Consider the following 57,671-nt stretch of genomic DNA (forward strand, 5'->3'; position numbering starts at 1 on the left):
TGATCACCTTATTACCATATTCAATAGATTTTGTAAATGCGGCTTGTGCAGCTCCCCCATTACCGTCTGCTGCCAATTGCGTGCCCATGGCCAGGTACAATTCGCACAGGTTGTGTTGTGCAGCCCCACGTACCAATCGCCCCCCTGTAGCAGTTACTTCCGGCAAATCATTTTCGATAGCCAGTAATTCATCGATCGCATATTGATAGGTTTCTATACGGGTAGCGCGCGTATAATCGTACCGGGCCACTTTTGTAATATCGGTTACAATTGGCACCCCGCCGAACAGTTCGGCCAGGTTTCGATACGCAAAAGCCCTGAAGAAGCGGGCCTGAGCAACGGCATATGCTTTTTCCACTGGTGAAGACCAGGAAATGTTGGGCAGCTCTGCGCTGTAGATAGCGAGATTTGCTTTCGCAATTATCTGGTACCAGGTACTAAACGCATTATAGAAAGTGCCATGATTGGCATTGATAGTACCATAGTTGTTGAATGTATTTGCACGCCTTATGCTTGGTACATCGTACATATCGGTACCATTGCCACGAAATACAAAAATCCAGTTTTCTTCATTTGGATTGGCCCACAGATCCCTTAACTGGGAATATATGGCCACTACAGCCTGGTCAATCTGGGCTGAAGTAGAAAAGATATTATCGACCGTATAAAATGTTTCCGGTTTTGTATCCAGAAATTTATTGTCTTTTTTAGAACAACCTGCTGCAACGATCATAAGCGTTAGCAGTAGTATATGTATGGTGTATGTTACTTTTTTCATGAGGAAGAATTGATGGCTTAAAAACTTAGATTGGCACCCAGCGAGTAAGAGGTGGGAACTGGAAATGTGTTCGACTGAACGGTGGTACCTGTTTCAGGATCGCCGCCTACCCATTTGGTAAAGGTCGCCAGGTTTCTACCAGATGCAAATAACCGCAAGGAGTTGACATGGTTTTGCTTCAACCAGGCCCCATCGAAGGAATAGGCAATAGACAGATCCTGTATCCGCACAAACGATCGCGACTGAAGCCCGAGGAAACGGCTGTCACCGGAAAAATAGGCAGAAGGATAGATATTGCTGGGGTTATCTGGTGTCCAGTATGGCTTTGAAATACTGTTATCATTAAAGCGACCAGTGCCGGAAGTCATAAAGGCTCCTGTATTACTCCTTAGGTAAGTATTATTTCCGCCAAAAATACCTGAGACCATCAGGTACACATCAAACTTTTTATATCGAACGGTATTGCTGAGGTTTAACCGGAAATTTTCTTTCTCATATCCTACAATGGTACGATCGTCCGGATCTATTTTTCCATCGGGGATCAGATCAACATATTTTGGCGCACCAGGGGCGGCACCGGTCATGGCAATATAGTCGTCATCTTTGGCCTGAACGATCCCATCCTGTTTATACCCATAGATGGCGCCCAGTGGTTTCCCAATAAAAAAATTATTGGCGATATCATCGTCTTCGTGGCCATCATTGTTCTTGTCTTCCTGATAAAGATGTTTGAGTTTGTTGTTGTTTTTCCAGAAGGTCAGTTCCGAATTCCAACTCAAATTCTTTCGTTGCAGGTTCACGGTCCTGACGGTTAACTCAACACCCGTATTATTAACCTGACCAAGGGACGACAATTGATCTTTAAAGCCGGTCATAATGGGAATGGTGCGGAGGAAGATCTGATCGGTGGTTTTAGAGAAATAAATATCGAGGTCAACAAAAAGCCGGTTCCCTAACCAGCCGGAGGTAAACCCGAAATTGGTAGCGGCAGTTTTCTCCCAACCCAGGCTGGAATTACCGAGTGTGTTTTGCACGAGCCCGTAATAAACAGTTCCCAGTGCATTCGAAAATTCATAACGGGCATTTCCAGCTGCTCCGTTGGCTACCTGCGACAAGGTTGCGTATGGACTTAACCCCTGGTTACCATTCTGCCCCCACGAAAACTTCAGCTTTAAATCATTCAGCGGGGTAAAACCAGCCAGGAAAGGTTCCGCGGATGCGCGCCAGGCACCACCAATGGCAGCAAAATTGGCCCATCGTTTATCTTCGCCAAATACGGAAGCCCCATCCCGACGCCAGGAAGCGGTTAAAAAGTACTTATCGTTAAAAGAGTAATTCAGTCTGGCGAGGTAACCGATATTCGACCGTTCTCCATTGGTAAGATTTACTTTTTGTACGGCCGCTTTTGACAATCCATAGATCCCCAATGCGGTGTTGCCATTTGCAGTAAAATTGCTGCCGGTTGAATTATTTATTTCATACCTGAAATGGTCTCTTGTTGCTACTCCTGTTAGTGTAAGGTGATGCTGGCCTATTGATCTGTCATACGTAAGAATATTGTCGAGCACATAACTTTTTGCAGTACTATCCGACAGGTTCCCATTCGCATTGGCCAGTAAACTTTGAACCGAGGCGGGATCATATCTGCCGGGGATACCGGAACCCTCTTTGACATAGTATGTCTCGTAGGTAAAAGAGCCGGACTCTCTTCGGGCCTGGTTATTCAACAGATTCAGTCTGTAACTTAACCCTTTGATCCAGGGCACGGAAACGACAGCATACGTATTCAAACGGAAAGTGGTATAGATATCAACATTATCTACGGTTCCATCCTGAATGCCCCAAAGCGGATTGGCGAGTGATTGGGTATAGGGAAACTTTTCCAGGTGTCCCAATGAATCGCGGTATACCACACCATAAGGTGACATCAACTGGGCGGCCGAGATACTGGCGGCATTGCCGGAGTAATCTCTTTTTGACCAGCCGGCGTCTACTCCCAGTTCAAACCAGGAGGTGATCTTTGTATTCACTTTTCCCAATGCAGACAGGCGATTGAATTTATCACCAACCACAATGCCTTTATTATCGTTATAAGAACTGGATAAATAGTAATTGACATTGGCGGCGGCGCCAGACACAGACGCTGAATAATCCTGTATAACACCTGTCTGTGTAACCAGGTCAAGCCAATCCGTTTCGTTGCCGGCATTATAATTTTCCAGTTCTCCCGGCATCAGCCAGTTTAAACTACCCGGTGCATATTTATTACGCGCATTTACCACTTCTATCCATTCCTGCCCCTTCATCATTTTAGGCCGCTTTTGCCAACGTTGTAATGCCTGGTCGGTTTTGACGTTAATGACCGGTTTACCGGATTTACCTTTCTTCGTATTAATGGCAATAATACCATTGGCAGACCTGGAACCGTAGGTAGCTGCTGATACCGCATCTTTCAGAATGTCGAAGCTGGCGATGTCATTTGGATTGATATCACTGATTGCACCTAAATATATAACACCATCCAGCAGAATAAGCGGATCGTTGGAGCCGCTGATAGATCGTTGTCCCCGGATCAATGTAGAAGGCTGACCACCGGCTGTATTCACCGGACCAAGGTTCAGTCCTGATACATTTCCCCGCAGTGCTTCCAACGCATTCATATTAGGCATTAATGACAACGCAGAACCATCTACCTTAACACTGGTAACCGCACCCATAACATCTTTTCGCCTGGCAGTTCCATACCCTACTACCACTACATCGTTCAATTTAGAAAAGTCCTCACTCAGGGAGATCGTTACGTTATCGTTTCCATTCAATGGATGTTCCAGTGTAACATACCCTACAGACGACACAACCAACACGGCCTGGTTATTGGTAACCAATATATTAAACTCGCCCTGTTCATTGGCATTTACGCCATTACTGGTGCCTTTTTCCTGCACCGTTGCACCTGCCACTGCCTGGCTTTGTGCATTGATCACTTTGCCATGTATTGTTACTGCTTTTGTTTCCTCGCCCTTACTTACAATTACAATAAGGCTGCCATTGATGGCCTTATAGCCAAGCTTTGTATCGGCCAGTAACCTGGTAAGAAATTCGGTAACCGGTTCATTGTTTACATCGACATTTACCAACGCCTCATCCTGAAGCAGGTTGTCGTTGAATACAAACCGATAGTCAGTCTTCTTTTCTATTTCAAGAAACACATGGCCTAACGTTGCCTGTCGAAGCCTGAGTGTTACCCTTGTTTGTGAATGAACATTGGCCGAAAGTTGCAGACATAATACGCAGGTGAGTAAGAACGTCAATTTCATAGCCAAAATGATTTTCCTGCCCGTACTTCCGGGCATAGTGATGCCCACAAGTCGAATTATTTTCATACCTTGTTGTTGAGAAGTTAATAATTGAGGGCATAGCATAGCTTTTCCACGAGACATGCTTTTGCCGTCTTTTTTAGCTGTTAGCGGGAAATGTTAGCGCATTTCCCGTTTTTATTATGTGTATAGGCTGTTATGTTATGTGAGTCATAAGCAATCGTTTTTTCGTTAGAAAAGCAGTTATTATTGAATGGTTACTGTGTTATCGATCTTGTTGATCTTATAATGAAACGGATAGGAAAGGCTTAGGGCGTCCAATGCTTCTGTAATACTTTCATTGCTAAATGTACCGGTAAACTTTTTAGACAATATTGAACTATTCTTCACGTCCAGCTTTACATTGAACCAACGTTCGATATCCCGGGAAAGTTCTTCGAAGGTTTTCCCACGAAATATCAATTTATTGTTTACCCATGATGTTTCTACAATTGCACTGTCTACAGGTGCATACCCAATAAAGGAAACCAGTATGGAAGGACGCGTTTCCCCGCCCTGGGTTGCATTGCCGGCATTTGTATTTTTATCTGGCGTTTTACTTACTATAGATATTTTATCATGGGGTCTCAGGATTAGTTTTTCCTGCGGGCGGCCGGGAAATGTAACCTCAATGGAACCACGTATAAGCGCGGCCTCGGCAATGTAGTCACCCTGGTAAGCTTTCACATTAAAAATTGTACCCAATACCTTTATATCCATTTTTCCCGTATGCACTACAAACGGCATTTTCTCGTTGTGCGCAACATCGAAGTAAGCCTCTCCCGTAAGCGTGAGCTCGCGGGTACCTTTCCCATAATTTTCATCGTAGTTGATCCTGCTGCCCACATTGAGCCAGACCTGGGTACCATCCGGCAGTTCAATTTTTGATTTAGAACCGTTCTTTGTAGATACGATATTCTTTTGCACGGATGATTTTAACGGGGCTGGTTTCCATAACCAGACCGCTGTTAGTACCACTATAAAAATGGCCGCTATAGCAGCCATATACCGAACCAACATACGCACCTTTCCTGTACGGCCTGGTAACCCGATGCGTTCATCCTGTTGTGACATTTTCTTACGCAGGCCTTCCCAGGCCGTTGTCACCTCCTCACTGGCAGGCGCTGTTGTTGCTGACATTGGTATCTCCCAGCATTCATCGATCTGCTTCAGCAGGCTGAGATCGTCAGGAGACACAGCCAGGTGCTGATTTAACTCTAACTGCTCTTCCGGTGTGGCTTCGCCTGATTTAATTTTTGCCAATAAATCGAAAAACCTGGTCTTTTCCATAAAATTGATGCCAATAACCCTAAAGACCGGGAAAAGGTCCCCTTACCCTGAAGCGGGCTACAAATATTTTTTTTGGTTATTTACGGGAGCTGTCAGACTGGTAGGATTTACTCCCGTTAATGGAATGGCTTTGCAATGCCTCCCCTATTTTTCTGAGTGCCAGCGACATTTGCGTTTCCACTGTTTTTATGGAGATGTTCAGCAGATCGGCGGTTTCCCGGTATTTCAACCCATCTTCCTTCACCAACAGAAAAATGAGGCGGCAACGGGGTGGCAGGCCGTTGATGGCAGACTGGATTATGCGAATGTTTTCCGCTGAGATAAGGGCTGTTTCAGGATCTATCTGCATGGCGACACCCGCATCAAGCACGGCATCGTCTATACTGATCTGTGGGATCGTCTTTGCTTTTTCCAGATAATCCAGGGCTTTATGCTTGGCAGCTACCAACAGGTAATAGCTCAGGTTATTAACGGCAGGCAGTACTTTCCTGTTCTCCCATAACTTCAGAAAAACATCTTCTACTGCTTCTTCGGCAGTTTCCCGGTTCTTAAGAATAGCAGTGGTAAATATTAATAGGCGGGGATAAAATTGCCTGAAAAGTTTGCCAAAAGCCGCTTCATCATTCGATTCCGCTATCCGCAGACAGAGTTGATTTATAGAAGCAGTTGGCATAGCAATTAACACTTTACAAACACAATGTACTGGATTTTTCTTATTTAATAAATCGGATCTACTTACGTGCAATATCCTTTGCGATCTTCCTGGCGTCCGCACTGATCTCACGGATCTGACCGGTAGGACTGATATAGTAACCACAGAAATAACAACCATCCTTACCGAAATATTGTTGGCGGTTAATGCTTACCCGAAGATCTTCGAAACGTTCCCTGTTTAATTCAAGGATCTTTATTTCATCCTGACTGTAGCCAATACAGGCAATAATGGCGTCGAAGGATTGTGGTGCGCCTTCTTTAAAATGAACCAGATTGCCTTCTATAAAATCAAGATCTCCTACAATTTTGATGTGTCCTTTACGGATCAGTTGAATGGTGCCAATATCCAATACAGGCGACTTTCCTTCCCGTTGAACCTGTTCCAATGGGCCATATGGTTTTTTTTTCAACCCTAATCTGGTTATATCACCAATAATAGCATTTATCAATGGTGCACTCAACAGATCGGCTATACGAGGTGGTAGAAAACGCAGTATTAAACTCAACTCCAGGATAGGCACCCCCAGCATATCGCGGGGAACTATATTTACAGGAGAACGTACAGCCATAAATGGCGTAGCGCCCTGTTCAAAGAGGTCAATCGCAATTTCACAGGCCGAGTTACCAAAACCAATTACCAGCACATGCTGACCGGCAAAATCCCTACCCGTTTTGTAGGCTGAGCTATGTACTATCTTCCCGGGGAAAGTTTCCATTCCCTGTAACACAACAGGTTTCGGCTTTCCGAAAGGGCCGGTAGCCATTACCAGATTTTTAGACTGAAATATTCCATTGGTAGTTTGCGTGATCCAATAGTCCCCTTCTTTTTTAATAGCTGTGGCAACAGTATTAAAAACCGGCTGAATATTGAATGCCTGTTGGTAGTCGTTCAAATAATCAATTACCTGTTGCCGGTTTGGATAGCGGGGGCTGTTTGCACCGAATTTCTTATACGGTAACTGCGACACCCGTTTGTTGGTATGCAGGTGCAATCGGTCATAGTGGTTATGCCAGGCACTGGCTACCCGGCCATTCTTTTCTATAATAATATATTCAATGCCCTGCTGCTGCAAACAGGCAGCAGTTGCCAACCCCGAAATACCGGCTCCAACAATCAGCGTATTGGTTTGCGTAAATGGCTGCATGAGTGGTTATATATGAATTTGCAGGTAATTTAAATTTACGATAAAAAAAGAGCCTGCAAATCATTTCGATTTGCAGGCTTTAAAGGTTATGCCAAATATTTTATAGATTAAAGCTTCGAACCCTCTTGACCTTCCTGGGAATTTCTCCATTTGATACGTACATTTTTTTGTTCACGAAATCAATGATCACAAATTTAAAATCGGAGAAAAAGCGGGCGCCTAAAAGCTTATCTTTATCAACATCCGTAGTGCTAACTTCATAGTCAAAATATTTATTGCCTTTAAAGGAGAAAATGGCATGTTCATATAAATAAAATCTGGTATTTACTACCCCTGCAATGGTAGAGCTGGTGCCCGTTCCCTTGAATACATATCTGTTCTTTACCAACGGGGTAAAGGAAGCGGGTGGCAAAGTCAAATCTCCATTATAGCCAAAATCCACGTTTACCTTTTCCTTCTGTACATCATCTATTAACATCTCTACTTCGATATCTCCGTGTCGGCCAAATTTAGCAGGAAAAGGTTTGGCATCATTCAACCCTACAATAGAATCCATCGTAGTAGCAAAGGTGATCTGCTTATGCTCAAAATCAATTTTCCAGATTCCCTTTTTCAGCATGTTATAACCCAACAGGCCCTGATCCGTCCCACTTCGGTGCGGCACGGGCATAAATGGTACATCCCTGAAATTAAGATCTCCTACCCGAACATTATCTGCCACTAAATAGTGGCCCATAATCGCTTGTCCGTTAGGCGTATGACGGACTTTGTCTGGCGTATTGGTTTCGCGGATATCCTTGAGAGTTGATTTTGTAAGGGTATCAAGCACGGTATTCGCCCCATTATCCAACTTTAATTTCACCGGCGTGCCTTCTTTTCCCCAATAAGTATTGATGATAATGCTTCCCTCTACAAATTCAAAAGGAATGGTAGTCTTTATGTCAGACTCTTTTACACTTTCGTTATTCCGGATACTTTCCAACTTAACTTTGGGTATTTGAGCAATAGTGGGAACGGTAAAAATCAATAAACTGCCAGCCAGCAGACGCATTCTTTTCATAGGATCTAATTATTATAATTGAATCAGTGCGCTAAATAAAATAAAAAAATCTGGAATACAAAGCGGTTATCGCTCCGGGATCAATTAATCAAAGCCTCATATAAAACGGATACAACGTAAATCTTCGTTTATTTCTTTTCAGAGATCTCCAGCAATTCTTTCAGGTACATATCCCACATCGGCGGATTGGAGTGGGTGCCGTGTCCTGATGTTTTATCAGAAGTAGGAATAAGGATATATCTGCCTTTGCGCATTCTTTTGATCACCGGCTCCATCAGGTTTAACTCTGGTGGATTCACTTCATCATCTGCCGAATTAACTGCAAATGTAGGTACCAGGATCTTTTCGATCTCCGGCTCAGGATTGTAATTGCGTGAAGCATCAAAGGCGTAGATCACATCGTTGGCATCGAGTGTGGAAAGATACCGGGCTTTTGTTCTGGCAAGGTTCTCTTCCGCTTTTTCGCGGGTAGGCGCGCCTTTTTGCATTTGGAGCGGTGCACTTACCATGAAAATGAGGGAAGAGATGGCACCGGTAAGTCCTACTTTGGGTTCGCTCGTATACTCACCGCCTTTCCATTCAGGGTCCATCATAATAAGGTCGATAGCCATTTTGCGTACCATCCTGTTCCTGCCGGCAATTTCAACGGGCAGACTGGCCAGCGGCATCAGCGCATCCATAAAGGCGGGATACATTTCCCCCCATACCCAGGTATGCATGCCGCCCATGGAAGTTCCCATTACCAGCCGCAGGTGGTTAACACCAAGGTGCTGCGTAAGCAACAGGTAATCGGCTTTCACCATGTCGTTGTAGGTGTATTTAGGAAATTTCATATGCAGGCCATTGCTGGGCTTGCTGCTTTTGCCGTGCCCAATGGCATCGGGCATTATGATGTAATACTTTGTAGCATCGAGCAACTGGCCGGCACCGAACAGGTTGCCGGCAAAACGATCGTTAATAAACTGCTGACCGGTACCGGTAGTACCATGCATCACGATCACGGCATTGGTGGTTTGGCCTTTCTCGTTTTTCTTCGGGGTGCCCATGGTGTAATAATGCAGGTTCAATTCCGGCAATACTTCTTTACTTTCAAATTCAAAATTGGACACTTTAAAATCGCCTTCCACAGCAGACGGATACTTTGCCTGGCCGTTGGCATTTATTGTATATATCACCAACAATACCAGCAGGGAACATTTTGTCATAGTACGTGTTTTGTAATTAATTCAATGCTTAAAATTTATCCCAAAATAATTTGGTCTCTACTTTGTCGCCGCCTATATCACTAGCCGCTTTGGTATAATTATCGCCGTTGAGTTGTTGTTCGATACCCGGATAGGACAACCGGTTGGGGAATCCTGATTTAGCGTTTACAGGGGGAGGCAATTTCGGATAATCCAACCTTCTCAATTCCACCCAGCCTTCGTAAGGGCGATTATACAGGGCGATCCATTTCTGGAACCCGATCTTTTGCCGCCACTCGCCCGCGGCCGTTGTATAGGCTACATCGCTCCTGGCAAGATACGTATCTGCATCGGCATTGGTGCCACCCCACCAAAGGATAGAGGCCCGGATCGCTTTTTTATAATGATCTTCAGCCGTTCCGCCTACCGCGTATCCACGCTCTACGGCTTCTGCCCGGATAAATTCCGTTTCTACATAGTCGGCCATGATATTAACAGCGTCTGGTAAAGCTATTTTGGCAGCAGGCTTCGAAATAGTGGCGAAAGACACCACTTCCCCTACTACTGAACCAACATACTGACCGGCATTGTTGGTGCCGAAAAATTGTGTTTTGCGGGGATCAGCCATGTTGTTCAATACATCCATCAGGTCTTTGGCGGCAATAAAATCTGACCGCCCGGAGGATATTATCTGGTCATACAAAGGGTTATTGTTAGGGGCGCTGGCAAGGTATTTGAAAACAGCGTTATCGGCAGCTGAGTCGATCGCTTTGGGGCTTGCGCTCTCAATAGCTGCTTTTGCAGTGGCATTGTCCACATCGGCGATTACAATGGCCATCCGCATGTACAGGGTGTTGGCAAAATTGATCCATTTGCGAACGTTACCCCCGTACAGGAAATCCTGAGTAGTTGAAAAACCACTGTAGCCTGTATTCAGCTTGCTGATATCGTCTGCCAGTTTTTTTAGAATATCTGCATAGACCGTTTTGGCGTCGTCGTAGACGGGGAAGAAGTTAGTCTTGTCCAGTGCTTCCTTATAGGGAATATTGCCAAAGCTGTTGACCAGCACCCCCCAGGTGTATACCTCAATAATATCGAGCATGGCCAGCTGGTTCGTTTTGACTCCATCCGGCAGGTCTGGGTCAGCTGTTACATACCGTTTGGCGTCTCTCAGATCACCCAGGATATCCCGGTTCATCCGTGCCCACCAGGCGGCATTAATAGCCCTGGTGTTAAAATCATATTGTGCTTCTTCCTGATTGGTAGCCTGCGACCAGTGTTTTATTACATGCCTGAATATATTCACATTTACATTGGCGGAAGCGAAACCATCGGAGAGGTTTTTAACGGCATTGTTTAACAAGGTACCGGCAGGTACGTACGGTGGTTTTTTAGTTTCGCGGTTAAGCTCATCTATCTTTTTTGTACAGGAGACTACCAGCAACAAGGCAGCCATCCATAACTTATATACTGTTTTCATACTGATCATTTAAAATTTCACCTTAATGTTTGCTCCGATGTTACGGGAAGTAGGATAGGCGCCGCTCTGGTAGCCCTGTACATTCCCGGCAGACAGGTTCTCTTCCGGATCAGCATAAGGCACGTTCTTGTGAATAAGCCAGAGGTTGCGGCCTATGAACGAGATATCTACCCCCTTGATGTATTTCTTTACCCCATTGAGTAGTTTGGAAGGCAGCGTATACGTGATGTTGGCCTCCCGCAATTTTATATAACTGGCGTCATAAACAAACTCCGATTGCGGCAATACCGTACTGGTGGCGGAAACAATAGTTACCCGTTTGGTATTCTCCTTGCCATCATCGGTAACTCCCGGTAGTATAATGCCGCCACCCTGCGCAACAGGCAATCGTTTATCATTGCCGAGGTCATTCAGGCCAACAGATTCAGGCAGGAAACCTCCATTTTGACCGTAATACATATCCAGTGAGAATACATCGCCGCCCTTACGAACATCTACCAGGAAGCTCAGGGTCAAATTCTTATACCTGAAACTATTCAGCACCCCACCAATCCAGTCGGGGTTTACATTACCGATAATATTGTTGGTAGTGGTAGAAACGGGATAGAGCCCGCTGCTGTTCACCAGGCGTTTACCATCCAGGAACTGAAAGGTATTGCTTTGCAGTTCGCCATAAGGCCGTCCGATGGTTGCATTGAGTGTTACCCCACCCTGGAAAGAAGCCATCAGCAGGTTTTTGCTGTTTTGGTACAGCTCCAATACTTTGTTCCGGTTGCGGGTGAAGTTGACATTCATATTCCAGGAGAAATCCCGGGTGCTCACCGGCGAACCGAACAGGGACAGTTCTATACCCTTGTTTTCGACATTGCCCGCATTGATCATCACACTGGAATAACCGATACTGGTGGTGGTAGCCACTGGAAAAATCTGGTCCACCGTATTGGTGTGATAATAAGTAACATCAAAACCAAGGCGATTATGCAGGAAAGCCATTTCCAACCCCACTTCCTTGCTGGTTGTTTTCTCCGGTCTCAGGTTGGCGTTGTTTTTGGTGTTTGGCAAAGAGAATAAGATATAGGTGCCCGAAGGCGTGTAAAAAGGCGCAGGTTGATCATATACATCGGCAAGGCTTAACGGCGGCGCATCATTACCCACGGTAGCATAGTTGGCACGCAATTTACCAGTGCTTAACCAGCTCCATTTTTGCAGGTGTTTGGAAAACACCCAGCTGCCCGAAATGGCATGGTATACATAAGAGTTCATGCTCTTAGGCAGGGTGGAAGAATGATCATTGCGAATGAAACCGCTGACCTTTGTTTTGAAGACAAAACCAATAAAACCCATCCCTATCAGGGAAAGTTCCGGCAGGGATATCATGCAACGGATTTGTTGCAGCATGCATTTCAAATAGATGGTGTTTATACGGGCTACGACGTGAGCAGAAAAAAGCTCGTTATTACCTGTGTCGATCAAACTGATGACAGGATCTATATCGACAATAAACAGGTTCCTTTATATGATTTTTTGGAAACGCCATTACCGGTATCGGATTTGTTCATCAACCGTTCACCCAAAGCGGGAACCCTGGAGCCGGTAAAGTTTCAAACCATTTGATACAAAAAAGAGGACGTACCGGAATGCCTGGTACGTCCTCCCTCACTATAATAAACTACACCGGGTGCGCCCGGTAGTTATTGCATCGAAATCTTTCGGATCAATGCGTTGGTAAAATCTGCCACATAACAATTACCCTTGTTATCGATGCCAATGCCGCTGGGGCCATAAAAAGTTGCTATATCGACGGTTCCATTGGTTGCGCCAAAAAAACCGGTACCAGCAAGGGTAGTCACAACGCCGCCGGGTGTTATTTTACGAATTCGTTGGCCATAGGTTTCCGTTACGTATAAATTGCCATTGCTGTCGAACCGGAGGCCATTGGGATTATCAAAGCTGGCGCCTGTGCCTGTTCCGTTGGTACCACCAACAGTACCACTACCGGCAAAGGTGCTCACGGTACCGTCTGGGGTAATTTTACGGATCTTATTATTACCCTGATAGGTTCCGCCGACAGTGGTGAAGGTAAATTTACCTTCTGCCACGTACACATTGTCGTTGCCGTCTATCGCCAAACCGGCTGGAAGGCAGAACGACGCTGAAGCACCGACACCATCCTTTCCGCCAGGAATGCTGTTACCAGCCAGGGTAGTTACCACGCCGGCAGGGGTGATCTTTTTTATTTTACAGTTGCCATTGTCCACTACAAGCACATTTCCGTTTTTATCTACACCAATGCCCTGCAACCACCCGAATTTGGCAGCAGTACCTGTTCCATCTACATCCCCATAGGTGCTACCGGCCAAAGTAGTAACAACGCCCGCCTGTGTAACCTTCCTCACTCTGTTGTTTCCCGCATCGGTCACATACAGCGTGCCGGCCGCATCGATGGCAATACCAGTTAAGTTGTTAAAAAAGGGACCTATACCCGTTCCATCATCTGCACCAGCCCCGACGCCGCCAGCAAACGTAGTAACAACACCATTCGGTGTAATTTTGCGAATGGCATTATTGTAGCTGTCGGCAATATAAATATTCCCATTGGCATCTGTCACTGCATCTGAAGGGCCATGAAAACTGGCCGCCGTGCCAATACCATCAGCAAAACCAGATTTTCCACTGATGCCCGCCAGCGTGCTTACTACATAACTGGAATCATACGTAAACACCGGGCCGGTAATGACGGTTCCGTTAATGTACACCGTTACCTTCCCTGTCCCTGCACCCAGCGGTACCTTTACCAGCAGCTGTGTTTTACTGGCAGAAGTCAGCTCTGCTTTTATGCCATTGAAAAACACACTATCCTGTTTCAGCGTATCACTAAAACCCGAGCCGAATATGCGTATTAATGAGCTGGCGGGTCCATTAGAAGGCAACAACGCGCTTACAACCGGAATAGCGACGGTATCCTTTGGTGGGTTGGAAGAAGATCCGGAATCGCTCTTGCTGCAGGCTAACAACATAAAACCAGCGGCAACACACACGCACAACAGGGTGCGGTAAAAAGTTATTTTCATGGGATTGGCTTTACTATTTTGATATTGACGGCGAAACTAATAAAGTGAATGAAATATTGATATACGAGTTTGTAACTGCGCAGTTTCGGCAAAAATCCGCGTCAATATCGACCATAAGATGCTTTACATGATAAGTTGCTATTGGTAAAAACAATGCAGGCCAACATTTATAAAAAAAGCCGATACAACAAATGTGTTGTACCGGCTTTCTATTTATTGCTTTACAAATTTATACTTTATCATTTCATCGGGATCACCTTTCCATATAAACAGATCCCAGGGTGGTCTGTTCTCTGAAAATCCTTGTCCGGACAGGTAGAACTCAATTCCGCCTTTTCCATCTCTATTCATCAAGGTATAGGTAATTTCTAATCCGGTACTTACCCCACCTGTAATTCCATTATTTACATTATTAATGATCTTCCAGGAGCCATCTGCATTCAGCTTCTCTGTAGTATCCTTTGCCATACTAACAATAGAATTATTCAATCCCTGTAAAACACAAGTGCCATCTGCTTTTATTGTAATTCTGGCGCCATCAACTGCCTGCCAAACGCCCACAAAATCGCTCTTGTCAAAATGGTGTTCCCGACAACCCAATAGTGACAGGATAAATCCAAACATAACGTATTTTAATCTCAGCATTGTCCGTATATACATGCTATTAAAAAAATCAAATATAACATTCCAATTGATTTCTTTCACAAACAATAACAGTCCCAGTCATTATTTGGATTAAGTCACCAACCAATTCAAAAATATTTGGAGAAGGGGCGAATTTGGTGGATACACGAGGGTGCCAGACAACTTGGACAAGCCGAAATAATAGGACTATAGGAATTCTCATTTTCCTATAGATATCCATATCGAAACAATGTCAGCATCACCGTATCATAAGTGGCATGAAAAAAGATCAAATACCATAAATTGCCCTTGAATAGTTTGTACAAGGCAAGCATTAGAATGGCCCCGATAAATATACTGATCAACGCAGAACCACCTTCCTGAAAATGATAAGCAGTAAACAATATGCTTTGAATAATACCGGCCATCCAAAACCCGCGTCTGGTATTTCCAAAGGACCGCCGCAACAGTGTCAGAATCAATCCACGAAAGATTATCTCTTCATAGGGAATTACCAGTAACCAGGCAATCATCAACAGTCCGAAAAATTGGTTTTGATTATGCCGGATACCTTCAAAATCACTAAGATTTGCCGGGGGCAACCCGGTAAGTTTTAGGATCAAAGGTCCAAGAATAAAATATAAGACTAAGCCCCAGATAACCCCGAGCATACTGCCAATTATCATTGCCCGCCAACTAAGGTCTTTCCAGCGGAAACCAATATCAGCAAAAGTTTGTTTATAATAACGCAGGTACAGGTAGGTGATCAGCAAAATCACCGGAGGATAGATGATCATAGGCAAGCCTGCCACATGCGGCAAAATACAAACGAACGCAATTATAAACGCATCTGTCCATCGAAAGGGAAGCAATCGTTCTTTCATTACATATGAATATATAAATAAGCATTAGTAGTTATTCGATGCTTAACATTACACTCATTGGCAGATTATTTCGTTTCCTGTCCGGAAGGTGTATATGCACAAAAAAAGCGCTGAATTTCAGCGCCTTCTGTTTTTATTTGAGATAAATAAATCACATCATTGTTTTCTGCTTATTTAACCTGCTGCTAATGGTACAGGGAGCTACAAAAATACAATTAGTAGGTTTCCCTTTTTGCGCAAGCCCAATTTGATTAAAAGATTGCCTTAGTGTTAAAGTCTGACTATTCAATATTTTAATTGCTAACTCATTTACAGTCGCCTTGCTGACAGGATCTACAGGGGTGTTTGGTTCTTTTAACCTGTAACAGTTTACGTTTATCACAAATAGAATTGGCAGTACGATGTGAATTTTATTCTTTTTGCAATAGGCAACATAGCGTTTATCCCAGATCTTTAGCGGATCGGCAAGCAGGCTTTCAATGCGCTTTTTATAAACGGCATTTAAATCGCCTGAAATAAAGGTGGATATCGATTGTGAGGAGAAACTAATTTCCAGAAAATGAATTCCGGTATAACAGGTGTCTACAAAAGGTTCAGAGTAAAATTGACGTTGTAGATAGGTTGCCAGGACTGTATCAGCCGGCTCAACCGTTTGCTTTTGCTGTGCCAGGGAGGCTATAGCAATAAAATTCAAAATAAAGAACAAATAAACTTTCATGAAGTGCTTTTAAGGGTTATCGAATTTTTCAATCTGCTCAATAGCAAATACTTGGCCATTTTCTTTAACCCCATGCATTACGCAATTTTACCAAGGAGTTTTACGAATAAAAAAAGCCTCCCAATGTATGGGAAGCTTTTTCTTTTTATTCTCTCCTGTACTTAGGTTAAACTTTTTTAGCTATCTCCTTTATTTCCATTTCGGTTAGACCCGTATTGGCTAAATATAAAATATATCCATCCCGCTCGCAATAGCAAAATGTATTCGTCATCATTTCATTTCCATCTTCGATTTCTCCATTAATATAGTGGTGAACCAAACCTGCTACTTCCTCTAATGGAGAACTGTCTTTTTTTATGACAGCTAATGTGCCTAATTCAAACTCCAGAGAATGGGCAACTTGCATTAGAATGTCGGAATTAACGCATTGAATGTTGTTTACAAGCACCTTCTTCTTATTAACTTTGATAACAACAACTTCGCCGATGTCGTAACTTAAAGCATCTTTTAAAGGATCAAAGTTCAAGATGTTAACATCATTGCCTTCAAATATTCTTTCCAATATCAATGTATAAAAATCCTTTACAAAAGAATGCATCTCTTTAGTAGTATCATCCACCTTTATTACTATTAAGTTCCGATTCGGGTATTCAGTTATCTTAATGTGTTCTTTCATTTTTTATGATTCGACTGCCACAGTCTATAATTATCAATACTGGATAAAAAAGTTTCCTCATAGTGTGATCGGGGTTCGGATTAATACATCGCCCCTTATATACTATTCTTTTTTCTATTTATTATTTCATATTTATCCTGATCTGCATTGTAAGAAAAAGTAAACACCTCGCTTCCACCATTGAGCAGATTAATTCCTGTAGACTTTTTCTCAACCTGGTAATCAATAATACCTACATCAAAGTTACCCTTATTTAGTTCTATAGGAAATAATTTCAAAACACTCAGGCTTTTTCTTCCTTTCATAACTGCGTCAAAATTTTCAATGTTTATGATCTTATGCTGACCCAATTTTGATGGCAGTTCAATATCGTCACATTTCCACACATAAAGTGTTTCGGTCGGAAATTTTTCCATATGCTGCATAATAGCCATTGCATATACACTGTCGGTCCCTACTTCCTTATTTCTAAATGAGGTACTTACGATCAAAGCGATTATGAACCAGATAGTTTTGACTTTCATAAATAATTATTTGATGATTGATTGAGGTACAGTGGCAATGACACCTGATTTATTGTATATATACAACCTCGCCACCGAAGAACACGAATATTCTCCAAATCGACACGGTTATTGTCCAAAACCGCACGTCTATAGAATTGTTTTGGGTTATTTTTTAAAAAACATATCTTCAATGTAATTAAACTGTACCATTAACCTTAATTCCTTCACATGAAGTTACGTCTTCCAATAATAGGCCTGTGTTTGCCCAATCACACCAGCCTCAGGGCACTTCATCTTCCTTTTTCTTTTTTACACAAGGTCCATCATTAGAACGCAACCGGTGACATTTCGGTTGAGGTACGCATTTATTATCTCAAATAAACTTTGTCTATGAAAAAAGTAAAATTCAGCCTGATTCTTTCGGCCCTGATTGCATTGACTGTAACCCAGTCCTCTGCAAAGGCAATTGCGCCATGGGACTATCCAATTACACAACATGCCAGTAAATTTACTCCGCTTCGCGCCAGAACCACATCACTTGACGATGTAACATTGCTGTTATCTAATTACGCTGATCTAGGCTTTGAGATCTGGCTGTATTCTTATGCTGGGGGTGAATCTTATTACGTTGACATTCCTTCTTACCAAAGCGGGCACAGTATTGATGTACCACTTACAGTTCCGGAAGGCAATTACGACATTACTTTTGCGTCAAATAATATCAGCACGCCAACGTACCATTTATACACGGTAGGATGCGATTTATTTGGGGAAGGTTCTGGCTATTACGTCTTTACGAACGTATCCATTTCAGGCACCCCGTCCTGCAACAAAATTACCATTGAATAGTAAGCAAGTTACTACTCAAAAGCGAAAAGCCAGACTGGAAACAGTCTGGCTTTTCGTTTAGTACACCCCCCTCGCCTATTTGTAACATTTGTTACAGGCAATTGTAACCGATGTTACAAGTTTCCCAGCTTACCAACTGCATTTTTGCGGCTACACCAAATAGTCAATCACATAACAAATTTTTCCAAAATGTTTACCACAACAACCTGGTGTTCGTCCCGGCGCAACGATGTTCATCCCATTTATTTGGGCGGCGCAGGTAATCGAAGCAAATTCGCGCCCGTAAAAAATCTTCTGATGAATATGGCTCAACGTATACTCCTATTAACCCTTTTATTTTTTGGTGCAGCCGGCACACTGTCTGCACAACTTACCTGGACGGGCGCTTCTGGTACCGATTGGGGCACAGCCTCCAACTGGTCACCGGCAGGTGTGCCCTCTACTACAACCGATGTAATTATTCCCAATACCACCAACAAACCCGTTGTGAGTGCAGCGGGGGGACAAGTAAAAACGGTAACCGTTCAAAACGGCGGCGTGCTCACTATTGCTGCAACGGCCAACCTGTTTATTTTTGGCAGCGGGTCGGCAGGGATATTGAACCTGGGAACTGTAAACAACAATGGTATCATAGATATTGGCCAAACAGGCGGTGCTACCGATTACGGTATTCAAAACAGCAACGTATTCAACAACAATGCGGGTGCACAGCTCAACATCGACGGGTGTAACATTGCCGGCATTTATGCGGTAAGCAATACGTTCAACAATGCAGGCACCATTGCCATGGGCAACTGGTCGTCAGTTGGTGCTTTGCTAACAGACCTCGGCACCGGTACATTAAGCAACAATACCGGCGGCATCATAAAAGGCGCAGGTACTATAAGCACATCCCGCTTTACCAACGCCGGTGGCTCCCTGGGGCCTGAATACTGGGATAGGGGACGTGCTACTGGTATTATAACCTTCAACGCAGCAGTAAACTTTGCCAACACACCCCTTAAGATAGATGTAAACGGCACCACCGCAAATATCTTATATGACCAGATTGCAGTAGCTGGGGCAGTGACCCTCGGCAGCAACCTGGCAGTTACAATAGGTTATACGCCTGCTGATGGCGATGAAATAACTTTTTTAACCGGTTCGTCAATTACGGGAACGTTCAATAGCATTACGGGTGTACCCGCAGGCTGGAGCGTTGCGTATTTTCCTGATGCAGTAAAATTAGTTTACAAAACAAATTACTGGACGGGTAGAATAAATACCGACTGGAATACCGCCGGCAACTGGAGCATAGGTATTGTACCTGCTGCCGATCAACTGGCAACGATTCCCGATGTAACAAATGACCCGGTGATCAGTACAGCAGGAAGTGTAGCAAAGTTTTTAAAGGTACTACCGGGCGGAGCCCTTACGATAGCAACAACAGGCGTTTTAACAATTGCCGGCGGCGCGGCTTTTGATCTTGATTCGTCCAATTGTATGGTCAACCAGGGCACGGTGGTGAACAATGGTACCATTACCATTGCCAACCTTACAATAGACAGAGGTTTTTCATACGGTATAAACAATGCAGCCACTTTCACCAATGCTGCAGGAGCAACCATCAATATTAATGGCATTACAACTGGTTTGGACGGGCTGTTAAACCAGGCGAGCGGAACCTTCACCAATAGCGGCACCATTTCCATTGGTGCTACGGGTGATGCCGGCGCAAGGGGTATTGAAAATATTGGCACCTTTAATAACAATACAGGTGGCCTAATCAATATAGACAGAGCCCGCAGTGTCGGACTCTACAATAATGGCATCCTCGACAACTTTGGTATTCTGAAGATCGGCGCAAACGCTGCTTCCGGAAACACCGGTATCAGAAACCTGAATAATTTTAGAACCGAAAGCGGTTCACAAATAAGCATTGACCAGGTAATATCTAACGGGCTTGCTAATAGTGGCGTATTCGACAACTCGGGCTCCCTTAAGATAGGGTCATTGACCGGTGGTAATACTTTTACTACAGGAATCAGCAACTCTAATACCTGCAGGAATTTAGGTGGCCCAATAACTATAGATCGTGTGACCACAGGCATTTCACTTACATCGAACATGGATAATTACAGGACCATTACCATTGGAGAACTGGCCAGTGTAGCAACCATGATAGACGGAAGTTCCTTCGGAAAATTCATCAACAACACAAATGGCATCTTAAAAGGTTCCGGCCTCATCAAAGCAGCTGGCTATTCGAATAACGGAGGAAAACTGGCGCCGGGTACACCCATTGGCATTATGAGTTTTAATGGTAGTACAAGCATAAATGGAGGCGGTCTGGAAATAGACCTGAATGGCACAGCCACAGCCGGTACCAGTTTTGACCAACTGGCAGTGAATGGTACGGCCACTATTACTGGAACACTGTCCGTAAATCAGAATTATACACCAGCCATTGGCGATGAAGTAACTATCATAAGCGCCACAACAATAAGCGGTGTATTTAATACTACGAATCTTCCCGCAAACTGGTATGTAAATTACAAAACAGATAAAGTGACCTTGTCTTATGGTGTAACCCAAACCACCTGGACAGGCGCCGTTAACACCGACTGGAACAATGCCGGTAACTGGAGCGCAGGTATACCCAACGCTTCGATGGATATAACCATCCCCAATGTAACCAACAGCCCGGTTGTGAATGACGAAAAAATTGCCAAATCAATCACGGTACAAACCGGGGCTTCGCTAACAATTTCTTCAACAGGCAGCTTAACCATTAATGGAAGTACCACAAACGGTTTACTGAACCTGGGAACGGTAAACAACAATGGTGTTATCACGCTTGGCAATACCGCCGCAGTGGGCGCTAACGGAATTCGTAATGAAGGAACCTTTAACAACAACACGGGCAGCCAGATAAAAATTGACCGGGTTACCACCACCAACATTTTCAACGTGTCGGGTACCTTCACCAATGCGGGTACCATAACCATTGGCGCAAATGCAGCCTCAGGAACAGATGGCATCGATAATTATGGCGTATTTAACAACAATACAGGCGCACAGATCTTTATTGACCGGGTTACAAGTGCAGGTATTTATCAACCCGGAACCGGCTTTACCAACCAGGGTAACATTACCATTGGTTCGTTGAGTAGCGGCAATACCATTGCTTATGGTATTTATACTGATAATATCTTCAACAACACCGGCGGACAAATAAATATTGATCGCGTAACTACCCCCATTACGGTCAATGCCAACGCATTTAATAATACCGGTGCTGTTACCATTGGTAAACTGGTAGCGGTAACCACCATGCTTTCAGCAACAGGTTCAGGCAGCTTTAGCAACAATACAGGTGGAGAATTTAAAGGAACAGGTACTATTGATGCAGCGCGCTTTGTAAACAACGGCGGTAAATTATCGCCCGGTTATTCACCCGGCAAACTCACCTTTACCGGCAATGAAACATTTGTCAACAGCACGTTGAATATAGAATTAGCTGGTACTGCGGTAGCCGGCACCGACTTTGACCAGGTAGCAGTAAATGGCACGGCAACATTGGGCGGCGATCTTACTGTTACGGCTATCAATGGCTTTGCCATCAAAGGCGGCCAGTCGTTTGTAATACTTACCGGCACATCGGTAACAGGCACCTTTGCTTCGGTATCTTTACCTGCAGGTGTTACCGGATCGGTGACCTATACCAGCACTTCCGCCACCCTCAACATTCTTACAGCCCTGCCCCTCACCCTGATTGAGTTTACCGGTGAAGCCAAAGGCGATCAAACATTACTGAAATGGAAAACAGCCGATGAAGAAAATACATCCGTATTTGAAATAGAGCGCAGTTCCGACGGTGTTAACCATGCAAAGATCGGATCAGTAACCGCCATGGGCGACGGTGCGCACAGTTATTCATTTACCGATGACAACCCGGCTGCAGGCAACAATTACTATCGGCTGAAAATGGTTGACAGAGACGGCAAATTCACTTACAGCAAATTGGTACTCGTTAAGTTTATAGCAGATGGTAGTATCCAAATAACACCGGTACCCGCCAATAGCTTTGTTAAACTTACCATTACCAACCAGTCGTTGATCGGTCAACCGGCGCAGATATACAATTCTGCAGGTGTTCTGGTAACGAATATTGTGCTCACCAGCAGCACCCAAATTGATATCAGCAGCTGGCCAAACGGAATTTATAATATTAAAACCGGCACAGGTACTTTTAGATTTATTAAACAATAAAAATCTAAAAATCGCAAATCAAAAAGGCCTCCCTTCCCGGGGATGGCCTTTTTTTGTATATTTTCGCTTTTAAACAACCTCGGCCCCTATTAATGATCCGTTTCTTTCCTTTTTCCTGCATCCTTACCCTATTGCTCATACACAGTTTTACTGTAGCAGCTCAAAAAATACCCAATAACCCCAGTTACATCATTAGCAAACGGTTTCTCTCCATTGAAGACGGACTGGCCTCGCACGAAGTTTTTTGCGGTCTACAGGACAATGCCGGTTTTATGTGGTTTGGCACCCGCAATGGGTTGAACCGCTATGATGGAGAGAACACGTTACTGTTTACCCGCCAGCGAAACAACCTGCAAAGCAACAAAGCGGTGCAGCTGGCAAAAGACGATGCCGGCAACCTGTTCATCGAATATGGCAGCAATGGCTTTCAGCTTACCACCAATGGTACCGTAGACGTATTGAATACCGTTACACAGGAAGTAAGAACGCTTACCGCCGCTTTTCCCAACCTGCCCTTTAAAGAACGGGATGTTTACTGGATCTCAAACGACGGCACCAATGAAGTTAATTTTCTGACTGCCTGGCCCTTCAGGCTTTGGAAGTATTCCAGCAAAAAAGGATTTACGCTTCGCTATGAAATAAAGGACTGGACACCCCATGACTCACTGGCAGTTTCCCAGTTCCGCAGCACCGGCACGCTGTGTATGTTTGCGAAAGGGAAAGCGCTGCTGAAATTAAACAACCAGCTACCACAATACTTAATATCGAACGACAAAGTAATTTCCTTTACACAAAAGGATGTACTACGATCCCTCCCCATCGGTTTCAATGAGCAGGATGAGCTTTTACTTACTTATAATTTTGCATCGAACAGCGACCACTTTTTAGTAGGTAAACTTACACCTGATGGCCAGATAACAACCCATGAAAACTGGGAAAAGAATAACCTGGATAACCTGCAGAACAGATACTGGTACCAGTCGGCCAGTGCAGAGAATGGTAAAGCCTGCGCCTTTTACATTGGTATCGATGCATTATACCTGTGGGACCAAAACGCTTTTCTGAAAATTATTGACAGGTCGGAACTAAAAGCTTTTGAAGGCCTATTTCTTTACAGGCTTTTCCCTGACAGGCAGGGTAACCTGTGGCTGTGCACCTCGCATGGGGCATTACAATTAAAAATAGAAAGGAACCGCTTTAAACAATACTTTACCAGCAGGCAACAAAGCATTCAGCGCAACAGCCAGGCCCGCGGTATTTATGCTGATAATACCGGCCGGGTAGCTGCCAACATCTGGCAGCATACGTTTCTGCAACAGCAAGGGAACATGCAATACGTGCTTAATGAAAATGAGATCAAGTATGCTATTGTAAAGCATGATGCCAAATTATATTCAGGCGGCTATAACCTGTATAGTTACAACGAAAAGAATAACAGCTTACAACCCATACCCGGCGGACTGGGAACAGAGATCTGGTCAATGTATTCCTTCAACGACAGCCTGTTGCTGTTAGGGCGCAGCAACGGCATCTCCATATACAATTCCCGCAGCAAAAAATTTGATTCCCTCTCCTATACCCCACCCAATCATGACGAGGCAAAATTCATCTACCGGTTTTTTAAAGACCATACCGATAGCCTATGGGCGGTGGCGGAGAATGGATTGTTTACTATTACCAGCAGGAACGGGAAATTATTCATTGCTAAAACCCAGTCGACATTTATAAACGGACTAAGTTTGCTCGATGCATTTGCAGATGCAGAAGGAAAGTTCTGGCTGGCCACCAATGGAGAAGGGCTGTATTTATGGAATCGAAAAACAAATACCTTTCAGCAATTCAATATTACCGCCGGTTTACCCTCCGATGTATTATACAGAATAGAACCCGACGTGTACGACAACCTTTGGATCAGCAGCGACAATGGACTTATCCGTTTTAATAAAAGAACTTTTACCGCGGCAACCTATACCAGCACCGATGGTATTTCGCACAATGAATTCAACAGGGCCTCTTCCTTTAAGGCAGCCGATGACAGATTGTTCTTCGGTGGCATAGATGGTATCAATGAACTAAACCCAAAAGACTTTATAAAAGACAGCAGCAGTTTCAATGTACCACTACGCATTATTGCTTTCAACCAGTACATAGGCGCCAAAAACGAACTGATCAATAAAACTACAGAGTTACTAAACACTTCTACTATAACCCTGGCGCCGAACGACAGGTTCTTTACCCTTGAATTTAAATTACTCGATTTTTCAAAGACTGATATACACCACTATGCTTATCAGATTGAAGGGGTCGACAAAAGCTGGAACTACATCAACGATAACTCTATCCGCATTAGTGGCCTGCCTTATGGCGAATTCACACTACATATAAAAGCGCAGAATAGTGAAGGCGCCTGGAGCAAAAGCGAGCTAACCATTCCATTGTTTGTATTAAGGCCTTTCTATTTAAAGTGGTGGTTCATTACAATACTTGTTCTGTTATTTATTGCCACCATCTACCGGGTAATAACATGGCGCACCCGAAAACTGGCTTTAGACAAGATCGCCCTGGAACATACCGTCAATGAAAGAACAGCCCTTTTGAAAAAAGCATTATCAGAACAGGAAACCCTGCTTTCAGAGAAAGATGTGCTGATGAAAGAAATTCACCACCGGGTTAAAAACAATTTGCAGGTCATATCGGGCTTATTGGAACTTCAAAGCAGGAACCTCCATGATGAAGCCGCCAAAATAGCCCTTATGGAAGGCCGCAACCGGGTAAGAAGTATTGCATTGATACACCAGAACCTGTACCAGTTCGAAAACCTGAGCGCAATAGAGTTGAGCCGGTTCGTGAAAGACCTATATAAGCAGGTGGAAGCGCTTTATAAAAAGCAACAAGAAGTGTCGATCGATATAGAAGTACCTAAGTTGTATTTAGATATTGATTCAGTGGTACCGCTTGGGCTGATCATGAATGAATTGTTATCAAATTCTTTCAAGTATGCATTCAATGAAGCAGCATACGGAAAGATCCATTTAAAGATCAATGTAGTGGCAGCAGGCAAATACCAGCTGGTCTATTCAGATAATGGCCCTGGTCTTCCTGTCAGTTTCAATCTGCATAAAGCCACTACCCTGGGCATTCAATTAATAAACGATCTGAGCCGGCAAATAGGCGGCAATGTGCAATATGAAAATAAAACAGCTCAATACACGATAAATTTTACAAACCGCGACCTGCGAAAAAACGAAGATTAAAGATGTCAGCTTTAAAAATAGGCGTTGTAGAAGATGAACTGGTAATTGCCAGGCTTATACTTGGCACATTAGATGAATTAGGCTATTCGCATTGCGGCCCTGCTATCAATTACACCGAGACCATTGAGATGCTCGAGCACAACAAACCCGACCTGTTGTTACTCGACATACAACTCTCAGGTAAAAAAGACGGTATCGATGTTGCACAGAAAGTGAACGAACAATACCCCATGCCATTTATTTTTTTAACAGCTAACAGCGATGCAGAAACCATTGACCGCGCCAAAAAAGTAAAACCGCATGCCTATATTGTTAAACCATTCAGTAAAGAAGACCTGTTTGTGGCCATTGAAATAGCCTTCAATAATTTTTCAGGTAAACAAACCAGTCAACCGGAAGCAACAAACAGCTGGCAGGGCAAAGACCATATCTTTTTAAAGGACGGGCATATTTTCAGAAAGATCTTTCTGCATGAGATATTATACCTTGAAAGCAGTGCCAACTACGTAACGGTTCATTTACAGTCGCAGAAAAAAGTAATGGCACGAAGCACCATTAATGACCTTGTTGAACAGCTAGATCAAAAAAACTTTATCAGGGTACACCGCAGCTATTCGGTAAATATTAATAAAATTGAAAATATACTCCCCACAGAGATCTTATTGCAAGGCATCAGTATTCCTATTGGCAAATCATATAAGGATGACCTGTTTAAAGCGCTTGGCATAAAAGACAATTAGCTCAGAAGTGCCACCCCGGATTCATTCGTCCCGGGAAAACGCGATTGATCCCATTTATTTTGCCCGGCTTTAAAGCAGTCCCATTTTTGCTTTATGGGACTGCTTGACCTGGACAAGATCGTAGTGCACCGTACTATTATAGGTATTCGCTGTATTTCCTGCGAAGGAAGCCTGCTTGCAATAAAAACAACCTTTTCAGCACGATTAACCAAACTGATCTCCTTTGGAAAGATCAAACCAACAAACTACGAATGCGAAACCTGTAAAAAGAAATATGTACTCCTGTGAGGTCATCAGCAACAACCAAACTTAATAGCAACTATTTCTAATATATGATAGGCCATACAGATAATTATAGCAATAAATTCTCGGATTTTTTTGAACCAGCATTGCTAACAGAACTGGAAGAAAAGTCAATGATCATGGAAGTAAAGAGTGGCGATACCCTGCTCAACATTGGGCAGGCCATCAAGGCCATTCCCCTGCTTGCCACCGGCGCCATTAAAGTAAGCCGCATTAATGACGAAGGGCAGGAATTATTATTGTATTATGTAAGGGAAGGCGAAAGCTGTGCCATGACCTTTAATTGCTGTATGCTGGAGCAAACAAGCGTTATAAAAGGTACGGCAGAAGAAGACAGTGTGCTGGTTTGTATACCCGTAACGCTGATGGAACAATGGATGGTAAAATACCCTTCGTGGAAGAAATATGTAATGACCACCATGTTGAGCCGCTTTACAGAAATGATAAAATCAATTGATGAAGTGGCCTTCAAAAAAATGGATGAACGACTGATCAATTATCTAAAGGAGAAATCAGACATCACCGGTTCTACAGTCATAAACCTTACGCACCAGCAAATTGCTGATGAACTGGGTACCAACCGGGTGGTTATTTCACGTCTGTTGAAAAAGCTGGAAAACGAAAAGAAATTGCTCATATATAATAAGCAAATTAAGCTGCTCAGGGATCTGTAGCTTGCCTGCTTTACCTTATTGTTCCCTTCACGTTCATAGCGAAGGGAACACCTCCCCACGGTCTATTTTTTTCTTAGCACGACATCGAAGTCGATATTTAACGTGCCATCACTCAAAGGACCTCCTGTATAAGCCACGGGAGTCCCACCGAATAGCAAGAATTCCGTCTTCTTTTTGAATGCAGACAGCTGTACTTTATATTCCTGCGGATAAAAATCATCAGGATTTGTCGTAAGGGCCTCCCAGTCCTTTTTGCTATATGGATTCCCGACGGTCTTTTTTCCCAGTAACACAAACATGGTATCGCCGGTTATATGATCTAGTTTTACCAGTACAGGATTGAGTTGAAACGTCTGGTTCTCTATTGATTTCCATCTGGCCCTGTAGATGTCACCAGGCTCTGGATTGGCAAGCAATTCTTTCGTATGCGCCTGTCCTCGTTTGATGATCTGACCATAAACAGCCGCAACACCGGCCATGAGGAGCAGTACGATGCAAAGGGACCAGGGATAGATCAATTGCCAGGTTGTGCGCCGGTGTGTGGCCCTTAGCACTTTAATGGCATCTGCAATGTTGTCTGAATAGGTTCTTTTTCTAAAAGCAGGTGCACCAGGATCTTTTATTTTACTCGAACACAGTCCGCAATGAACACCTGTGATCCGTCCCATTCCAAATATTGGTAAAAACGCCCTGATGTACCTCATGTAAAGCGTGATCTCAACGCCTCCCTTCTTTCCACATACAGGACAACTCTCATCGGGCAGCTGTTTTGCAACCAATGGTTTTGTAACAATCTGATAAAAAATGATCATACTTCTATCCAGTTAAATATTCTAAGATTGATTTATTCCAAAATACCCAATCGCCTGACTATTTCAGAATGGGAGTGCAAAAGAAACGAGTAAACGAAAGAAGCTGCATCAAAGTATGATACAGCTTCTTTTTAATGATTCCCTAATGGCGCCAGGTAGTGGTTTAAGTTTAGTAAATTGTCAGATTAATCATTATATGGTTAGGCATTTAGAAGCACTGCAATTATGTTATTAGTCCCCCTCTCTCATTTCTACCCAGGTACCAACATATTCTCGGGATATTTTTTTATTTAACGCGAGTGTCATGGGTCTTTCTGCAATAAGTTCGATAATTAAGGGTTCGGTGCCTGATGCCTCTGATAGCCCCTGCTGCACCATCGAGACCACCGCCAAATTGAGTCATTATTGTTTCAATCTGATTCAATGGAGTATTTGATACCCATAATATAGATGCTACCGCTTTTTTAGCACGTAAAGTACCTAGCGTTGAATCCTCCCAGCCGGTTCCCCGCATCATATTGATAATTGGGTTTCCCGAAATACAATCACTTTTTTGTCTTCATTGATCAATTTAGCTACAAGCGGAATGATTAAATCCTGGCTGCTACCTTTGCGATAATAACGTTGTATAAAATTAGGAATAACTTTCTCTTCTTTTGTATCAGAAGCTATATAACGAAAGCTTCCATCAGCCCTAATAATTCCCTCATCAAGAGGTACTGGCCTTTCTGTTTTTTTCAGCAGTTGTTAAGTTGGGTGAAAGGAGGGCCAAATCTGTCGCCAATCTGCTGATTGATAAACTCGATTCAAAAAAGGAGTTTATTCCGGACATGGAACTGATCGACTGGGACATTAAATGGATCGGACAAGGAGAAGCCTTACCGGACACCGGCAAACGCCGCGGTGCAGTGTCGATCATCTGGAACCTGCTGCCTTCTGCGTATGCAAATTAACTTGAACAAACGTGAAAAAGACTTTCATGTGAGTAATGAAAATGTATTAGTCCCCACTTGACCCAACAAATAGGAATGAAAAGTCAAGGGTTAACCTTACAAACTTAAGGTCAGAATTACTTTACTTTACTCCACCCTCAAACTTTTCACCGGATTGGCCGTTGCTGCGCGAATGGTCTGCAAACTAACGGTGAGCAGTGCTATTACCATCGCTACGACACCGGCCAGCACAAAGAGCCACCACGGCATCGACGTGCGGTAGGCGAAGCTCTGCAGCCACTGATACACGCCCCAGCCCGCCACCGGCGCCGCAATAACGGTCGAAATCCCCACCAGGAGGACGAATTCCCTCGAAAGCATCGACACCAGTTGCGGAACGCCCGCTCCGAGCACTTTGCGGATGCCGATTTCACGTGTCCGTTGGTTGGCAGTGAATGCCGCAAGCCCGAAAAGGCCCATACAGGAGATGAAGATGGCGATGCCCATAGCGATGTTGAGGATCTGCGATGTCTGCCGTTCCTGCTTGTAAAGCTGTTCCAGGGATTCGTCGAAAAACCGGGACTGGAACACTGTTCCCGGGTATATTTTTTTATAGACCGACTCCATGTTTGTCATCAGCGTCTTCACCTCGGCCGCGGAGAGGCTGGCGCTGGAGAGTTTTATGCTCAGTTGGCTCCCGGTGCCTGCCTGCGTCGAAAAGATAAAGGGTCGGATCGTCTGATGCATATCGTCCGAATGGAAATCCTTCACTACACCGACAACAGGCCCTGATGCCTGGCCGTTGATCACCTGCTTACCGATTGCATCGGCCGGCCGGGTGAAACCCAGAGCCCTTGCCGCCGTCTCATTCAGGATAAAGGCCCGGTACGAGGGCTGTGCCGCGGCGGCCCCTGCGGCTGGAATGCTCCTTCGCGCCGTGTCCGAGAGGTAGAAATTTCTCCCGGCGACGAGCGTCAACCCGTATAGGGAGATATAGCCGGTGTCTATGTAGTCACCTCCAGGCATGATCTTCTCGTCCGAGGCTCCTTTGTATTCAAGAGAAGTCCAGCGTATCATATGGTAGAGCGCTTGCGGGTCGGCCGTGTTGAGGCTCACCTGCCTCACACCCGCGAGATGGTGGATCTCGGTGGCGAGGACGTCTTTTCGATTGTTTGGCTGGCCCCTCGGAATGTCGATCGTGACGATCGCGTCTTTACTAAAGCCGAGGTCCGTATTGATCATGTAATGGATCTGCCGGCTTACCATCATGGTGCCGATGATAAAGAGTAAGCTCACCGCAAACTGGAAAACAATAAGGCCCTTGCGAAGATAGCTTTTGGAGTTGAGCTGCCGGACACCCTGTCCCTTAAGGCTGATGACCGGCAGGAAAGAAGAGAGCGCCCGCCCGGGATACCAGCCGGCGATCAGACAAGTAGTAAAGATCGTAACCCCTATAAAGAGCCAGGTACCGGGGTTGGTCATATGCAGCCGTACGCCTTGGGGGATAAAGCCATGCAGGGCTGCAATAACAGGATCAACGAGCAGGAGTGCGAGTGCCATGGCGGCAACGACGATGATGCCGGTTTCTATGAGGAATTGCCGGACAAGACCGCTGGTGCTGCTACCCATTACTTTCCGTATGCCTATCTCTTTTGCGCGCAGTAACGACTGCGCCGTGGACAGGTTGATGAAGTTGATAGCGGCAATGACCAGGATGAAGAGGGCAATGCCGGCCAGTGCAAACAGCGTAGGCTTGTGCGCCCGGCGACCGTACATGTCCTGATAAGCCGCATTAAAATGGATATCTGCAAGCGGCTGCAGCGATAAGGTGGCCTTCGGACCTATATGACGTTTGCAGAAGGCGTTGAATTGCTGTTCTACGTGGGCCATTGTCGTACCCGGAGCCAGCTTGACATAGACATTGATACCACTCCTCAGATTGCCCCAGTCATGGATATAGGTTTTGAGGAAGCTCTGTTCGAGGGAACTATAGGAGATGAGGTCCTTGAAGTCAAAGTCTGTATTCTGGTCCCAATCCTTGACGATTCCCGTGACGGAAACCGTTAGCGAATCTTCGTACACGACGGAACGCCCCATCCAGTCTGCCGGCGCTCCTGCCTGGAAATAGCGCCTCGCCTCCGATTCGGTCAGCACCACCGAGAACGGTTTCTGCAGGGCCGTCGCGGGATTGCCCGCCAACCATTGGTAATGAAAGATTTTTAGGTAGTCCGTATCGGCAAAGGTGATATGATAGGTTTCGTCGCCGCTGATGGCAGGTATGACCTGGGGGGGCTGCCCCACCGATGGGATCAGCACACGGGTGTCGTCGGTAAAGAGGGTGGTAACAGCGCTGAAGCCTGTCGCCTCCTGGCGCAGAGCGGGGCCAAGGGGCCCGGACATCATCGCACCATTACTTTGGATACCGTAGTCGTGGGTCGTTGGAACCACCACCCGATAGATCCGGGCGGCGTTAGTATGGAATTTGTCATAGCTGAATTCGAAGGCCACATACAGGAAGATCACCACGCAGGACAGGATGCCGAATGTGAGGCCAAGGAGGTTGATGCTTGTCGTCAACTTATGCCGGCCCAGACGACGCAAGGCAAAAAGCAGCTGTTTTTCTATCATAACGCTGGAGGATATATACCGAATCCAGAGCCAATTGAGCGCCATTTTTATAAAATGTTGAAAATCTGTTACTAACGGTGCTACGCACAGGCCAGGGCGTCCTTTTTCGATACAGTCAGTGTCCGATTCCATACCTAAATGTCTTGTTGAAGGATTGAATGTAACATCAAATGTTGCCTCGGTAATCAAAAGTGTACGGTTAAATACTGACTATTACTGATAATATCTATACTGATAATGGTATCGTGAATTTTGATGTGGTACTGGGAAATGCTTCAAGCATGACAAGGTCCTTAGAACATAATGATGCAATGATTGTTGCAGGCGCCATGAACAATGGTGCAGCAGTTATAACAAATGACACAAAATTTTTTAAATTTATGAATGCAATAGGTTGGCCCAACTTCCAGTATTCTAAATAAAGATCTATTTAAAATTTAAAGATTATGGGTTTCTATAATGTTTTAATAACAGAAATGGTATGTCCGAATTGCGGAGTGAGTTCTCCAGTTCGAATTCAGTATAAGTATGGTAGTACCAGGCAATTTGAATACAGGGTTGGTGATACCATTCCCTGGGAGGGCAATAATATAGGAAACCCTGAGTTAACCAACGTTAAAGCGTATGGCATTGCAGAATCAACAACATGTCCTTCCTGCAATCAGGATAAAATACCGGAAGACTATGATGTTTTTATTAAGAATAATGTAATAACCGGTGTTGCCCCTATGGAAAACAATGATTATTTAGTGGATAATGTCACCTATATTGATTTGAACAAGTAGTGATAACCAAGAGGCTGTCTTCTATGTTGAATTCCAAGCCTCGAATGTTAAAATTTCAATATTGCACCAGCTTTCGGGTTGGTGCAATTCTTCATCACCCGCGTGGGCCAGCGTACCTTTTGGGTATCAGAAGTTTAAAAAAAATCAGAGAGTGTTTTTTTACCCTTTTTACCACTCATTATATCACTCACTACTTATTTAACTTGTTTTGTTACAATTTGTCAAGACCACAAAACAAAAAAAACCTGCAATCATAAATTTGCAGGCTTAAAGTATCTTTTGATTTTGAGCAGTGCGGAGAGAGCGAGGGATTCGAACCTACCCTACTCCTTATTGTTAGTCAGTTAGTTGAGTGCTGCAAAATGGGTGACTCAATGGATGACGCTGGGAATATTATTACTTTGAAAGAACTGTCTTCTTAGATAAAGATATATAATGTTCTTTAAGGTGACGTCCTAATTCTATACCTCAATTTCAATTTCCGTCACACCATCTTCAGGCGGTCCAAAACGCAGTTTTGCTTTTGCGCCATTCATGAAATCACATTCTTTTAAAACAGGCTGAACAGTTTTGAACAGACTCTCTGCATTGGGGCCATACATATATAATGTTCCGTCGCCATAGTCCATTGCAATTTCATGACCGTCATATTCCCCAACTTCATTTTCTGTGACTACTTTCTCTAACATGTCTTCAAGTTCAAATAAAGCATCCAGGCCATCTATTCCATATTTAAACCGGACTATGACTGCGTGCTCTGGATTATCATTTGAGTCAGATTTTATATTCATTTTGCTTATTACCCTATTATTTAATATTTTATCCAACATCTACACCCAAGTACTTTAGTTCGCCTTATTGTATAATTGAGAATCGAACTTGAACGGTACACTAATTCTATATTTTCAAATGCATCCTTAACTTATCAACTATTTTCAATATGGATGACTCACTTTTTAGTTCGCATTCCCATACTACCAGAACTTGCCAACCATCGTCTTGAAGTAATTTAATATTTTTTGAATCTCGTTCAATATTCTTGGTTAGCTTTTTACGCCAGTATTCTGAATTACTGTTAGGAATTCTACCTTCCGCACAATCTTCATGAAAATGCCAAAAACAGCCATGAACGAATATTATGGTCTTGTACTTAGACATTACTATGTCTGGCTTGCCAGGTAATCCTGCCTTGTGAATCCTAAATCTATATCCGGCTTTGAAAAGGGCTGACCGTAATAACATTTCTGGCTTAGTATCTTTAGCCCTAATTTTGCCCATTACTTCACTTCGCTTTACTTTTGACCAAATGTCCATTGAGTTGTCGATTTAAAATGTGCTTTTCAATGAGAAAGCTCATCATAGCTGAAGCCATAGCTTCGGCCATTGGGACAGGCACACCGTTCCCAATCATTTTAAATTTCTTTGACAAAGGTACATCAGAAGGCAATACATACGTATCTGGCACACCTTGTATTCTAAGGGCTTCACGTACTGAAATTCGCCGGTGTTTATATGGATGTAAGTGAACCTCGTTATTGCCATAGCAAGCGGTCGGACTAAATCTAAAACGATGTAAGCGTTTGAACGAAGGTCTATTTGTTTGACCTTCTGGAATGTTCATTAACTTTTCTTTCGCACTATGCAAATTAAAATATTCATTGGCGTTTGCAATTTTCTTAATCTGGTTATCTGGAACCAGGCAGTTTATTACACATAGTTCAACTGGTATATCCTTGGGCCTTTGTAATTTACTGCCAAAATCAGAAGTTTCTGGCCAAGTATATTTGCTAAATGCATCTTTATACAATTTGCTTTCAGGCCAATTAAACCAGTGCTCTCCTGGTGCCTCATTGATTAACTTTTTTGCAACAACATCCTTTCTTATTCCTGCAAAGAAAACACGTTCCCGGAACTGAGGAACACCAAAGTTCAAGGCATTTAAAGTATTATAATCAATGTAATAATGACGTCCAATCTTTTTTAACAGCTCAATTAAATAGTCCTTATTTGACTTTTGTCTTATCAGGCCTGCGACATTTTCCATTACAAAAAATGTTGGCTTTAGCTCAAGAATTTTATTAAAATACATAATCGTGAGCTTTCCTCGTTCTCCTTCGAAGCCACCACGGTTTCCATAAACACTAAAATCCTGGCAAGGGGGGCCTCCAATGACTCCAAATTGCTCAGGCTTTTTTCCAGAAAAGGCTTGATTTATAATTTCGCCAGAACTTATTTCAGTTATTGATTTTGTATTAAATATTTCTGCCTTTATACCGTTACCCTGTGATTTACGCCATGAAGTAATTCCTTCCGCATGAAGCCTTGCGAAAAGTTTATTATTTTCGTTTGTCCACACGATCTCAAATCCTGCTTTCTCAAATCCCATATCTAAAAATCCCCCGCCAGAGTAAAATGACAAAATTGGCACTTTGGGTGTACTTTGCTTATGCATAGGTTATTGTGAAAATATTGGCTGTTGCGTTAATTGCGTTCTTGCTTTTCCTTAAATTATAGAGTGTAATCTTCTTATCGATCAAATTTTCAAACCCCTGCTTTAGACTGCCTGTTAGACCATTTATTAATACTTCATGATTTCCGATTTGCATTTGCAGGCCTAAAGAATTATTATTAAAACAATTCACCTTTTTCAATAGCCCACCCAAATCATTTACATGTTCAAAATTTTTAGTCAACCAGTTAGAATAATAATTACAGGCAGGACGGTAAGAACAATATTGGCAATTTTCTTTTGAGGGCTTTGCAATTAATTCAAATTCCTGCTTTTCAATAATAGAATTAGTGCTTGATAAAAATGAGACTGCCTCTTTGTAAACATTTTCGCAATCTTCTTGTGTAAATGGAACTTCAATAAAATTATTGTCTAACGTTATTAAAAACAAAGACGTAGGAAATACGTTGTGCATTAAAAAATACAGGTATGCATATAACTTTAATTGAAGCTCATATTCCTTTTTTATTAATTTTTCTGAACCACCATTTTCATCAATCGATTCAATATGTACTTTCCCAGTCTTGAAATCCAATATAACCACAGAAGAGCCATTCTTAATAATCAGATCCGCAATACCATATATGCTGTGGTCCAAATTAGTCAGTTTTACTTCAGGAAAATAAGTGTTTGTTGTCTTTTGCTCATGCTTAGCAATTTTATTCTTTCTTCGTTCGAGAAAATGCCTAAGTTGATTCTTCTTCAATGCAAAATCAGATACAAAATATTTTAATGGAGTAATACTCCCTAGTCCCTTTTGCCTAAGTTCATTTTCCTTTTTGTTAATTAAATCATTCCAGCATTCAGAAAAAGACTCCTCATTAACTACAATACCCCTTGAAATCAATTCAATCATTTTATGGGCAATGGAACCAAAATGAGCATTCGCATTAATTGGCAACAACGACTCATATTTAAAAGTATTTGCTAACACAAGCTTATAAGGACAATTTAATGCCGAATAGTATTGACTTGGTGATATATGTTTTAATGGCAGTATTTTTAGTGCTTTCAGCTTTCGAATCATTTGTTCATTATTTTTTCAAAGCACCAACCAATCCTTCGTTGTAAATTAAAAGTATCTAAACATTCAAAATCATCTTCAACATTCCCTCCCCTATCCATTATATACTGGCGAGCTTCGCTTATCGCATTTGTATACCATGCGTCCTCTTCAGGACTATTCAACTTCCAAAATGGATGTATTATTAAAATTATTTTTCTTCTTCCATTTTGAATAGATCCGTGTTTAATTGCAGGAATTCCTCTGAAGTCAATTAAATAATCCTCTTTGGGAGTTCCAGCTTTAACAAAAAAACTTTCTACAAATTGATCTCTCAAAGTAGTTGCGAAATTCTTCCAATCCTTGATCTCAACATAATTGAAATCATTATCCGCACCGGACTTATAATCTTTATTTTGAAATATTCGTAATATACCTAGTCCTAAGCGCCAATCTAACAGGCTGTGCCAGTTCATGTTCCTATACACTTTGAGACAATCATAACACGCATCTTTACATTTCAGTTGGTGCTCCTGTGAATGTATTCGTTGAATATATGTTCCGACTGACGTTGGATCTAGTGCTTCTTTAAGCATTTGATCAAATCCTTCATAAAGCTTTCTCACGAAGCCAGATCCATTCGGTAGTTCATCAATTAAAATAATTTCCGCCACATTTTTTTTAATAATATCATCAATTTCATATTTAGTGATGTCAGCTATTTCTATTTCAGTTGGATCTATATCAAGAGTATCAGCTAATACCCTTTGTAATAAAAACGCACTTGAATAAAATCCCGCTCTTACCCCTAAACTTTGCCTTTCAAAATAATTAGGGTTATCTTTTAAATTAAACATGTCTAAATTCAATTCCGGTGCAACTGAAACTGGATGAAATTTCAGAACTTCAGTCTTCTTGTTTATAGCAAGGGCAATGGGTTGTTCCGGGACTCTATTATAAAATTCAACCCTATAATTATCTTCGGAAATGAACATTTTGCCATTTAATGTAGCCGACGGCACAAATGAATCTTGAATCCACTGGTTTTTAAACCTAAAGGATTTCATTATTTCAGGATTGAAATTATTTACATCATAATAGCTGCCGGAATACAGTTTGTCTCCGTTGGTATTTATACGCCAAGTTACATCCTTGTCTGAGATAATAATTCTGGAGTTTGCTACCTGATATTCTTCCCTCTTTGAGTCACCCTCCGTGGAACGGTCTGCATAGATAGGTGGCCTATTCGTTACAAAATCTGCCTCATCCCGATTATCGGAACCTAACAAAAGATCACCCCTGTATGCCTTTGGTGACTTTATTCGGAACTTACTGAATGTATTAATCTCAAAATTTCCGCAATCAGGACATTGTAAGTTTTTGGGTTTGTCTTGTTCATCAAACGATTTATTATAACCGCATTTTTTACACCTTTCCATCCACCTGTTTAAGTAAAATGGGGATGTTCCAGTCAGGCCATTCTCTTTATTTATCAATGTCTCCTTCCCATTTTGATCACGCCCTTTAATTAACTCAGAAGTGAAACCTATGGATTGATAGATGGCTTTATCTTTAGTCTTTTGAGCACCAGGAGCAAATTCATAAATAGCAATAGCCTGAGATCTGTCAATTTTCCGGGTCTCATTATTATCGGAAATGCCATGATAGAAGTTTTTGACATCGGTTGGCATACCAAACATTGGTAATATTCCACCCTCAGCAAATTTTTGGGATATATCATCTGTTGGGATCTCAGCATTATTAATTATTTTGTCAAGTTTATATATAAAGCCCTTTTCAGTAGAGGAATCAGTAAAATAGTTAAAGAATTTTTCCTTTTCGCTGGTAAGTTGAGAAGGTGTTATTGTGTTTATTATTTCTTTGATGGCATCCTGGTTGACTTTAATCCATTCAATGATTTTTTTCTTGTAAACGTTCCAATTATGGACCTTCCCAAAAACACCGTGGATACTTGATTTGTCCTCATCAAAATTTTCATTTACTTCAATCTGCAGGTATGCATTCCTTAAAATTTCTTTTGCGATTAGCCGTGAACATATCCGATCCTGCTTCATTGTAAGGAACGGTGTCGGGGGTTTGTCGCCGGTTATTTTTTGTGGGTTGGAAAAATAAAATTCATCATGGCTTCTGCCACGGCAAAAAGTTAGAATAATTGAATAAGCTTGCCCTCTTCGCCCAGCCCGCCCGACCCTTTGCTGATAATTGAAGCGCTGTGGAGGCATATTTGCTAACATAACTGCCTGCAATGCACCTATATCAACCCCAACTTCCAATGTAGTTGTTACGCTCAACAGGTCAATTTGTCTAACCAAGGGGACTCCTTCAGTTTTTAAGATAACATTTCTAAAATGCCGTTGTCGTTGGAATTGATTGTCTGTTTGCCCTGTTAATTCTTCACAATGAATCCTGAGGGGATCACGGTCTTGAATCATTGCGGAATATGATAGATAATTTTTTTCCCAAATTTCTCCGCAGGTAGTTTTATTGGATGGATTTAGAAGTGATTTTGTTTGCGTGCATACTCCACCTGAGGAATGCAGGTGGGCCCTCCCACCTTTGCTACTTAACCAGGCCTCATCGGAACCAACAGATGCTTTTATAAACAGACTTTCAAACTGCAAACCCGAATAACCTGATAAAATATTATTTCCGGAAAGTAAATCAAAGATATTCTGCCCTAATGCACTTTCAGATATTGAAAATCTTTCACTAACCTTTTTAATATATCCCCTGCATAAGGTCGGAAAATCATCGTAACCCAAAATATCAAAAGGAAAGTTGTCCGGATCAACTTGATTATGTTTGTACTTGTCACCTAATATTCTTATCGTGGAATTTACAACATCAATAAAATCTTTAGGGGCAAGTCCAGCTTTGCCTGCATATCCTGAAATTTCAGGAGTTTCAGGATTGATTGTTAAATAGCCAAGAGCAGAGCTCTCAAAAGAATAAAAAAGTGAAGCGAAAAACATGTTTGCCATTTTCCTCATTGTTCCCCCTTTGATTTCGTCAATAAATTCATCTTTTACCCCTTTTACCCATTGCTCTGGAGGATCAAATTGAATGACCTTATACCAAGGAATTCTATTACTACCTTGCATGGCTGTTTGCAACCTAATATCATTACCACCTGGATTTATCCCCAATTTTACAAGCCGCTTTACAAGTGGAGCAAGATTTAAATTATTCGTATAATCAACCAAGTCCCTGACTTTAATAATCCTCGTTTCAATTTCCCGGATTTTGCCCAATGCAAATTTTTTATCATTTATTGCTTTCGGTGTCGTCCGCGTTGAATTAGCATCATTCCAAACATCGTCAACATCGTTAACAAGGTCCTCATATTCCTCGCGGAATTTATCGATTTTAACCCTGTCATTTGATTTGAATGCATTAAGGATATGCAATTTAATCAGTAGGCTATTATTTAGCTCCCTGATGAGAAGCTCCCTCAATAAATCCTGGAAATGGTTCCTCTCAATTCCATTTGCGACCTGCGCGGAGTCCTCCCTGCTGTCTGAGAAAACGACGAGTTTTCTCTCATCCTGATTGCCTGGCAACTGATACATCAGTTCTTTAGCAAAGATTTGGCTTGACTTCGCAAAACCTGTTCTAAATCCCCTAATGGAAGAGATTTTTATTTTTATTGCTCCTTGTTTGTGTTTACTGTGGTTAATTCCGCAACCGGGGCAAACACATGGTGTTGCTTTATGAGTATCATTTCCAGATGTGTTAAGTGCGATATCGAGCATCGCAGCATTCCTATGCACAATTTTGAAATAGTATCCCTTGCGCCAGTTAGCTGGTTTTTGAATAGCATTTTCATAAGTTTCTTTAATATCACCTGAATAAATGTTAATTGAAGCCTGCTCCCACGTCGCGCGATAATCATTTTGGTTAATTGAACTGTCCACAGTAGCTTGCCTCCAATAACCATTTGGCCTTTCGTGAGGCTCCAGTTCTTGACCTCCTTGTGGCCAGAAAACGGCATATTCCTGATAAGTCCGGCGTTCTAAGAGCTTATGTGGTGTCTTTTCTGGGATACCTTCAATATTCGGACTTAATGGTAATAACTCAAAAAAATTGCCCGTTTCATCTGATGCCTTCAACCTGCTGCCTCCGAAGAAAGTAGTTCCGCAATTATCGCAATATAAGAGTTCAAGCACCCGGAAACCTCTTTCAGACTTTATTTGTGCTTGCGAATATAATCTACCAACAGTCCGTTCGTCATCTCTATATTTCTCTTCAATGTCTGATGGATTTAATGAACCCCACAGCCCTTCAATATTCCTGAAAAAATAGTGAAATCTGAACCTTGGCAGCTTTGCAGAGCTGTTCTCCGATTCAATTTTTTGATATTCTTTAAGATCGTAAAGTGAACGTAAAATAAGCAACCCGCTTAGTGCTTTACGCAAATCTGCTTTGGAATTGTCTATCCCAAAAAGTTTTTCTGCAAATATGTCTTTGTTTTCGATATCACCATCTGCCCTCAATGAGCAAACTGCCCGCTCCTTGTCTGCAATTTTGCAAGCTTTGTATAAGCGTTCCCGCAACTTTATCTTTTTATCAAGAAGTACCTTCAAAATAAGTGATCTACCATCAGATTCAGTCAGACTCATTTGGCCAAATGACATCAAGCTATCCGCTGATGCAATGCACTGTTGAATAAACCCACTGGAATTAATATTCTCATTATTTTGATAAAATGCTTCATTAATTCTCTTGAATGGATCTAAAGGAATTTTTATATGATTATCTGGCAAATCATCTACCGGATTGTTTTCGCCTTTAATAATTTCAAAAGACTGTTTCGCATCTGTAACCCCAAAAAAGTCCTGTATAAAATCAATACTTTTTATGTCAGTAGCATCCAATGATGCAGATGATGCAAGTATTCGCAATTGAGGATGATTGGGGTGAAGTCCCAATCTGTTTATTATAAGCCTTAGTAAATATGCTACTTCAGTCCCTTGGGTACCCCTATACAGGTGCAGTTCATCTATGATCAAGTGAAAAATCCTGTTGCGCTTTTCTTCCTGTTTTTCCCCCGTCGAAAGCTGTTGTGAGAACTCATCTTCACAATGAAGCCACTGTTTTGTTTTGTCAAAAATTCCACTATCAACACTTCTCATCAACATGATACTCAACATAGAATAATTGGTAATCATTATGTCTGGGGGCGCCACCTGCATATCAAAGCGTGTGCGCATTTCTGCTCCGTCCAATCGTGGATAAAAGGCCGTTAAATTTTCAGGTGTATCGGCGAGCCCATTGACCGAATGTTTATTTTCTTCAATGTGCTGCTGTATGTCATTTGCAGATGTCTCAAGTGCGATCAAATCCTTTTTTAGCTGATCAATCTTAAATTTGTTAATTATTTTATCGCCATCCCCATTGAATGAATAAAGCTCTCCTGGGGAGGGCGTGCTGCTAGTATACCGGCCAAAATATATCGTATTGTTATTCGCTTCATTTTTCAACCATTCCCTCGCTTTGTCTGAATCCAATGCCTTTCTCAGCCTAGTAAGCTGGTCTTCAACCAATGCATTCATGGGATATAAAATAAGTGCCCTTACGGCCTGCGGCCGTCCATCATCAGGCCTCTGCCTAGCCGGAATTGATAATTGGAAATCCAAATTCGAATCTACAATATCCCTGTCCTTTAAATTATCATCGTTCCACCACTTCGCTTGATTAGTACCGCTTGATTTTTTCCATTTTGAAAGCTCTTTTGCAAGTTGAGCGAACAATGGCAAAAGGAATGATTCTGTTTTTCCTGAACCTGTGCCGGAGGTAATAATACAATGTTTTTTACCCATCGCCTTCATTAACATTTCAGCTTGGTGCGCGTACATGGGAAAAGAATCAGAAAACAACCCGCATTTGACCAAAGATTTAAAACATTCTAACTCCTTATCAGTCATTGAATCTGAAACGTCTGCTTTCGAAATTCCAGATATCTTTATTCCGCTTGTTTTATAGTCGGGTAACGGTTCTATCCAAGGCTCTCTATACAATACTTTATCCTTATTTAAGAGGTCGAACCTTTCTGAATCGACAGAATCAAATTTCGTATCGAAGGCTGTCTCCACATAACGGATATAATTATCTTTAATTTCATCGAAAGAAGTAATTGGATCTCTCATATTTACAAGTCGTTATTAAATTCCATTTGCTGGTTAAATTTCTTAAATAAGTTCTCAGCGAAAATTTTAGGCACATTTTGGTGAAATTGATATATCAACTCACATTTGTCAATAGTAATATTTTTGAAATAAGGGGCTTGACCACTCAGAAGAATAATTGACTCCGCAAATAAGCGGGGTAGTTGGATGTATTTCGGGACTGCAAGCTCTTTAGTTCTTTCATTGTAAAATATTACGTGTTTCTTTTTTTCGGAAAGGAATAAAAACTTCCCCCAGTTCCTGTCAACTTCATATGATTTGTTATCAAGCCATAAAATATATGAATACTGATATTGAACATAATATTCCTGCAGTGAAAGGGTCTTATCAATAGGATTATCGTCCTTAACAAATTTCAGGGCATTTATATCGAAAACTTTTCGCGCCCATTCGTAATTTGCTTTTTCTACATTTTTATATTGTAACAAATGTTGTTTGTAGCCATCAACTGTTTCACTAAAATCCTGCAAACCGAATTGCATTATTTGCGGTTGACGATAAGGTTTTTCAATAGTCCTAAATTCAATGTTCATGATTGAAGCAATAGTATTTAATTTCATCCAAGCTTCCGTGCTATTATTGCAATCGGCAGGAATAAGCCTTATTAGATCAGGCAAATAGCAAACGTCCAATTGGGATTCCTGCGGAATAATTTCAAGGTTAACCGAGTATTTAATACAGCAATCTTGCAAATCATCAATAAATGACTTAGATCGCGCACCAATCAATATTCCCCTCAATGAAGATTTTGACGGAATAATTGCAAACTGCGGCCTATTTATTGAAATTTTATTTAGAGAATAATCATAATCTAAAAAGCCTAAATAATCATAAAGGCTTATGGAGGTTTGTTTTATATATTTTGGGGATTGTTGGAATCGAGAAAGTTCCCATAACCTTGAATTATCCTCTATACAATCTAAAATTTCGGAAAACTCTTCGTAATGAAGATTGCGTTTACTAGATAGAATTTGCAACACAAGGTTACCACGCTCAAGCTTGTACTCGCTCAGATTATTTTTAAATGGAGCTCTAATATATGTATTAGAATAAAAATCAGGAATGCATGCCAATTGCCTTTGCCAATTATTATAGTGGGTGTTACTACCTATCACAAATTCAATTTTATCACCTTCACAAATTTCACCGAAACGATCGCGCTTTGTTAAATTTTCATCCAAAATATCCAATGGATTAAAATCTATATCAGTGATTTGATAACCTAGTCCACAGTTATCTAATATTCCGTTTTCATCTTTAATCAAAAACTGTTGATTACAGACAACACTTGTCGGTATAATAAATTCTTCAGGAACAACCAGATTTTTTAATAGGTATACCCTATTTTCATTTTTAAATTCAAAGTAAATTTTCTCTGTTCCATCCGCACCTTCGATGTAAATACTAGGAAGCATATTTTTCAAATACTCCCTATTTCCCAATTTAATGCCACCACGAAGCTCGACTTTCTTTTTTGTTGTTATTTTAAGAATTTCTTCAGTTGGATGTGATTGAACAGGATTTCTGAATTTATAAAGGGTAAAACCTAAAGGAATATTATCGTAGTTGACAGGATTGAAATCTCCCTTTGCAAAAGTACTGCCCCATTCCTCAACCACTTGCTTTTTAGACCCGGCACACAAGAGATACATGGTTGATTGACGGCTTATTTTATCCGTTTCTACAAAATTACTTGAAGGCAATCCAAAGTAAGAACCAGATGAATAAAGAGTTATTTCATTTTTTGTTGCGCTTGCCCGCCATTTATTCTGATCATCAGTGAGGTTCAGCTCTTGGTTAAAAGGAATATTAATTGGGCTTGAGAAACTGCTGTCCAAATTTTTAATGTCATGTCCTCCAAGATTTAATTCTTCTGGAAAATCATTTAAAGAATGCAAATAATAAAAGTGAGTAAATATTTCATCCTCTCGATTCAGCGTGAAAGCAGAAATCAATGTTCCATATACCCAACCCGATTTAGGTTTCCCGTTGCTTTCACGTTCATCATACTCTATCACATATCCTTTCCAATTTTCATATTCCCTTTTTACAATATCCACTATTACTTTCTTTAAAAGATTATCTTCATCCTTCAATATATTTTTAATCCGGTTATCAAACCCAGCTTTGCTTTCGCTATATAAATTTATGATTCGCAAAAAGTGGGACTCTGTTATGATTGAAAATGGCGCAATACCTGCTGCCCAAAAAATGTTTGGGATATCCCTTATATTGCGCGGAGAAAGGAGACATTGTGAATATGGTTTGCCAACATAAAGCCAATTAGGATTGCCTAAATGCCTCTCAGTAAAATACCCCAAATCGGTTTTATAAAGTGCTTTACTCCAGTTTTCTAAATTGTTCCAAACCCAATCAATGTCGGCTATGCTTTTTGTTTTATTATTTGCCGTAACTATTTTGTTCGAAACCAAAAAACTATCAAGAGGGGGAAAGAAAGCGTTTGCACGAAAACTATTCACATTGTCAGTCAAAGGAACTACTAAAGAAACTAAGAAACCAAGATAAAAGGGATAAACAACTTTTAAATTAGGGCTATAAATGGAAGCCCCTTCAATCTTTAGATCATATTTGTTGTTGGACTCAAAAACTACCTTTTCATAATACTTCCATTTATTTGAAACAACCAGGAACTTGTCTATAAAGGTTGTTTTTGAATAAATTTCCGGAAATCCAGACTTAATTGCTTTACAGTAATCGTCCCAACTTTGAGCTTCAGAAGCAAAACCAAAATTTTTAATTCCTAATTCTGAAATTTCCTTTTTAGTTATATATAACAAGACCTCCTTGCCTGCATTGGAAGGATTAAAAAAGTATTCGCCAATTAAACTATTCCATTCAAGATATTTCATCTAGGATTCAAGGGTTTCAAGGGCTATGATAATGCGGATTCTAATTTGCCACCAAGAAAAATCGGTAAAAGAAGCTTAACATGTTAAACCACAACAATTAAATATGGTAGCAGTAATTATACTTGACTAAATTATAATAAATTTATCCAATGTGGAAACTTCAAATACTTGATATGAATCAATTTTTATAACTTTAAATAAAACCGTTAGGATATGCGAAGTTTGAATTTGAGGAGTATGGCATCCTTCATAACCAGGGAGCACACATTAGAAATCAACAACATAAGATCGCTATTTATAGCGGAACATGAGAAACACCTTGGGCTACATCCCGCCTGGAATTTCAAGGCTACCCGAAAAATAGTAATTGCTAATTATTGGTTCAGAGAGGTTTTGACTCATTTTGGTGTGATCATGGCGGTTGCCGTACTGTTCACACTACCACAATGCAATAGCTGGATTACATTATTTGCCTCTATTTTATTTGCCGGCCTACCAGCACTAGTTAGCTTTACGGCATTTATTTATTTCCCCTCCTTCTTTTGGAGTTTCTTGCCAAAACTAGAGGTAGTTTCTGGCGAACAAGAAAAATTGGCGAACCAGGCAGAAGAAACAACGAAGTGTAAACGCACCCAGTACCAGGCTCCTACACTAATTATCATACATTACGTCAATTCTAAAATTACCAACACGCCTTTACTACCTGCCAATGATCAATCGGCAGCACTCCTTAATAAGCTCTATGGCTCAGACAAAGACAAATTAAAACAGAACCTTTCCAGGTTGTATAAGCTATCCAGTCTTTCGGCTAAAGAGCGGGCTGAAATGCTTAAAGGAGTTGAAAATGCAAGAGGCTTTTTTAAAGACACAGGAAACGCCGGCGTTTCCAAAATCCTGGATGAACTTGAAATGAAATTGAGACAATAATTTGAACTTAAATTCTCATATTGTACTCTGATTTTCAAGTTTCTAATACTCAGGAATTTGTGGTAATTTTAGGGTATGGAAGCCGGAAGAGATATTGGTATTTTGTTTCCCAAGTATGCATTTTGGGACGTAGACCCTGACAAATTGGATTTATCTCGGGATAGGAACTTTATTATTTCCCGGATCTTCGAACGAGGAAAGTTCGATGATGTACTTTCATTTATTGTGATCTATGGAAAAGATGAGGCAGGTGCAATTTTACAGAATAATAAGTACCTGAGTAGGAAAGGGCTTTTTCTTGCCCACGCTTTACTAGGATTACCATTACAAGATTTTAAAGCCTATGCTTCACTTAAACACAATTGACCTTCCACTTTTTCAAGTCCTGACAGATTTTTCAACGCTACCAGAATTATCCCCTTTTTCACTGGTTGGTGGTACGGCCCTTTCACTACAAATGGGCCATCGTAAATCAGATGACCTTGATTTTTTTACCGATCGGTCTTTTGATATCCTGGACGTAAAAACAGCCATCTTACAGTATAACCCGGATGTCGTGTTCTTAAATGAAACCAGGAACGGAATGAGCTTTACTCTCCCCCTGCCCGGTCGACCAGATGATTTCCGAAAACTTGATATATATAATTGGGCCGTAAAGTTTATTCGCCCAGCCACCGTTGAAGGAGAAATCCGCCTTGCAAGTCTTGAAGACATTGCAGCCTTTAAACTCGACGCCATTTGTCACAGAAAGGAAAAGAAAGATTTTGTAGACATAGCCGTTTTACTTGAGAAGTTTTCTTTTGGACAAATGATCGAGTTTTATCAGGAAAAGTTTCCAATGAATGACAAAAGCATTGTACTATCAAATATAGTTGATACAGATGGGTTAGAAAATTCTGTTGAACCTGTTATGTTAATAGACTTAACCCCTGCTTTGGCAATTCAACAAATAGAAGAAAAAATAAAGGAATATTCGCAATCCCAAATCGATAAAAAAGCTCAGTTGGAACAAGAGCGTTTTAAGAAAATTGCAGACCTGCTGGAAAAACGCAATGAACGGGACAAAAACCGAAAAGGTAAATCCCTTTGAGCGGACCTGCTTATCTATTTGGTCACTCACCTACTCTGTTGAAATTGAGACAGTTGTTAAATAAGTTGATCTTTAACTAGCGTAATAATCAACCTTACCATCCTTGGTCCTCGCAAAGGTGACATCAATTTTCTTTTCAAATTCATTTGCGCATTCCTGGGAGCATAGCCAGCCCATGTTAGGCACCGGTACATTTCCGGATTTATAACAGTCCTCTGCACTTGGCTCCATGCCTTCTTCAAATAATTCCGCTATCACCTTGCAGCAATTGTGACATTTCACATATTCCTTACCTGTTTCCATTTTTTGTAAAAACAATATTTAGCTTATTTACTCAAATATACCCTCAAACCCGTGATTTTTCCAATATCTAAGTATACTTAGCTTTTCCCCACCCACTCGTTAACGTATGTTGCATCCCTAAAACAGTTATGTGTATGAAAGATTTTGTGCAGAATGGTAACACTGTTACCTACATATTTCCGTCGTATGGGTCAACGCAACCGCGGCCACGGACCCAGTTAAATTTTTCTTCCCGAGCCTCGTACAAGACTCTGATATTTCCCTTTTTCCTTAAAGCATCTTTACATTATTATTCACCATTAAACCAATAAGTGTATGAAAGAACTATCCCAAAAGGGAAACACTCCTATGTTGTTTCCCTATGAACCAACTGAATACTGGCAAAACATCCGCCAAATAATCAGGGAAGAGGTAGCCAAAATAGAAAAATAAAGCCCGCCCAAAGAAAACGTTTTGGAAACGTCAGGATTAACCTACAAGCCGCTTTTAAAGATCGTAGAGTTGTGTTCGCTATTCCAGGTAACCAAACCTACTATTTACAGTTGGATCAAAGCCGGAAAACTGAAACCGGTAAAAGTAAGATCGAGGGTTTATTTCCTGTTCCAGGATGTTCAGAAACTTATGAGTACAGAAGTCCCGGACCCGAAAATTTAAGCCTTTCTTTCACCAGCCCCCTCCCTACCTTTTTTGAAACACCTATTATTAAAATTTAAACTTAATTCTTATGGCCGAATTTAAAAGGCAAATCTTTCAGCTGAGTACCGGAAAGCAAATAAGGCTTCACGGAACCAGCTTCTTTATAAACCGGAATCTGGAAATCGGTGAAGGGTTTGTTCCTAACATCTTCTCCGAGTTTGAAGAACACTCGGAAGGAAAATCCTCCCCCACCGTATCCAATCCACACAAGTTAACGCTGGAAGAATTGCACGAACTGGCGGATTACAATATCCGGCTATGGCTGGATCTAAAAGATAGTCTCCGCAGCAGTGGCATAAATAACCCGAAAGTTTTCAGCCGGGAATCTATTCGCGGGACCGATAATAACACCACTGATCCTACGCCCAAATACAAACGGGGAAAACCTAATTCCACTAAAGAAGCTTAAAATTCAAATATGAAACAGTTATCGTGTGAACAGGCAAAGCAGATAGATATGGTCGATTACCTGGCTTCGTTAAACCATCACCCACAAAAAATACATAACGAGGATTATTGGTATATATCCCCGTTAAGGCAGGAACGAACCGCTTCTTTCAAGATCAACCGAAAGCTCAGTGTATGGTTTGATTTTGGGACGGGGAAAGGCGGCGACCTGATTGATTTTGGGACATGCTACCATAATTGTTCCGTCAGTGACCTGCTTAAAAAACTAACAAAATACAAAAAGCAGGCTCTTTCTTTTCACCCGCCTACTGAATTTGGTAGGGTTATGGTTTCAACACCCCGCATTGCTGGTGAAAATAAAGAGAATAGCGAACCTAAAATTGTGGTGCTGGCTACCCGCGATTTGTGCGCCAATGACCTGGTGGCCTACCTAGGAAAAAGACAAATCCCCCCGGAAATTGCCAACAGATACTGCCGGGAAGTTGATTTTTCTTTGTACGGAAAGCAGTATACGGTTATTGGTTTTCCCAATAAAGCCGGTGGTTATGAACTCCGAAGCGAATACTTTAAAGGCAGCAGTTCGCCAAAAGACATAACACTTATTGACAACAAGTCCGAACAGATTGCCGTATTTGAAGGTTTCTTTTCCTTCCTTTCATTTTGCACCATCAATAAAAACCAGACGGCTCCGCTGGCCAATAACTTAATACTAAACTCCCTCTCATTTCTTGATAAAAGCCGTGACCTCCTGGAAAAATACCTGCGTGTTCATCTGCTCCTGGACAGAGATGCAGCAGGCATAAACAGTACGCAAAGAGCATTGAACTGGAACCGGGACAAGTATATTGATCGAAGTGAATTTTATGGTGGTCACAAAGATCTAAACGACTGGTTGATCCATGACCGGACAAGTTTGCAGCAATCCCAACGACTGGGGAGAAAGCTATAACCCCAAATAACAGACCTATGAATTGACAGTAGGAATAGGGCTACCAACCAGGAGAAAGATGAATCAGCTTTTATGGCGAGCGGTGTGTTTGTAGAACAAAAATTGCCTGGGGCCAAACACACGCTCGCTTTTTGCTCCCGTTGGTCGCAAAAAGAAATACAAAATACATTTAAACTGAAGCGCATGAAACATGAGGAAAAGAAGAAAAGGAAAGCCGGAAGACCGGCTCAAGTTGTCAAAAAAGAGATCAATGCAAGTGTGCGGTTTAGCCGTGCCGAGTATTTTATTGTAAAAGAAAAAGCCGCCAGTTGTGGCTTTTCAGTTTCAAATTATATCCGGAAGGCTTCCATTTACGCCACAATAACTCCTCGCTTAACCGCAGAAGAACAGCATTTTGCCAGGCAATTGGTTGGCATGACCAACAATATGAACCAAATGGCAAAGGCATGTCATCGGGAAGGATTATTCGAGACCATGATCTTTTTTGAAAACTATCGCCAGCAATTAAATGAGATCATTAAAAAATTGAAATCGTGATCAGCAAAGTAGTTCCAGCCGATTCAGTTTATCATACCTGCCGGTACATCTGTAATAAACCTGGAGCGGAAGTGCTAGCAACCGATGGCGTAAGGGAGTTTGATTACAAGCTGATGGCGGAGGATTTTATCCGTCAGCAACAACTGCGCCCGGGAAAACAAAAAGCGTTTTTTCACAGCATCCTAAGTTTTCATCCTACGGAAAAACCATCCGACGAAACATTAACAACAATTGCCGGGCAGTACCTGGAGCGAATGGGAATTGTAGACACCCAATATTCAATCGTAAAACATACTGATAGATCACACTTACACCTGCATGTTGTAGCCAACATGGTCGACAACAATGGCAATGTGATAAAAGATAATTTCACAGGATTACGGGGTAAAAAAGTAGCGCAACAGCTAACGCAGGAATACAAATTAATTCCTGCAATAAAAAAAGACCTCGCGCTTACCAATCTGGAAAACATGAACGAGCATGAGGTTGCCCGGTATAAGATATATATGGCCATTGTAGAAAATCTGTCGCATTCTAATACATTAAATGAACTCGTAACACGGTTGCAAAAACTGGGAATTGACACACAATTTAAATACAAGGGTCAGACAAAGGAAATACAAGGTGTAAGTTTTAAAACTGGTAATTTCTCCTTTAAAGGCAGCCAGGTTGACCGGAAATTTTCTTTCGCCGGATTACAGAAAGCCTTAGGCCAGGTGATTAAAGAAGACGCTGAAAATTTGCTAAGTGGAAAGAAAGAATCGATCGCGCCTCAGGAGACAAAACAGGTTTTCCGAAAAATACATTCTTTGTCAAAACGTAATTCCCCAAATACCTCCCTGGATAATTCCGTATCGAAAAAAGCTGTCGAGGTCTTTAAGCAAATGAACAATTTATTGGAGGATCTTCTAAAAACCGAATCGACCCAGGACCATCTGCCCTATGAATTTTCCCAGAAGGGATACCATCGGAAAAAAAAGAAACAGTCACACAGGCATAAACGGTAACCTTTTAACAGACAAATAGGTAAAATATGACACAACAAAACAATGATATGTCCACCCCTTTTACAGAAGTGGTAACCAATAAGATGAAAAAGCAGGACGAGCAAATTGCAAGCCTTCAGGAAAAAACGAACGCAATTCCAGGCATAACAAATGAGATTTCTGATTTTAAAAAGCAGTTAACCGAGGTGAAAGTTGCTATTACTGCCATCAGGTTTCCTACCAGGCAAATGGAAGAACTATCAGGCAAACTCGTAACCAGTGTAACTTTATTAAAGCAGCCGGTAGAAAATAAAGTATTGCACCATCACCACTTTGATAAGATAATAATTATTACAGCAGTACTATTTGTTATTCTGTGTTTGACATTCTGCGGCTGGTATAATACCAGTCAAAAGATTGATCAATACCGGGCTAACGATTATAAATATCGATTTCTTAAACTAAAGAGCGATCCGGCTGTCCATCGATTACTCTTGTCTACAGATAGTTTACACCAAAACAATCCCGGCTTCGTCGATGAACTTTTACATGGAGAGGATTCTGTTCGTAAGATGATTCAGCAGCTAGTAGATGCTAAGGAACGGGAGGTGAGTGATTTAAAAAATAAATTGAAATAATGTTTTGTATCTGAAATGCGTATAAAAATAAAAGTCCCGGCGTAGACACGTCGGGGCTTCATGGTAATAGCTCTGATTAGTAGTTTTATTAAAACAGTGGCCTCTTGTTACTGACTCAATTTTTTGAGTGGCCCTTCCAGAATTTCACTGTCTGCCAAACCAGTTATTTCCCTGATCACCTGCAAGGCGGCGGCTTTGGTGAGATTATCGCTATTCTTTTGAATATACCGGGAAATGGTAAATTCAGTACAACCCAGCACATCCATCAATCGGCGGCGAGTAGCCGGGTTGTTTATTGCTTGAAGTGCCTTTTGACTAAGTTTCATAATGGACAAGTTTAATTCTGATGAGGATTTATTTAATGGCATATTATTAGGCGTTTAAACTTTTTATGAGTTTATCATATTTGCTTTTATAGCTAATAATCACCTCTGTCGAAATATGTGATGTGTCGCAAATATCCCAAAGCAGTTGATCGAATTGTGCTAGGATAAGATTATTCCTTTCCACCTGGTTGCAGAATTCAATCATCCGTTTTAGCAAATCACATAAGATGTCAATTTCATGGCAGCTCATGTACTTCTTTAAGTGAATAAGCACCTCGCTTTTGGAAAAGGCCGCTAACGCCGATGCTGAGGAAAGCGAATAGTTAAGGAGATTATCTGAAAAGGTAACATCTCCCAGAAGGAAGTATGATACAGCAACTATTCCGTCGTCATCGCAATGATCAGGAGTTACTTTTTTAAGATATTGTTCTATTAGGTCAAGTAATTCCATTTCATGTTGATCTCTGGTATTATTGTTTTTCATTTCCTACATAATAAATTATCAATGTCAGTAGAAGCAATAGTATTATTCCTTTTGGGCCTGGGAATACAATTCCCATCTACCAAGCTAAAGATCGCCACAATTCTATCTAATAGAAGTTCCATATGTGGACCATCAGGGTTTCTTGTGGATACATATTTGATTGTTTCATTGTCATCCCCAGGGAGCAGTTCCCTTATACTTACCTGATCAGATATATCGATAATTAAATAGTAGCGATCGGTTTGCCAGTCTATTTTGTTGATCCTTTTTATAGCTATCCTGGAACCGGGTTCTAAATCTGTTGCCATGCCAATGTGATCAATGTAAATCTCTCCATCTGCCTCATGCTTTGAAGAATTTCGGAAAGCAACAATCCCTTTACGTTCTCCAATTTGTGTAAATGATAAAGGAGAATTGGTGCCTCTGTAATCAGCTACCGGTATTGCCAGGTCAAGGGGAATCCATACCAAAAAAGATTTGGACGGATTTTCAAAGCCCCATTTTTCATTTTCTTCTTTGGATTCCTTGAATGCACGTATTAGATCAGGGTTTTTAGCTACCTGCTCCAATTTTTCCCCAACGGTATCAATCTTTGAGGTAAGAAATTTTGGAAAATAATTGTACTTGGCGCATTTACTAAAAGAAGAAAGCTGTTTTTCTTTATAACCGCAATACAGCACTACATCAAGAATAGATATATCAATATAACTTGTAATTTCTTTAAGTAATAGGCTGACCCGTTCCTGTTTCTTTTTTAATATGTGAGTATCTGGACCACTCATCATACTCCTTCTGGATATTTTTTCTAATACTTAATAATTGCCGCACCTACTTTGAAAATAGCTTCTATTTGATCGAGGTTTCTTTCCATGGGTGGAAATTTTGACTGGTCAGGATTATCAGAAACCAACCGAATACTATTATCCTTTTCCCCCTGGTAAACTCTCCTGATGATACCCTGCCAGTTGGTGTCGATTATGTAATAATATTGTCCGGAAAAAAGAATCCAGTTGTCTGTTAGCCGGGTAATTGTTATCCGGTAACCATTGCTGAAGGTTGGTTCCATACTGTCACCATTAACTTCAACAACACCATCTACAACTCCAAGAAAAGGAGCATTGATGCGATCCACAATTAACTCTGGTTCATTATTGGAAAAAATAATACTGCCGGTGGCCACTTTGCCATCAGTTTGTGGAACTGCCGGACGATTATTTCTTAAAGACAGCCTCAATGTAGATGGTTTCTGATTTTCCGTTTCAAAGGCTTCTTCTTCCAACTTACCTTCCATCTTATCCAGGTATGCCTTCAATATAAAATAGTCCTCTATTTTACTGGGTTTTGTTCCTTTTTCCCATTTATACAGCGTTTCTTTTGCAATACCGGTTTCAGTTGCAATAACAGGCATCTTAGTACCTGATCGTATTCTGAATTCCCGTAATCGAACACCAATATCTGTCATACCTCACTAGAAAAAAGGGTTGAATAATCTGGTTTCAAAAGTTGTTCAGCTGACTTTATGAGACAAAGAATATCTCGATATGTGTCGAATACTTCCCAAGGACTGGCAATTTGATCTCACCAGGGGCCGGTATGGCTTATCCCTGCTTCTAATAGATCTTCCAATTCTCTCATGATGTATACCATAGGATATTTTTCAAAAAACTCCATAATTACCTGCCTGGGGTTGCCGGCTTGTTGCTTACTAAGAAGGTGAGGTGTATAAACTTTTTGACCCCATTCCTTTTTAGATGAATCTGATATTCTTTGCAGATTGATTATATACAAGGATTCGATAAGAAAATGTAAATGATCCATAAAGGTTACTAGGGTCTGTCGATCATCCGCATTCCAGTATGCATCATCCTCAGAAACCAATGCAATTTCTACCCATTCTTTTAAACAATTAGGGTACCATTTTGCAGGATTAAATACATATCCTATTACATATAAGGGATCATCATTTACATATTCAATTAGTCTTTTTTCCTTATTAAAGATTTCACCAGCGTCGGGATTTGATTCCGGATGCGTTGTCCGGGTTGAAGGAGTATTTATTTCTCCTGCAGGCTGGTTGGTTTTAATAACAAAAGCAGCTTCAAGAACCTCCTCTAATTTTTCATAAAAATAGATATGATTACTTCGTTCAAGCGGTTCACTAGCTATACTTCCATCGCTTGAAATAACGGCTAAAAGCCATTGCCATAATACTTCCCGGGTTTCATTTAAATGATAACCTTGGAAAAAGTCATCAAAAACAAGAATTGGATTGTTTAATTGCTCTTCGGAAAGGCGCAATGGCTGATTGTACCATTGGGGATGTTTGTTGTAGGATTTACCAGAAAAGGATATCCCAGGGCGGGAGGTGTTTAATGGCTCATTCATCTGTAAAGATTTTAGGTTACCTGATATGGTTTGATGAGCCCCTGGGGAGGTAGGTTTGGGAACGAATTAAAACGGGCCAAACACAAAGAATATAAAAAGGGTTGATGCCTACCGCCCCTGCCACACAGGCCCTGAGAAGCCCCCTACCATATGGTAGGCAAATGCGAAGGAGCAAAATAGGCCCAACCCTATATTGTAAATATAGAGATTGGGCTTCACTTACTCTCGCATTTGTTGAATTTCTCAGGTTCGTGTGGCGAGACTCGTGAATAAAACCTCTTTTAGAGGTAGTTTCCAATTATACACAAGGTAGGAAAAATATTGCCATTTGGTCGAATTCGACCAAATAGTTTTCCACAAATGTACCCATCTTACTTTTTCAAGAAGCACTATGGATACAAAAACTAAAGAACAGATCAGAAAACAATTTGGAGAATACCTTCAACGGCACCGCGAGAATGTACTAAAAATAAAAAGTGTACGGGAATTGTCGTTCACATCCAATATTGACAATAGTAAGTTAAGTAAAATTGAGAAGGGGCAAGTTAACTTTGGGTTTGATAACTTATTGGAGATCGCAGTAACCTATAAACTAAGTCATAAAGACGTTTTAGGTTTTGCTATCAAATCTTTAAAAGACCACGAAGGATAAATGTCAAATTTATGATGTGGAGCAAATTAAAGCAACTTACAGAAGAGAAGTTTGCAGACTCTGTTAGAAAACGAGTTGAAATTTTTTCTACCCGCTATAATAAACCTAATAGTTCGACCGGACGGGGATGGATTACAATAGATGGTATTGAAGTTGTCAATTTTTCTACAATGAAATCCGGAGAAATCTATTGTTGTATATATCATGAAGCAACTTCAACAAACTGTTTAAAACATCCGGCTGTCAAAGATGAAGAACGAACACCAGGGCTACTAATTGAAGAAGGTGAGTTCTCTCGTTTTGACTTACATAACTGTTGTTTTGAATATCTGAATCTTACTGTTGAGGAGGGCCTTGCCCACCCTAGTCCTTTAATAAATCTTTTGGCTGTCTTGGATAGCCGTTTGGGAAAAAGAAGACTGCCGTCTTTAGCTAAGAAAAAGCATCATCCTTTGGTTATGCGGTTGTTGGAATTCCGATTGGTTCAGGAAGGATTTAATTTGAAAAATAAACAAGAAACAAATAGATATGAGGATTGAAGCAAATCTTTTTTACCTGTTATTTTTTATTTTTTTCTCATGCCAGCCCAATAATAAAAGTATGATTTCTGAAAACAACGCAATTGTCTTTAAAGACAGTTCTGGCAACATTTTATCTGAAGCTGATCTTTCTAACGTAACAGGGAACGTTAACTACGAAATAAAAGCAGATCAATATGTAAACTCAAAAGCCAGAAGTCTCCATGATGAGGCGAGATCATTTGGCCAATCTGGAAAGTATGATTTAGCTATTAATAGGCTTGAGCAAGCAATGCAAATTCAGCCGAACTGGGCGTATCCAATTTACGATCTTGCATTTACTTACCTTCTAAAAGGAGATTATAGAAACGCATTAAAATATTACATACAAACGGATTCAGTAGAGCCAAAGGGCTTTTTTACTGCCAAAACAGCTATATATGCATTGGAGGGGGAAAAAGCAGGAAAATTCCCAAAAGGAATGTATTTATCTTATCTACAAATCGAATGGGCCGATGACACAAATAAAAAGCTTGAAATTGCGAAAGCCATCACAGAAAAATTTCCAGGTTTTGCACCTGCGTGGAAAGAAATTGCAATATTAACAGATGACAGGCAGGAAAAACACACCGCCATTGAACATGGACTTTCATTAAAAGCAGATAGCGAAACGAAAGGCATACTATTGATCAATCGTGCCCTCGCTTTAAATGAAAACGGCAAGAAAGAACAAGCCATCCAGGTTCTTGGTAGTTACATATTTTCTCCAGATGCAACCACAGGAAATACAGAGCTAGCAAAGTTTACTTTAAAATCAATTGCAAAATAATTGTATACAAAACCCCTGTATTCGAAATACATGGAACATTAGTGACAATTATAAAGACAATGGCGATATTAAAAAAAATAGAAGGTAATGAACTGTATTTGTACATGAATGGAAATCTCATATACAAACGCTGGCTTGACACTGGCCAATCAAAGGTGTTTGATATTATGGCCTATGATAAATATACACTAACAAGCATTAGAGACTTAGAATATGAAAATCCTGGCGAACTGATTTCAGTAAAGGCAAGGCTAAAACTTAAATCAACAGAAGAAGGTGGTCGACAAACTGGATTTATTAGTGGGTATAGACCAAATCATGTTTTTGAATACCCCGACGACGGAAAATTATTACAAACATTTATTGGCGATATAATACTTGATAGCCAAGCCACTTTTGAGCCCGGAGAAGAAGGAGAAGTAACAGTTCGATTTCTAATTAATCAACCAATTGAAAAATATTTGGAGAAGGGAAGGGTTTGGTGGATACAAGAAGGGGCCAGACAAATCGGGCAAGCCGAAATAATTTGACGCAAATTTATAATATTACCCCAATGAAACCATCAGAATTCCGTCAATTAAATAATTCCATCGATAGCTTCAAAAGAATAAAACAAGAGAGCGAAAAGCTCTGGGAGAAGG

At 41.4% G+C, this 57,671-nt stretch carries 51 protein-coding genes (2 of these 51 running past the window's edge); 23 read left to right on the top strand and 28 right to left on the bottom strand.

What is annotated here, in order from left to right:
* The 9 genes from BMX95_RS13860 to BMX95_RS13900 form a co-directional block, all read right to left on the bottom strand.
* Positions 1 to 778 carry the 5' portion of a RagB/SusD family nutrient uptake outer membrane protein gene (locus BMX95_RS13860; RefSeq protein ID WP_081204618.1) on the bottom strand. 923 nt of this gene lie to the left of the window's left edge, so 778 of the gene's 1,701 nt are visible here — the first part of the coding sequence; it begins with the start codon at positions 776 to 778; its stop codon lies beyond the left edge, outside the window.
* A gap of 17 nt (positions 779 to 795) precedes the next feature.
* Positions 796 to 4,095: a SusC/RagA family TonB-linked outer membrane protein gene (locus tag BMX95_RS13865; RefSeq protein ID WP_081204923.1), complete on the bottom strand. Its 3,300-nt coding sequence runs from the start codon at positions 4,093 to 4,095 to the stop codon at positions 796 to 798.
* A gap of 246 nt (positions 4,096 to 4,341) precedes the next feature.
* On the bottom strand, positions 4,342 to 5,424 hold the full coding sequence (locus BMX95_RS13870; RefSeq protein ID WP_081204617.1) for a FecR family protein: 1,083 nt from the start codon (positions 5,422 to 5,424) through the stop codon (positions 4,342 to 4,344).
* 76 nt (positions 5,425 to 5,500) lie between these two features.
* A complete protein-coding gene (locus BMX95_RS13875) occupies positions 5,501 to 6,097 on the bottom strand; it encodes an RNA polymerase sigma-70 factor (protein ID WP_165759114.1) in 597 nt (198 codons plus the stop codon).
* A 58-nt stretch (positions 6,098 to 6,155) separates the two neighbouring features.
* Positions 6,156 to 7,283 carry a flavin-containing monooxygenase gene (locus tag BMX95_RS13880; RefSeq protein WP_081204615.1) on the bottom strand — a complete coding sequence of 376 codons (1,128 nt, stop codon included), beginning with the start codon at positions 7,281 to 7,283 and terminating at the stop codon, positions 6,156 to 6,158.
* A 100-nt stretch (positions 7,284 to 7,383) separates the two neighbouring features.
* Entirely contained in the window at positions 7,384 to 8,343 is a 960-nt protein-coding gene (locus BMX95_RS13885; RefSeq protein WP_081204614.1) for a retropepsin-like aspartic protease, read from the bottom strand.
* A 128-nt stretch (positions 8,344 to 8,471) separates the two neighbouring features.
* Positions 8,472 to 9,548, bottom strand: coding sequence for an alpha/beta fold hydrolase (locus tag BMX95_RS13890; protein WP_081204613.1), 1,077 nt, complete (start codon positions 9,546 to 9,548; stop codon positions 8,472 to 8,474).
* Positions 9,549 to 9,576: 28 nt separating this feature from the next.
* Positions 9,577 to 11,007, bottom strand: a complete 1,431-nt coding sequence (locus BMX95_RS13895; RefSeq protein WP_081204922.1) for a SusD/RagB family nutrient-binding outer membrane lipoprotein — start codon at positions 11,005 to 11,007, stop codon at positions 9,577 to 9,579.
* Between the two features lie 9 nt (positions 11,008 to 11,016).
* Entirely contained in the window at positions 11,017 to 12,270 is a 1,254-nt protein-coding gene (locus BMX95_RS13900) for a TonB-dependent receptor domain-containing protein (RefSeq protein ID WP_244898103.1), read from the bottom strand.
* A 21-nt stretch (positions 12,271 to 12,291) separates the two neighbouring features.
* Here BMX95_RS13900 and BMX95_RS34965 point away from each other — a divergent pair, with 21 nt between their 5' ends.
* A complete protein-coding gene (locus BMX95_RS34965) occupies positions 12,292 to 12,621 on the top strand; it encodes a hypothetical protein (RefSeq protein ID WP_177193690.1) in 330 nt (109 codons plus the stop codon).
* Between the two features lie 77 nt (positions 12,622 to 12,698).
* Here the strand turns inward: BMX95_RS34965 and BMX95_RS13910 are convergent, their stop codons facing one another.
* The 6 genes from BMX95_RS13910 to BMX95_RS13935 form a co-directional block, all read right to left on the bottom strand.
* Entirely contained in the window at positions 12,699 to 14,078 is a 1,380-nt protein-coding gene (locus BMX95_RS13910) for an IPT/TIG domain-containing protein (protein WP_081204610.1), read from the bottom strand.
* Positions 14,079 to 14,291: 213 nt separating this feature from the next.
* Positions 14,292 to 14,702: a hypothetical protein gene (locus BMX95_RS13915; protein WP_207631730.1), complete on the bottom strand. Its 411-nt coding sequence runs from the start codon at positions 14,700 to 14,702 to the stop codon at positions 14,292 to 14,294.
* A 227-nt stretch (positions 14,703 to 14,929) separates the two neighbouring features.
* On the bottom strand, positions 14,930 to 15,586 hold the full coding sequence (locus BMX95_RS13920; RefSeq protein WP_081204609.1) for a CPBP family intramembrane glutamic endopeptidase: 657 nt from the start codon (positions 15,584 to 15,586) through the stop codon (positions 14,930 to 14,932).
* 151 nt (positions 15,587 to 15,737) lie between these two features.
* On the bottom strand, positions 15,738 to 16,304 hold the full coding sequence (locus tag BMX95_RS13925) for a hypothetical protein (RefSeq protein ID WP_081204608.1): 567 nt from the start codon (positions 16,302 to 16,304) through the stop codon (positions 15,738 to 15,740).
* Between the two features lie 166 nt (positions 16,305 to 16,470).
* A complete protein-coding gene (locus BMX95_RS13930; RefSeq protein WP_081204607.1) occupies positions 16,471 to 16,980 on the bottom strand; it encodes a hypothetical protein in 510 nt (169 codons plus the stop codon).
* 95 nt (positions 16,981 to 17,075) lie between these two features.
* Entirely contained in the window at positions 17,076 to 17,504 is a 429-nt protein-coding gene (locus tag BMX95_RS13935) for a hypothetical protein (protein WP_090519413.1), read from the bottom strand.
* Between the two features lie 372 nt (positions 17,505 to 17,876).
* On the opposite strand from BMX95_RS13935, the gene BMX95_RS13940 reads away from it, so the two are divergent.
* The 6 genes from BMX95_RS13940 (at position 17,877) to BMX95_RS13965 (ending at position 27,557) form a co-directional block, all read left to right on the top strand.
* A complete protein-coding gene (locus BMX95_RS13940) occupies positions 17,877 to 18,335 on the top strand; it encodes a hypothetical protein (protein WP_081202956.1) in 459 nt (152 codons plus the stop codon).
* Positions 18,336 to 18,638: 303 nt separating this feature from the next.
* Positions 18,639 to 22,586 carry a beta strand repeat-containing protein gene (locus BMX95_RS13945; protein WP_165759037.1) on the top strand — a complete coding sequence of 1,316 codons (3,948 nt, stop codon included), beginning with the start codon at positions 18,639 to 18,641 and terminating at the stop codon, positions 22,584 to 22,586.
* 92 nt (positions 22,587 to 22,678) lie between these two features.
* Positions 22,679 to 25,840, top strand: a complete 3,162-nt coding sequence (locus BMX95_RS13950) for a histidine kinase dimerization/phosphoacceptor domain -containing protein (protein WP_081202958.1) — start codon at positions 22,679 to 22,681, stop codon at positions 25,838 to 25,840.
* A gap of 2 nt (positions 25,841 to 25,842) precedes the next feature.
* Positions 25,843 to 26,580 carry a LytR/AlgR family response regulator transcription factor gene (locus tag BMX95_RS13955; protein WP_081202959.1) on the top strand — a complete coding sequence of 246 codons (738 nt, stop codon included), beginning with the start codon at positions 25,843 to 25,845 and terminating at the stop codon, positions 26,578 to 26,580.
* Positions 26,581 to 26,673: 93 nt separating this feature from the next.
* Complete coding sequence (locus BMX95_RS13960) at positions 26,674 to 26,868, top strand: hypothetical protein (protein WP_081202960.1); 195 nt, start codon at positions 26,674 to 26,676, stop codon at positions 26,866 to 26,868.
* 44 nt (positions 26,869 to 26,912) lie between these two features.
* Entirely contained in the window at positions 26,913 to 27,557 is a 645-nt protein-coding gene (locus BMX95_RS13965; protein ID WP_081202961.1) for a Crp/Fnr family transcriptional regulator, read from the top strand.
* 62 nt (positions 27,558 to 27,619) lie between these two features.
* Here BMX95_RS13965 and BMX95_RS13970 read toward each other — a convergent pair whose 3' ends face one another.
* Positions 27,620 to 28,369 (bottom strand): hypothetical protein, encoded by a 750-nt coding sequence (locus BMX95_RS13970; protein ID WP_081202962.1) that lies wholly within the window; start codon positions 28,367 to 28,369, stop codon positions 27,620 to 27,622.
* A 752-nt stretch (positions 28,370 to 29,121) separates the two neighbouring features.
* Here BMX95_RS13970 and BMX95_RS13975 point away from each other — a divergent pair.
* On the top strand, positions 29,122 to 29,322 hold the full coding sequence (locus tag BMX95_RS13975; RefSeq protein WP_081202963.1) for a hypothetical protein: 201 nt from the start codon (positions 29,122 to 29,124) through the stop codon (positions 29,320 to 29,322).
* 126 nt (positions 29,323 to 29,448) lie between these two features.
* On the opposite strand, the gene BMX95_RS13980 is transcribed toward BMX95_RS13975, so the two are convergent.
* Entirely contained in the window at positions 29,449 to 31,929 is a 2,481-nt protein-coding gene (locus BMX95_RS13980) for an ABC transporter permease (RefSeq protein ID WP_165759038.1), read from the bottom strand.
* Between the two features lie 446 nt (positions 31,930 to 32,375).
* On the opposite strand from BMX95_RS13980, the gene BMX95_RS13985 reads away from it, so the two are divergent.
* Positions 32,376 to 32,714 (top strand): hypothetical protein, encoded by a 339-nt coding sequence (locus BMX95_RS13985; protein WP_081202965.1) that lies wholly within the window; start codon positions 32,376 to 32,378, stop codon positions 32,712 to 32,714.
* Positions 32,715 to 33,175: 461 nt separating this feature from the next.
* Here the strand turns inward: BMX95_RS13985 and BMX95_RS13990 are convergent, their stop codons facing one another.
* From BMX95_RS13990 to BMX95_RS14015, 6 genes are all read right to left on the bottom strand, one after another.
* Complete coding sequence (locus tag BMX95_RS13990; RefSeq protein ID WP_081202966.1) at positions 33,176 to 33,544, bottom strand: hypothetical protein; 369 nt, start codon at positions 33,542 to 33,544, stop codon at positions 33,176 to 33,178.
* Positions 33,545 to 33,611: 67 nt separating this feature from the next.
* A complete protein-coding gene (locus tag BMX95_RS13995; RefSeq protein ID WP_081202967.1) occupies positions 33,612 to 34,028 on the bottom strand; it encodes a very short patch repair endonuclease in 417 nt (138 codons plus the stop codon).
* Entirely contained in the window at positions 33,997 to 35,166 is a 1,170-nt protein-coding gene (locus BMX95_RS14000; RefSeq protein WP_081202968.1) for a DNA cytosine methyltransferase, read from the bottom strand. The genes BMX95_RS13995 and BMX95_RS14000 overlap by 32 nt, the downstream gene beginning before the upstream one ends.
* A complete protein-coding gene (locus BMX95_RS14005) occupies positions 35,159 to 36,250 on the bottom strand; it encodes a PD-(D/E)XK nuclease family protein (protein WP_081202969.1) in 1,092 nt (363 codons plus the stop codon). The genes BMX95_RS14000 and BMX95_RS14005 overlap by 8 nt, the downstream gene beginning before the upstream one ends.
* A complete protein-coding gene (locus BMX95_RS14010) occupies positions 36,247 to 42,393 on the bottom strand; it encodes a DEAD/DEAH box helicase (RefSeq protein ID WP_081202970.1) in 6,147 nt (2,048 codons plus the stop codon). The genes BMX95_RS14005 and BMX95_RS14010 overlap by 4 nt, the downstream gene beginning before the upstream one ends.
* A gap of 2 nt (positions 42,394 to 42,395) precedes the next feature.
* Positions 42,396 to 45,302 (bottom strand): hypothetical protein, encoded by a 2,907-nt coding sequence (locus BMX95_RS14015; protein ID WP_081202971.1) that lies wholly within the window; start codon positions 45,300 to 45,302, stop codon positions 42,396 to 42,398.
* Between the two features lie 237 nt (positions 45,303 to 45,539).
* On the opposite strand from BMX95_RS14015, the gene BMX95_RS14020 reads away from it, so the two are divergent.
* The 9 genes from BMX95_RS14020 (at position 45,540) to BMX95_RS14065 (ending at position 51,836) form a co-directional block, all read left to right on the top strand.
* A complete protein-coding gene (locus BMX95_RS14020; protein WP_081202972.1) occupies positions 45,540 to 46,229 on the top strand; it encodes a hypothetical protein in 690 nt (229 codons plus the stop codon).
* Positions 46,230 to 46,304: 75 nt separating this feature from the next.
* Positions 46,305 to 46,595 carry a DUF6922 domain-containing protein gene (locus tag BMX95_RS14025; protein WP_081202973.1) on the top strand — a complete coding sequence of 97 codons (291 nt, stop codon included), beginning with the start codon at positions 46,305 to 46,307 and terminating at the stop codon, positions 46,593 to 46,595.
* The gene (locus BMX95_RS14030) at positions 46,573 to 47,319 is read left to right on the top strand and encodes a nucleotidyl transferase AbiEii/AbiGii toxin family protein (RefSeq protein ID WP_081202974.1); all 747 of its coding nucleotides are present in this window, start codon (positions 46,573 to 46,575) and stop codon (positions 47,317 to 47,319) included. Before BMX95_RS14025 ends, BMX95_RS14030 begins: the two co-directional genes overlap by 23 nt.
* Positions 47,320 to 48,075: 756 nt before the next feature.
* Positions 48,076 to 48,276: a helix-turn-helix domain-containing protein gene (locus tag BMX95_RS35495; protein ID WP_262493613.1), complete on the top strand. Its 201-nt coding sequence runs from the start codon at positions 48,076 to 48,078 to the stop codon at positions 48,274 to 48,276.
* Positions 48,277 to 48,346: 70 nt separating this feature from the next.
* The gene (locus tag BMX95_RS14045) at positions 48,347 to 48,727 is read left to right on the top strand and encodes a hypothetical protein (protein WP_081202976.1); all 381 of its coding nucleotides are present in this window, start codon (positions 48,347 to 48,349) and stop codon (positions 48,725 to 48,727) included.
* Positions 48,728 to 48,736: 9 nt separating this feature from the next.
* On the top strand, positions 48,737 to 49,675 hold the full coding sequence (locus BMX95_RS14050) for a toprim domain-containing protein (RefSeq protein ID WP_081202977.1): 939 nt from the start codon (positions 48,737 to 48,739) through the stop codon (positions 49,673 to 49,675).
* A gap of 183 nt (positions 49,676 to 49,858) precedes the next feature.
* Positions 49,859 to 50,212, top strand: a complete 354-nt coding sequence (locus BMX95_RS14055) for a plasmid mobilization protein (RefSeq protein WP_081202994.1) — start codon at positions 49,859 to 49,861, stop codon at positions 50,210 to 50,212.
* On the top strand, positions 50,209 to 51,219 hold the full coding sequence (locus BMX95_RS14060) for a relaxase/mobilization nuclease domain-containing protein (protein ID WP_165759039.1): 1,011 nt from the start codon (positions 50,209 to 50,211) through the stop codon (positions 51,217 to 51,219). Before BMX95_RS14055 ends, BMX95_RS14060 begins: the two co-directional genes overlap by 4 nt.
* A gap of 26 nt (positions 51,220 to 51,245) precedes the next feature.
* Entirely contained in the window at positions 51,246 to 51,836 is a 591-nt protein-coding gene (locus BMX95_RS14065) for a hypothetical protein (RefSeq protein WP_081202979.1), read from the top strand.
* A 107-nt stretch (positions 51,837 to 51,943) separates the two neighbouring features.
* Here BMX95_RS14065 and BMX95_RS14070 read toward each other — a convergent pair whose 3' ends face one another.
* From BMX95_RS14070 to BMX95_RS34970, 5 genes are all read right to left on the bottom strand, one after another.
* Positions 51,944 to 52,162, bottom strand: coding sequence for a hypothetical protein (locus tag BMX95_RS14070; RefSeq protein WP_081202980.1), 219 nt, complete (start codon positions 52,160 to 52,162; stop codon positions 51,944 to 51,946).
* 46 nt (positions 52,163 to 52,208) lie between these two features.
* On the bottom strand, positions 52,209 to 52,646 hold the full coding sequence (locus BMX95_RS14075; RefSeq protein WP_081202981.1) for a hypothetical protein: 438 nt from the start codon (positions 52,644 to 52,646) through the stop codon (positions 52,209 to 52,211).
* A complete protein-coding gene (locus BMX95_RS14080; RefSeq protein ID WP_133053999.1) occupies positions 52,643 to 53,431 on the bottom strand; it encodes a hypothetical protein in 789 nt (262 codons plus the stop codon). Before BMX95_RS14080 ends, BMX95_RS14075 begins: the two co-directional genes overlap by 4 nt.
* A gap of 20 nt (positions 53,432 to 53,451) precedes the next feature.
* A complete protein-coding gene (locus BMX95_RS14085) occupies positions 53,452 to 54,108 on the bottom strand; it encodes an XRE family transcriptional regulator (protein ID WP_081202983.1) in 657 nt (218 codons plus the stop codon).
* A 116-nt stretch (positions 54,109 to 54,224) separates the two neighbouring features.
* Positions 54,225 to 55,031 (bottom strand): hypothetical protein, encoded by an 807-nt coding sequence (locus BMX95_RS34970; RefSeq protein WP_177193694.1) that lies wholly within the window; start codon positions 55,029 to 55,031, stop codon positions 54,225 to 54,227.
* A gap of 391 nt (positions 55,032 to 55,422) precedes the next feature.
* Here BMX95_RS34970 and BMX95_RS14095 point away from each other — a divergent pair, with 391 nt between their 5' ends.
* The 5 genes in view from BMX95_RS14095 to BMX95_RS14115 are tightly spaced (at most 59 nt apart) and all read left to right on the top strand, a layout consistent with a single transcriptional unit that may run on beyond the window.
* The gene (locus BMX95_RS14095) at positions 55,423 to 55,683 is read left to right on the top strand and encodes a helix-turn-helix domain-containing protein (RefSeq protein WP_081202984.1); all 261 of its coding nucleotides are present in this window, start codon (positions 55,423 to 55,425) and stop codon (positions 55,681 to 55,683) included.
* An 11-nt stretch (positions 55,684 to 55,694) separates the two neighbouring features.
* A complete protein-coding gene (locus BMX95_RS14100) occupies positions 55,695 to 56,222 on the top strand; it encodes an SF0329 family protein (RefSeq protein WP_081202985.1) in 528 nt (175 codons plus the stop codon).
* Positions 56,212 to 57,030 (top strand): tetratricopeptide repeat protein, encoded by an 819-nt coding sequence (locus BMX95_RS14105; protein WP_081202986.1) that lies wholly within the window; start codon positions 56,212 to 56,214, stop codon positions 57,028 to 57,030. Before BMX95_RS14100 ends, BMX95_RS14105 begins: the two co-directional genes overlap by 11 nt.
* 59 nt (positions 57,031 to 57,089) lie before the next feature.
* On the top strand, positions 57,090 to 57,560 hold the full coding sequence (locus tag BMX95_RS14110; protein WP_081202987.1) for a hypothetical protein: 471 nt from the start codon (positions 57,090 to 57,092) through the stop codon (positions 57,558 to 57,560).
* 23 nt (positions 57,561 to 57,583) lie between these two features.
* Positions 57,584 to 57,671 carry the 5' portion of an SMI1/KNR4 family protein gene (locus BMX95_RS14115; RefSeq protein WP_081202988.1) on the top strand. The gene runs 518 nt beyond the window's last position, so 88 of the gene's 606 nt are visible here — the first part of the coding sequence; the start codon lies at positions 57,584 to 57,586; its stop codon lies off the right edge, out of view.

This window comes from Niastella yeongjuensis (genome assembly GCF_900110245.1).
GTDB lineage: Bacteria > Bacteroidota > Bacteroidia > Chitinophagales > Chitinophagaceae > Niastella > Niastella yeongjuensis.

Coding starts and splice junctions, on each gene's coding strand:
- BMX95_RS13865 (WP_081204923.1), bottom strand. CDS start 4,095: ATGAAATTGACGTTCTTACTCACCTGCGTATTATGTCTGCAACTTTCG.
- BMX95_RS13870 (WP_081204617.1), bottom strand. CDS start 5,424: ATGGAAAAGACCAGGTTTTTCGATTTATTGGCAAAAATTAAATCAGGC.
- BMX95_RS13875 (WP_165759114.1), bottom strand. CDS start 6,097: ATGCCAACTGCTTCTATAAATCAACTCTGTCTGCGGATAGCGGAATCG.
- BMX95_RS13880 (WP_081204615.1), bottom strand. CDS start 7,283: ATGCAGCCATTTACGCAAACCAATACGCTGATTGTTGGAGCCGGTATT.
- BMX95_RS13885 (WP_081204614.1), bottom strand. CDS start 8,343: ATGAAAAGAATGCGTCTGCTGGCTGGCAGTTTATTGATTTTTACCGTT.
- BMX95_RS13890 (WP_081204613.1), bottom strand. CDS start 9,548: ATGACAAAATGTTCCCTGCTGGTATTGTTGGTGATATATACAATAAAT.
- BMX95_RS13895 (WP_081204922.1), bottom strand. CDS start 11,007: ATGAAAACAGTATATAAGTTATGGATGGCTGCCTTGTTGCTGGTAGTC.
- BMX95_RS13900 (WP_244898103.1), bottom strand. CDS start 12,270: ATGAACTCTTATGTATACCATGCCATTTCGGGCAGCTGGGTGTTTTCC.
- BMX95_RS34965 (WP_177193690.1), top strand. CDS start 12,292: ATGATCATTGCGAATGAAACCGCTGACCTTTGTTTTGAAGACAAAACC.
- BMX95_RS13910 (WP_081204610.1), bottom strand. CDS start 14,078: ATGAAAATAACTTTTTACCGCACCCTGTTGTGCGTGTGTGTTGCCGCT.
- BMX95_RS13915 (WP_207631730.1), bottom strand. CDS start 14,702: ATGTTTGGATTTATCCTGTCACTATTGGGTTGTCGGGAACACCATTTT.
- BMX95_RS13920 (WP_081204609.1), bottom strand. CDS start 15,586: ATGAAAGAACGATTGCTTCCCTTTCGATGGACAGATGCGTTTATAATT.
- BMX95_RS13925 (WP_081204608.1), bottom strand. CDS start 16,304: ATGAAAGTTTATTTGTTCTTTATTTTGAATTTTATTGCTATAGCCTCC.
- BMX95_RS13930 (WP_081204607.1), bottom strand. CDS start 16,980: ATGAAAGAACACATTAAGATAACTGAATACCCGAATCGGAACTTAATA.
- BMX95_RS13935 (WP_090519413.1), bottom strand. CDS start 17,504: ATGAAAGTCAAAACTATCTGGTTCATAATCGCTTTGATCGTAAGTACC.
- BMX95_RS13940 (WP_081202956.1), top strand. CDS start 17,877: ATGAAAAAAGTAAAATTCAGCCTGATTCTTTCGGCCCTGATTGCATTG.
- BMX95_RS13945 (WP_165759037.1), top strand. CDS start 18,639: ATGGCTCAACGTATACTCCTATTAACCCTTTTATTTTTTGGTGCAGCC.
- BMX95_RS13950 (WP_081202958.1), top strand. CDS start 22,679: ATGATCCGTTTCTTTCCTTTTTCCTGCATCCTTACCCTATTGCTCATA.
- BMX95_RS13955 (WP_081202959.1), top strand. CDS start 25,843: ATGTCAGCTTTAAAAATAGGCGTTGTAGAAGATGAACTGGTAATTGCC.
- BMX95_RS13960 (WP_081202960.1), top strand. CDS start 26,674: ATGGGACTGCTTGACCTGGACAAGATCGTAGTGCACCGTACTATTATA.
- BMX95_RS13965 (WP_081202961.1), top strand. CDS start 26,913: ATGATAGGCCATACAGATAATTATAGCAATAAATTCTCGGATTTTTTT.
- BMX95_RS13970 (WP_081202962.1), bottom strand. CDS start 28,369: ATGATCATTTTTTATCAGATTGTTACAAAACCATTGGTTGCAAAACAG.
- BMX95_RS13980 (WP_165759038.1), bottom strand. CDS start 31,929: ATGATAGAAAAACAGCTGCTTTTTGCCTTGCGTCGTCTGGGCCGGCAT.
- BMX95_RS13985 (WP_081202965.1), top strand. CDS start 32,376: ATGGGTTTCTATAATGTTTTAATAACAGAAATGGTATGTCCGAATTGC.
- BMX95_RS13990 (WP_081202966.1), bottom strand. CDS start 33,544: ATGTTGGATAAAATATTAAATAATAGGGTAATAAGCAAAATGAATATA.
- BMX95_RS13995 (WP_081202967.1), bottom strand. CDS start 34,028: ATGGACATTTGGTCAAAAGTAAAGCGAAGTGAAGTAATGGGCAAAATT.
- BMX95_RS14000 (WP_081202968.1), bottom strand. CDS start 35,166: ATGCATAAGCAAAGTACACCCAAAGTGCCAATTTTGTCATTTTACTCT.
- BMX95_RS14005 (WP_081202969.1), bottom strand. CDS start 36,250: ATGATTCGAAAGCTGAAAGCACTAAAAATACTGCCATTAAAACATATA.
- BMX95_RS14010 (WP_081202970.1), bottom strand. CDS start 42,393: ATGAGAGATCCAATTACTTCTTTCGATGAAATTAAAGATAATTATATC.
- BMX95_RS14015 (WP_081202971.1), bottom strand. CDS start 45,302: ATGAAATATCTTGAATGGAATAGTTTAATTGGCGAATACTTTTTTAAT.
- BMX95_RS14020 (WP_081202972.1), top strand. CDS start 45,540: ATGGCATCCTTCATAACCAGGGAGCACACATTAGAAATCAACAACATA.
- BMX95_RS14025 (WP_081202973.1), top strand. CDS start 46,305: ATGGAAGCCGGAAGAGATATTGGTATTTTGTTTCCCAAGTATGCATTT.
- BMX95_RS14030 (WP_081202974.1), top strand. CDS start 46,573: ATGCTTCACTTAAACACAATTGACCTTCCACTTTTTCAAGTCCTGACA.
- BMX95_RS14045 (WP_081202976.1), top strand. CDS start 48,347: ATGGCCGAATTTAAAAGGCAAATCTTTCAGCTGAGTACCGGAAAGCAA.
- BMX95_RS14050 (WP_081202977.1), top strand. CDS start 48,737: ATGAAACAGTTATCGTGTGAACAGGCAAAGCAGATAGATATGGTCGAT.
- BMX95_RS14055 (WP_081202994.1), top strand. CDS start 49,859: ATGAAACATGAGGAAAAGAAGAAAAGGAAAGCCGGAAGACCGGCTCAA.
- BMX95_RS14065 (WP_081202979.1), top strand. CDS start 51,246: ATGACACAACAAAACAATGATATGTCCACCCCTTTTACAGAAGTGGTA.
- BMX95_RS14070 (WP_081202980.1), bottom strand. CDS start 52,162: ATGAAACTTAGTCAAAAGGCACTTCAAGCAATAAACAACCCGGCTACT.
- BMX95_RS14075 (WP_081202981.1), bottom strand. CDS start 52,646: ATGAAAAACAATAATACCAGAGATCAACATGAAATGGAATTACTTGAC.
- BMX95_RS14080 (WP_133053999.1), bottom strand. CDS start 53,431: ATGATGAGTGGTCCAGATACTCACATATTAAAAAAGAAACAGGAACGG.
- BMX95_RS14085 (WP_081202983.1), bottom strand. CDS start 54,108: ATGACAGATATTGGTGTTCGATTACGGGAATTCAGAATACGATCAGGT.
- BMX95_RS34970 (WP_177193694.1), bottom strand. CDS start 55,031: ATGAATGAGCCATTAAACACCTCCCGCCCTGGGATATCCTTTTCTGGT.
- BMX95_RS14095 (WP_081202984.1), top strand. CDS start 55,423: ATGGATACAAAAACTAAAGAACAGATCAGAAAACAATTTGGAGAATAC.
- BMX95_RS14100 (WP_081202985.1), top strand. CDS start 55,695: ATGATGTGGAGCAAATTAAAGCAACTTACAGAAGAGAAGTTTGCAGAC.
- BMX95_RS14105 (WP_081202986.1), top strand. CDS start 56,212: ATGAGGATTGAAGCAAATCTTTTTTACCTGTTATTTTTTATTTTTTTC.
- BMX95_RS14110 (WP_081202987.1), top strand. CDS start 57,090: ATGGCGATATTAAAAAAAATAGAAGGTAATGAACTGTATTTGTACATG.